The organism is Streptomyces sp. GbtcB6 (assembly GCF_019091475.1).
Lineage (GTDB): Bacteria > Actinomycetota > Actinomycetes > Streptomycetales > Streptomycetaceae > Streptomyces > Streptomyces hyaluromycini.
In genome coordinates this window covers 115,343-173,013 of the sequence record NZ_JAGXJL010000024.1, presented here as the reverse complement: position 1 = coordinate 173,013, position 57,671 = coordinate 115,343, and the positions used below count along the sequence as shown (strand labels likewise).

At 71.4% G+C, this 57,671-nt stretch carries 44 protein-coding genes and 1 pseudogene (2 of these 45 running past the window's edge); 14 read left to right on the top strand and 31 right to left on the bottom strand.

What is annotated here, in order from left to right; all coding sequences use genetic code 11:
* Nucleotides 1-1,081, bottom strand: the 5' portion of a protein-coding gene (locus KVT45_RS33890; RefSeq protein ID WP_217552980.1) for a type IIA DNA topoisomerase subunit B. Its footprint begins 1,043 nt before the window's first position; only the first 1,081 of its 2,124 coding nucleotides appear in the window; the start codon lies at nucleotides 1,079-1,081; its stop codon lies off the left edge, out of view.
* Between the two features lie 440 nt (nucleotides 1,082-1,521).
* On the opposite strand from KVT45_RS33890, the gene KVT45_RS33885 reads away from it, so the two are divergent.
* A complete protein-coding gene (locus tag KVT45_RS33885; RefSeq protein ID WP_089104328.1) occupies nucleotides 1,522-1,752 on the top strand; it encodes a hypothetical protein in 231 nt (76 codons plus the stop codon).
* 99 nt (nucleotides 1,753-1,851) lie between these two features.
* Here KVT45_RS33885 and KVT45_RS33880 read toward each other — a convergent pair whose 3' ends face one another.
* From KVT45_RS33880 to KVT45_RS33850, 7 genes are all read right to left on the bottom strand, one after another.
* A complete protein-coding gene (locus KVT45_RS33880) occupies nucleotides 1,852-2,718 on the bottom strand; it encodes a serine protease (protein ID WP_217552979.1) in 867 nt (288 codons plus the stop codon).
* A 122-nt stretch (nucleotides 2,719-2,840) separates the two neighbouring features.
* The gene (locus KVT45_RS33875) at nucleotides 2,841-4,397 is read right to left on the bottom strand and encodes an RNA polymerase sigma factor (RefSeq protein WP_308310939.1); all 1,557 of its coding nucleotides are present in this window, start codon (nucleotides 4,395-4,397) and stop codon (nucleotides 2,841-2,843) included.
* Between the two features lie 518 nt (nucleotides 4,398-4,915).
* The gene (locus KVT45_RS33870) at nucleotides 4,916-5,803 is read right to left on the bottom strand and encodes a FadR/GntR family transcriptional regulator (protein WP_217552977.1); all 888 of its coding nucleotides are present in this window, start codon (nucleotides 5,801-5,803) and stop codon (nucleotides 4,916-4,918) included.
* Between the two features lie 162 nt (nucleotides 5,804-5,965).
* The gene (locus tag KVT45_RS33865; protein ID WP_217552976.1) at nucleotides 5,966-8,698 is read right to left on the bottom strand and encodes an ATP-binding cassette domain-containing protein; all 2,733 of its coding nucleotides are present in this window, start codon (nucleotides 8,696-8,698) and stop codon (nucleotides 5,966-5,968) included.
* An 80-nt stretch (nucleotides 8,699-8,778) separates the two neighbouring features.
* Nucleotides 8,779-9,537, bottom strand: coding sequence for an NUDIX domain-containing protein (locus tag KVT45_RS33860; RefSeq protein WP_217552975.1), 759 nt, complete (start codon nucleotides 9,535-9,537; stop codon nucleotides 8,779-8,781).
* Nucleotides 9,538-9,714: 177 nt separating this feature from the next.
* Nucleotides 9,715-11,820, bottom strand: a complete 2,106-nt coding sequence (locus KVT45_RS33855; RefSeq protein WP_217552974.1) for a glycogen debranching N-terminal domain-containing protein — start codon at nucleotides 11,818-11,820, stop codon at nucleotides 9,715-9,717.
* A 366-nt stretch (nucleotides 11,821-12,186) separates the two neighbouring features.
* Nucleotides 12,187-13,764: a DUF4192 domain-containing protein gene (locus KVT45_RS33850; protein ID WP_217552973.1), complete on the bottom strand. Its 1,578-nt coding sequence runs from the start codon at nucleotides 13,762-13,764 to the stop codon at nucleotides 12,187-12,189.
* 131 nt (nucleotides 13,765-13,895) lie between these two features.
* Between KVT45_RS33850 and KVT45_RS33845 the strand changes: the two genes are divergently transcribed.
* Nucleotides 13,896-16,061: a RecQ family ATP-dependent DNA helicase gene (locus KVT45_RS33845; RefSeq protein WP_217552972.1), complete on the top strand. Its 2,166-nt coding sequence runs from the start codon at nucleotides 13,896-13,898 to the stop codon at nucleotides 16,059-16,061.
* Nucleotides 16,062-16,347: 286 nt separating this feature from the next.
* The gene (locus tag KVT45_RS33840) at nucleotides 16,348-16,968 is read left to right on the top strand and encodes a hypothetical protein (RefSeq protein WP_217552971.1); all 621 of its coding nucleotides are present in this window, start codon (nucleotides 16,348-16,350) and stop codon (nucleotides 16,966-16,968) included.
* A gap of 228 nt (nucleotides 16,969-17,196) precedes the next feature.
* Here the strand turns inward: KVT45_RS33840 and KVT45_RS33835 are convergent, their stop codons facing one another.
* The 3 genes from KVT45_RS33835 to KVT45_RS33825 form a co-directional block, all read right to left on the bottom strand.
* Complete coding sequence (locus KVT45_RS33835; protein WP_217552970.1) at nucleotides 17,197-17,823, bottom strand: hypothetical protein; 627 nt, start codon at nucleotides 17,821-17,823, stop codon at nucleotides 17,197-17,199.
* 68 nt (nucleotides 17,824-17,891) lie between these two features.
* Nucleotides 17,892-18,593, bottom strand: a complete 702-nt coding sequence (locus KVT45_RS33830; protein ID WP_217552969.1) for a ribonuclease HII — start codon at nucleotides 18,591-18,593, stop codon at nucleotides 17,892-17,894.
* A gap of 82 nt (nucleotides 18,594-18,675) precedes the next feature.
* Nucleotides 18,676-19,299 carry a TetR/AcrR family transcriptional regulator gene (locus KVT45_RS33825; RefSeq protein ID WP_217552968.1) on the bottom strand — a complete coding sequence of 208 codons (624 nt, stop codon included), beginning with the start codon at nucleotides 19,297-19,299 and terminating at the stop codon, nucleotides 18,676-18,678.
* A gap of 187 nt (nucleotides 19,300-19,486) precedes the next feature.
* On the opposite strand from KVT45_RS33825, the gene KVT45_RS33820 reads away from it, so the two are divergent.
* Nucleotides 19,487-21,034 carry an MFS transporter gene (locus KVT45_RS33820; RefSeq protein ID WP_217552967.1) on the top strand — a complete coding sequence of 516 codons (1,548 nt, stop codon included), beginning with the start codon at nucleotides 19,487-19,489 and terminating at the stop codon, nucleotides 21,032-21,034.
* Nucleotides 21,035-21,559: 525 nt separating this feature from the next.
* Here KVT45_RS33820 and KVT45_RS33815 read toward each other — a convergent pair.
* The 3 genes from KVT45_RS33815 to KVT45_RS33805 all read right to left on the bottom strand — a co-directional run bounded on the left by KVT45_RS33815 (nucleotide 21,560) and on the right by KVT45_RS33805 (nucleotide 23,851).
* The gene (locus KVT45_RS33815) at nucleotides 21,560-22,489 is read right to left on the bottom strand and encodes an ADP-ribosylglycohydrolase family protein (RefSeq protein WP_217552966.1); all 930 of its coding nucleotides are present in this window, start codon (nucleotides 22,487-22,489) and stop codon (nucleotides 21,560-21,562) included.
* 10 nt (nucleotides 22,490-22,499) lie between these two features.
* Nucleotides 22,500-23,159 carry a histidine phosphatase family protein gene (locus KVT45_RS33810; RefSeq protein WP_217552965.1) on the bottom strand — a complete coding sequence of 220 codons (660 nt, stop codon included), beginning with the start codon at nucleotides 23,157-23,159 and terminating at the stop codon, nucleotides 22,500-22,502.
* Nucleotides 23,160-23,245: 86 nt separating this feature from the next.
* Complete coding sequence (locus KVT45_RS33805) at nucleotides 23,246-23,851, bottom strand: YdbC family protein (RefSeq protein WP_089104343.1); 606 nt, start codon at nucleotides 23,849-23,851, stop codon at nucleotides 23,246-23,248.
* Between the two features lie 150 nt (nucleotides 23,852-24,001).
* On the opposite strand from KVT45_RS33805, the gene KVT45_RS33800 reads away from it, so the two are divergent.
* On the top strand, nucleotides 24,002-24,535 hold the full coding sequence (locus KVT45_RS33800) for a TerD family protein (protein ID WP_217552964.1): 534 nt from the start codon (nucleotides 24,002-24,004) through the stop codon (nucleotides 24,533-24,535).
* Between the two features lie 82 nt (nucleotides 24,536-24,617).
* On the opposite strand, the gene KVT45_RS33795 is transcribed toward KVT45_RS33800, so the two are convergent.
* Nucleotides 24,618-27,515 (bottom strand): vitamin B12-dependent ribonucleotide reductase, encoded by a 2,898-nt coding sequence (locus KVT45_RS33795; protein ID WP_217552963.1) that lies wholly within the window; start codon nucleotides 27,513-27,515, stop codon nucleotides 24,618-24,620.
* 164 nt (nucleotides 27,516-27,679) lie between these two features.
* Complete coding sequence (gene nrdR / locus KVT45_RS33790) at nucleotides 27,680-28,231, bottom strand: transcriptional regulator NrdR (protein WP_217552962.1); 552 nt, start codon at nucleotides 28,229-28,231, stop codon at nucleotides 27,680-27,682.
* Between the two features lie 504 nt (nucleotides 28,232-28,735).
* Here nrdR and lexA point away from each other — a divergent pair.
* Complete coding sequence (gene lexA, locus KVT45_RS33785) at nucleotides 28,736-29,515, top strand: transcriptional repressor LexA (protein WP_089104346.1); 780 nt, start codon at nucleotides 28,736-28,738, stop codon at nucleotides 29,513-29,515.
* Between the two features lie 153 nt (nucleotides 29,516-29,668).
* Here the strand turns inward: lexA and KVT45_RS33780 are convergent, their stop codons facing one another.
* The 4 genes from KVT45_RS33780 to KVT45_RS33765 form a co-directional block, all read right to left on the bottom strand.
* Nucleotides 29,669-31,645: an ATP-dependent DNA helicase gene (locus tag KVT45_RS33780; protein WP_217552961.1), complete on the bottom strand. Its 1,977-nt coding sequence runs from the start codon at nucleotides 31,643-31,645 to the stop codon at nucleotides 29,669-29,671.
* A gap of 202 nt (nucleotides 31,646-31,847) precedes the next feature.
* On the bottom strand, nucleotides 31,848-32,681 hold the full coding sequence (locus KVT45_RS33775; RefSeq protein ID WP_217552960.1) for a GNAT family N-acetyltransferase: 834 nt from the start codon (nucleotides 32,679-32,681) through the stop codon (nucleotides 31,848-31,850).
* A gap of 158 nt (nucleotides 32,682-32,839) precedes the next feature.
* Nucleotides 32,840-34,867, bottom strand: a complete 2,028-nt coding sequence (locus tag KVT45_RS33770) for an IucA/IucC family siderophore biosynthesis protein (RefSeq protein ID WP_217552959.1) — start codon at nucleotides 34,865-34,867, stop codon at nucleotides 32,840-32,842.
* Nucleotides 34,868-35,252: 385 nt separating this feature from the next.
* The gene (locus tag KVT45_RS33765; protein WP_217552958.1) at nucleotides 35,253-36,806 is read right to left on the bottom strand and encodes a diaminobutyrate--2-oxoglutarate transaminase family protein; all 1,554 of its coding nucleotides are present in this window, start codon (nucleotides 36,804-36,806) and stop codon (nucleotides 35,253-35,255) included.
* Nucleotides 36,807-37,098: 292 nt separating this feature from the next.
* Between KVT45_RS33765 and KVT45_RS56670 the strand changes: the two are divergent.
* Nucleotides 37,099-37,382, top strand: a pseudogene (locus tag KVT45_RS56670) (enolase C-terminal domain-like protein); the annotation flags it as partial.
* Between the two features lie 98 nt (nucleotides 37,383-37,480).
* Nucleotides 37,481-38,704 carry a serine protease gene (locus KVT45_RS33755; RefSeq protein WP_217552956.1) on the top strand — a complete coding sequence of 408 codons (1,224 nt, stop codon included), beginning with the start codon at nucleotides 37,481-37,483 and terminating at the stop codon, nucleotides 38,702-38,704.
* Between the two features lie 148 nt (nucleotides 38,705-38,852).
* Here the strand turns inward: KVT45_RS33755 and hflX are convergent, their stop codons facing one another.
* The 6 genes from hflX to miaA all read right to left on the bottom strand — a co-directional run bounded on the left by hflX (nucleotide 38,853) and on the right by miaA (nucleotide 47,237).
* The gene (gene hflX, locus KVT45_RS33750; protein ID WP_217552955.1) at nucleotides 38,853-40,346 is read right to left on the bottom strand and encodes a GTPase HflX; all 1,494 of its coding nucleotides are present in this window, start codon (nucleotides 40,344-40,346) and stop codon (nucleotides 38,853-38,855) included.
* Between the two features lie 189 nt (nucleotides 40,347-40,535).
* Nucleotides 40,536-42,125 carry a M1 family metallopeptidase gene (locus tag KVT45_RS33745; protein ID WP_217552954.1) on the bottom strand — a complete coding sequence of 530 codons (1,590 nt, stop codon included), beginning with the start codon at nucleotides 42,123-42,125 and terminating at the stop codon, nucleotides 40,536-40,538.
* Between the two features lie 69 nt (nucleotides 42,126-42,194).
* Nucleotides 42,195-44,402 carry a bifunctional (p)ppGpp synthetase/guanosine-3',5'-bis(diphosphate) 3'-pyrophosphohydrolase gene (locus KVT45_RS33740; protein ID WP_217552953.1) on the bottom strand — a complete coding sequence of 736 codons (2,208 nt, stop codon included), beginning with the start codon at nucleotides 44,400-44,402 and terminating at the stop codon, nucleotides 42,195-42,197.
* A gap of 296 nt (nucleotides 44,403-44,698) precedes the next feature.
* On the bottom strand, nucleotides 44,699-45,562 hold the full coding sequence (gene dapF, locus KVT45_RS33735) for a diaminopimelate epimerase (protein ID WP_217552952.1): 864 nt from the start codon (nucleotides 45,560-45,562) through the stop codon (nucleotides 44,699-44,701).
* 122 nt (nucleotides 45,563-45,684) lie between these two features.
* Nucleotides 45,685-46,191, bottom strand: a complete 507-nt coding sequence (locus tag KVT45_RS33730; protein WP_217553000.1) for a hypothetical protein — start codon at nucleotides 46,189-46,191, stop codon at nucleotides 45,685-45,687.
* A 107-nt stretch (nucleotides 46,192-46,298) separates the two neighbouring features.
* Nucleotides 46,299-47,237 carry a tRNA (adenosine(37)-N6)-dimethylallyltransferase MiaA gene (gene miaA / locus KVT45_RS33725; protein ID WP_217552951.1) on the bottom strand — a complete coding sequence of 313 codons (939 nt, stop codon included), beginning with the start codon at nucleotides 47,235-47,237 and terminating at the stop codon, nucleotides 46,299-46,301.
* Between the two features lie 183 nt (nucleotides 47,238-47,420).
* Here miaA and KVT45_RS33720 point away from each other — a divergent pair, with 183 nt between their 5' ends.
* Together KVT45_RS33720 and KVT45_RS33715 are read left to right on the top strand one after the other, a co-directional pair.
* The gene (locus KVT45_RS33720; RefSeq protein WP_254647724.1) at nucleotides 47,421-47,705 is read left to right on the top strand and encodes a hypothetical protein; all 285 of its coding nucleotides are present in this window, start codon (nucleotides 47,421-47,423) and stop codon (nucleotides 47,703-47,705) included.
* Between the two features lie 33 nt (nucleotides 47,706-47,738).
* The gene (locus KVT45_RS33715; RefSeq protein ID WP_217552950.1) at nucleotides 47,739-48,035 is read left to right on the top strand and encodes an antitoxin; all 297 of its coding nucleotides are present in this window, start codon (nucleotides 47,739-47,741) and stop codon (nucleotides 48,033-48,035) included.
* Between the two features lie 126 nt (nucleotides 48,036-48,161).
* Here the strand turns inward: KVT45_RS33715 and KVT45_RS33710 are convergent, their stop codons facing one another.
* The 3 genes from KVT45_RS33710 to miaB are packed head-to-tail and all read right to left on the bottom strand — an operon-like array spanning nucleotide 48,162 to nucleotide 50,771.
* Nucleotides 48,162-48,887, bottom strand: coding sequence for a class III extradiol dioxygenase subunit B-like domain-containing protein (locus KVT45_RS33710; protein ID WP_217552949.1), 726 nt, complete (start codon nucleotides 48,885-48,887; stop codon nucleotides 48,162-48,164).
* A 10-nt stretch (nucleotides 48,888-48,897) separates the two neighbouring features.
* Complete coding sequence (locus KVT45_RS33705) at nucleotides 48,898-49,197, bottom strand: hypothetical protein (RefSeq protein WP_308310938.1); 300 nt, start codon at nucleotides 49,195-49,197, stop codon at nucleotides 48,898-48,900.
* Between the two features lie 38 nt (nucleotides 49,198-49,235).
* Entirely contained in the window at nucleotides 49,236-50,771 is a 1,536-nt protein-coding gene (gene miaB, locus KVT45_RS33700) for a tRNA (N6-isopentenyl adenosine(37)-C2)-methylthiotransferase MiaB (protein WP_217552948.1), read from the bottom strand.
* Between the two features lie 228 nt (nucleotides 50,772-50,999).
* Between miaB and KVT45_RS33695 the strand changes: the two genes are divergently transcribed.
* Nucleotides 51,000-52,664, top strand: coding sequence for a hypothetical protein (locus KVT45_RS33695; RefSeq protein WP_217552947.1), 1,665 nt, complete (start codon nucleotides 51,000-51,002; stop codon nucleotides 52,662-52,664).
* Nucleotides 52,665-52,829: 165 nt separating this feature from the next.
* Nucleotides 52,830-53,981: a beta-propeller fold lactonase family protein gene (locus KVT45_RS33690; protein ID WP_254647723.1), complete on the top strand. Its 1,152-nt coding sequence runs from the start codon at nucleotides 52,830-52,832 to the stop codon at nucleotides 53,979-53,981.
* Nucleotides 53,982-54,015: 34 nt separating this feature from the next.
* Here KVT45_RS33690 and KVT45_RS33685 read toward each other — a convergent pair whose 3' ends face one another.
* Nucleotides 54,016-54,249 (bottom strand): hypothetical protein, encoded by a 234-nt coding sequence (locus tag KVT45_RS33685; RefSeq protein WP_217552946.1) that lies wholly within the window; start codon nucleotides 54,247-54,249, stop codon nucleotides 54,016-54,018.
* On the bottom strand, nucleotides 54,246-54,944 hold the full coding sequence (locus tag KVT45_RS33680) for an RNA polymerase sigma factor (RefSeq protein ID WP_217552945.1): 699 nt from the start codon (nucleotides 54,942-54,944) through the stop codon (nucleotides 54,246-54,248). The genes KVT45_RS33685 and KVT45_RS33680 overlap by 4 nt, the downstream gene beginning before the upstream one ends.
* Nucleotides 54,945-55,160: 216 nt before the next feature.
* Here KVT45_RS33680 and KVT45_RS33675 point away from each other — a divergent pair, with 216 nt between their 5' ends.
* Nucleotides 55,161-56,858: an ABC transporter ATP-binding protein gene (locus KVT45_RS33675; RefSeq protein WP_217552944.1), complete on the top strand. Its 1,698-nt coding sequence runs from the start codon at nucleotides 55,161-55,163 to the stop codon at nucleotides 56,856-56,858.
* Nucleotides 56,855-57,671: the beginning of an ABC transporter ATP-binding protein gene (locus KVT45_RS33670; protein ID WP_217552943.1), read on the top strand. 1,016 nt of this gene lie beyond the right edge of the window; only the first 817 of its 1,833 coding nucleotides appear in the window; it begins with the start codon at nucleotides 56,855-56,857; the stop codon falls past the right edge of the window. The genes KVT45_RS33675 and KVT45_RS33670 overlap by 4 nt, the downstream gene beginning before the upstream one ends.

Genomic DNA, 57,671 nt, shown 5'->3' with positions numbered 1-57,671 from the left:
GCAGCTTCTTGGCGCGCAGTGCCTCGTTGAGGGTCTCGCGGATGGCCTGCTCGAAGCCGGCCACATGGGTGCCGCCCTTGGGCGTGGCGATGATGTTGACGAACGACCTGACGTTCTGGTCGTAACCGGTGCCCCAGCGCAGCGCCACGTCGACGCCGAGTTCGCGGGTGACCTCGGTGGGGGTCATCTGGCCGTGTTCGTCCAGGACCGGGACGGTCTCCTTGAAGGTGCCCTGTCCGGAGAAGCGGAGGACGTCGCAGACCGGCTTGTCAGTGGCCAGGTACTCGCAGAACTCACTGATGCCGCCGTCGAAGCGGAACGACTCCTCGCCCTTGCTGCCGCCCTCGCCGAGGCCGTACTCGTCCCGGACGACGATGGTCAGGCCGGGCACCAGGAACGCGGTCTGGCGGGCACGCTGGTGGAGCGTGTCCAGGGAGAGCTTGGCGTCCTTGAGGAAGATCTGGCGGTCGGCCCAGTAGCGCACGCGCGTGCCAGTGCGGGTCTTGGGCACCCTCTTGGTCTTGCGCAGCCCGCTCCCGGCCTCGAACTTGCCGTCCGGGCCGACGCCGGTGAAGGCCCCCGGCACGCCACGGCGGAAGCTGATGGCGTGCACACTGCCGCCGCGGTCGACCTCGACGTCGAGACGCGCGGAGAGCGCGTTGACCACGGAGGCACCGACGCCGTGCAGACCGCCGGAGGCGGCGTAGGAGCCACCGCCGAACTTGCCGCCGGCGTGCAGCTTGGTCATGACGACCTCGACGCCGGACAGACCGGTCTTGGGCTCGACGTCCACGGGGATGCCGCGGCCGTTGTCCCGGACCTCGACGGAGCCGTCGTCATGGAGGATGACGTCGATGTGGTCGCAGTAGCCGCCGAGGGCCTCGTCCACGGCGTTGTCGATGATCTCCCACAGGCAGTGCATCAGACCACGACTGTCAGTCGATCCGATGTACATGCCGGGACGCTTGCGCACGGCTTCCAGGCCCTCAAGGACGAGCAGGTGCCGCGCGGTGTAGTTGGAGCCGTCCCGGTCTGCTCCTGCCAGCAGCGCAGTGGACGGCACGGACGTATCGGCGGTCACGCGGTTCGCTCCTCGCTGAATTTCAATGGGGCCCCTTTGGGGTAAGGGGTCGGCTTCGGTCGCCGCTCAGAGGGTACCGAGGCCTGGTAGAGCCGTTGTAACGCCACCCTCGTGGTGAACTCACACTAGTCCAACGTCGTATACGTGTTCGATCCCTCGATGGAGTGAAGTACATATCACGTTCCCTTCGAGGCATGAACCATTTAGGCTCCGGGCACGTCCTCACAAACAACCGGCAACCCGGCCGGGAGGATGAGACCGATGAACCGCGCGAACCCGTAAGCACTCAAGAAACGCAATACGGCACATTCGCCGCCAACCGGCAGCAGACGGCCACCTCGAAAGATTTTTTTCGAGGAGAAGCCCCGAGCGGGAACGTTTTCGGGCTGGTTGGATGTTGACCCTGGTACGACAGCTCGTCGAGCTAGAGAAGAGGCGACGTGACTACTGTTCTGACCCCCGCGAGCCACCTGACGGCCGCCGATCGCTGCGACCGCTGCGGCGCCCAGGCATACCTGCGCGTCGTGCTGCTCAGCGGCGGAGAACTGCTCTTCTGCGCCCACCACGGTCGCAAGTTCGAGCCGGAACTCAAGAAGATCGCCGCTGAGATACAGGACGAGACGGAGCGGCTGACCACCGTTCCGGCCATCGCCTCGGAAGATGAGCGCTGACCTCTCGCATCCACGACGAGCCAGCTCCGGCACAGGCCGGTGAAGGGCGGCCGCTCCTCCAGGGGAGCGGCCGCCCTCGTCGTAGCCGCGTAGAGGCCGTCAGGAGGGCGTGTGAGGCCGGCGTGAGCCACTGAGGGCACCGCCGGGGCCCAGCGCCCGTACGACCTCCGAGACGCGCGTGTAGACGCCGGGATTCCCCGGGCGCCCGCAGCCGCTCCCCCACGACACGAGCCCGATCAGCTTCCCGTCGGCGACCAGCGGCCCTCCGCTGTCGCCCTGGCAGGCGTCCGGGCCGCCCCGGGTCTCGCCCGCACACACCATCGAGTCCGCCCGGAAGGTGCCGTCGGCGCCGCCGGGATAGGCCCGCTCGCACGTCTCGTCGGGCAGCACATGGAGCCGTGCCGCGTACAGCCGGCGTGAGTAGTCGCCGCCGCCCGTGATGTCACCCCACCCCGAGACCAGGGCACTGGTGCCGGGGCCGTAGGCGGCGTCCCCCTGGGGGGCCATCGCGATGACCGCGTCGCCGGGCAGGGGCTTGGCAAGGGTGAGGACTGCGAAGTCACCGGTGTTGGCGTCGGGGTCGTAGCCCGGATTGACGCGGACGACAGTGACGGGGATCTCCTGTCCCTGCGCAGCGAGCAGATCCGTGCGGCCCGCGATGACCTTGAGGTCGCGGACCGGGTCGGACGGCCCGCCGACGACCTCGTCGGTCAGGCAGTGGGCCGCGGTCAGCACCGTGGTCCGCCCGATCGCCACTCCCCCGCAGAACTGGCCGGCCCGCGTACCCCCGAACCGGTCACGGCTGGACAGCGCGACCGTCCACGGGGCCTGGGAGACGTCGACGGGGAAGCCGCCGACCACGACGCTGTCGGCGGCGGCGGGAGACGTGGTGGCCAGCGGTATGGCCGTGGCGACGGCCGCCAGGATCAGCGGCCGGATCAGGACCGGGGCAACAGAACGGCGCATGCACGCTCCTCACTCTGGGTGGTACCGGGACACCCAGAGTCATGCAGCGCACCGCGACCCGCAGCGCGAAGGCCCGGCTCCCTCCCGAGGGGACCGGGCCTTCGAGGTCGTACGAACGCGACCTAGTCGAGGTAGTCGCGCAGCACCTGGGAACGCGACGGGTGGCGCAGCTTCGACATGGTCTTGGACTCGATCTGGCGGATGCGCTCACGCGTGACGCCGTAGACCTTGCCGATCTCGTCGAGGGTCTTCGGCTGACCGTCGGTGAGACCGAACCGCATGGAGACGACGCCGGCCTCGCGCTCGGACAGGGTGTCCAGCACCGAGTGCAGCTGCTCCTGGAGCAGCGTGAAGCTGACGGCGTCGGCGGGGACGACGGCCTCGGAGTCCTCGATGAGGTCACCGAACTCGCTGTCGCCGTCCTCACCCAGGGGGGTGTGCAGGGAGATGGGCTCACGGCCGTACTTCTGGACCTCGATGACCTTCTCCGGGGTCATGTCGAGTTCCTTGGCCAGCTCCTCCGGGGTGGGCTCGCGGCCCAGGTCCTGGAGCATCTGGCGCTGCACGCGCGCGAGCTTGTTGATGACCTCGACCATGTGCACCGGGATACGGATGGTGCGGGCCTGGTCGGCCATGGCGCGGGTGATCGCCTGGCGGATCCACCAGGTGGCGTACGTGGAGAACTTGTAGCCCTTGGTGTAGTCGAACTTCTCGACCGCGCGGATCAGACCGAGGTTGCCCTCCTGGATGAGGTCCAGGAAGAGCATGCCGCGGCCGGTGTAGCGCTTGGCCAGGGAGACCACCAGACGGAGGTTGGCCTCCAGGAGGTGGTTCTTGGCACGGCGGCCGTCCTCGGCGATGATCTCCAGCTCGCGCTTGAGCTTCGGGGCGAGCTTGTCGGCGTTGGCCAGCTTGTCCTCGGCGAACAGACCGGCCTCGATACGCTTGGCGAGCTCGACCTCCTGCTCCGCGTTGAGCAGGGGGACCTTGCCGATCTGCTTGAGGTAGTCCTTGACCGGGTCGGCGGTGGCACCGGCCGCGGCGACCTGCTGCGCCGGCGCGTCATCCTCGTCCTCGTCGGACAGGACGAAGCCCGCGCTCTCGGCGCCCTCGGGCTCCTCGGCGCCCGCCTTGGCCTCCTCGAGGACCTCGTCCTCAAGGATCTCGACGTCGTCCTTCTTGGCGGCGGTCTTCTTGGCCACCGTCTTCTTGGCGGCGGCGGTCGCGGTCTTCTTCGCGGCCGCCTTCTTGGCGGTGGGGGCGGCCTTCTTGGCAACGGCCTTCTTCACGGTCGCCGCCTCCTCGGCCGGATCGTCGGCGACGGCTGCGGAAGCCACGGCCGGGGCGGCCGTGGCGGTGGCCTTCCGGGTGGTCACCGTCTTCGCCGCGACCGTCTTGGTGGCGGTGCGCTTGGCCGGACTCTTCGCTGCGACGCTCTTACGGGTGCGCTTGGGCTCCGCGGCACTGACCATCAGCGTCACACCCTCTTCCTCAAGGATCTGGTTGAGGCTGCGCAGTACGTTCTTCCACTGAGTGGCCGGAATCTGGTCAGCTTCGAAGGCCCGACGCACATCGTCGCCGGCGATCTGCCCATCAGCCTTTCCCCGCTCAATGAGAGCCATGACAGAGACGGACTCGGCGATCTCCGGCGGGAGCGTACGGGATGTGCTGGCCGACACGAACAACCTCTCGGAACGTTGGAAAACGGCTTCCGGCCCCGTCCGGGACGGACTGGAGCCGACCGCCGGCTTGGGGATGGGCCGACGGCGCGGGCGGGGGGCCGGGAAGATTCACAGCGCCATGAATGGCGTCCGTATTCCCTCCGCGGCTGTCACCTCTTAGGTCATCGCGTTGTTCGCAAGAGCGTTACGCCCAATCTACGTGGCCCGAGTCACACCCCGTAAGCGCTCAAAAACGGCCAGATGCGGACAGAGGTTGCCGTTGACGATCTGTCCGGGCCGTTCGGACCGCCGCGGCGCCTGCCGACGGCAGCCGCGGAGCTGATCGTACGACCGCTGCGGAACACGTCGCACGACCGGTCACCGCGCACCACAGCGGCCCCGCCGCGCCGCCGGGCCCCGCCGGATCCCCTGAGGCTCCGGCGGGGCCCGGCGGCGGCCGGCGGCGGAAGCAGACTCCCGGACCGACGGCACCCCGAGACCGCGGCACTGACCGAGCACACCGCTCCCGACGCGGGTCAGTGCTCGCGCGGTGCGGGCACCACGCGCTCCACCTCGGGGTGGATGGTCAGCAGCTGGCGCATCGCCGACTCGGCCGCGGTGCCGTCGCCGGTGCCGAGCGCGTCGACGATCCGCGCGTGCTGGGCCAGGGACGCCTCGTTCGGCCGCTCACAGCCGGTGACCGGGCCGCCGGACACCTGGAGCGCCGCCGACACGATGCCGGAGAGGTGCTCCAGCATGCGGTTGCCCGCGATCTGGATGAGCAGCGAGTGGAACTCGGCGTCGGCGCGCGAGAAGGTCAGCGCGTCACCCTGCGCCATGGCGTGACTCATGATCTCGACCATGTCGCACAGGCGCTGCTGGACGTCCTCACGCCCGTGCCCGGCGGCGAGGCGGGCGGCGAGCGGCTCGATCGTCCAGCGCAGCTCGCTGAGCTCACGGCGCTGGTCGTCCCGCTGCGGCCCGAAGGCCCGCCACTCGATGATGTCCGGGTCGAGGAGGTTCCAGTCACTGACGGGACGCACGCGCGTGCCGACGTTCGGGCGGGCGCTGACCAGGCCCTTGGCCTCCAGGACCCGGAGGGACTCGCGGACGACGGTGCGGGAGACCTCGAAACGCTGGCCGATCTCCTCGGGGACCAGAGGGCGGTCCGCACCCAGGTCGCCGGAGACGATCATCTGACCCAGCTGCTGGACGAGCTGGCCGTGCAGTCCGCGGCCGCGGCTGCCCGCGGCGCGCCGGCCGACACGGCCCAGCTCCGGATCCGCGCCCTCCCAGGAGGGCGTACCCACACGATCGGCGGCGGGGACCTCCGCATAGGGGTAGCGGTCGAGTTCGCCCGGGCCGACCAGACCAGAGTCTGCGGAGCGGGCGGCGGTCATCATGGTGTGCGCAAGGGTACTCACGGATCCTTTGTCGGCGCTGCCTTCAACTCCCTTGAGGTCTTTGGTGAAAAGCACACGAAAGGGTGATCGCTCACCCCGTCGCAATTGACGCCTTATCGGAAAGAAACGGGCTTTCTGCGGGGAGTTGTGCGCACGGCGGGAACTCAAGCGCCCGGTCCGCGGTCATCGGACCCTGGCCCGCAGGGTGCTGTACAGATACGCGCAGAGCAGCGCGGCCAGCGACAACGCCAGTGCGCCGCCCACGGGTTGGGCCAGCATCCGGGCCGCTCCGACCAGATAGCGCTCTCCCCCGAAGGGCCACTTCAGCAGGAACAGCTCCCGCATCCGCACAGGGAATCCGGCGGCCATCCGTACCTCCGTCCCCTGCACAGCCTTGTGTACGACCGGCACGACGAGTACAGGTACGGCGAGCACCGCGGCGAGACCGCCCGTGGTGGACCGGAAGACACCTGCCGCCAGTACGCCGGCCCAGGCACAGCCGACGACCAGCCCGAACCAACTCGCGGTCAGCGAGAACCAGTCTGCGGGAACCTGCGCGAGCTCCCGACCGTAGACGAGGTAGAGCACTTCGGCGTCGCAACCCAGGGTGAGGAACGAGAGCAGGACCGCGGTGGCTCCGGAGACCAGCAGTTTCGCGGTGAGCAGCCCCAGCCGACGGGGCACGGTGCCGCGGTCCGCCGCCAGCGCGGGGTGGCGGAACTCGTCTCCGAAGGCCAGCGCCCCCAGCAGTCCCGCGCCGAGCGCCGCCGGGGGCAGCGGCAGCTCCCGCGGCCAGGCCGCGAACAGCCGGGTCTGCGGGGTGTGCCCGACCCGGGCCAGCAGCACGGCGATGAGGGCGGACAACAGCAGTACGGCACCGCAGGTGAGGAAGCCGGCACCGATCCCGGCGGCCCGGCGGAGTTCGTAGCGCAGGGGGCGGAGAGGACTGGGGGCGGGGCGGACGCAGATGGGGGGCGGAAGCGGGGACAGTGGGTCCAGATCGTCGACGGCTCCGTCCTGACGCGCGGCACCGGCCGGGGCCGACTCGTCGCCGGCTGGCGAGGCCTTGCGGGGCCGCGCCCCCGGCTGCGGGTGCCCGGCGGACAGCTGGACGGTGGGGGTCCCGGCGGGTCCGGCGTGAGCGGGCGGCCTGCCTACGGGGGCGCCGGCGGGCACGGCGCGGATCGGCGGCTCAGCGCCGACGGTTTCGGCGGATACGTGCGTCGGCGGCTGCGCGGTCGCGGCTTCGACGGGTAGTGCGCGGGTCGACGGCCGGGCTGAGGGCGCTTCGGCGGGTACGGCGTGAAGCGGTGACTGGGCTGTCCGGCCTTCGACGGGCACCGCGGCTTCCACGGACATCGCCCGGGTCAGCGACTGGGCGGAAGTGGCGGCGGGTGGCTGGGCGGGCACGGCGGGCGCCGTCCTGGTGGACCCGGCATGCCCGGAGGGCTCGGCGGAGCCGAGGGAGGCCAGCGGCTTGGCGAGGGTGGGAGCGGCCGGAGGCTTGGCGGTCGCCGGAGGAGGCAACTGGTCGGTGGGACGCCGGTGGGTGGAGAGCTCCGCGTCCTGGGTCACAGGCAGAGGCATGACGGTCGGGTTGCCGGTGAGCCCTGCGGCGGCGACGGAGGGCTGCGGTCCGGCCGCGCCGGAGGCTTCCCCGGCAGCGGCCGGTCGGCTTCGGCCCGGCTCCTGGCCGGTGGTGCGCGGCTGTTGTACGGAGCTGGGGGCGGTCGCGGGTTGCGAGCGGCCCAGCTCCGCCCTCGGCTGCGGGGCGACCGCGGGCGTGTCCGCGTCCTTGCGCCGGTCCGCGCGCGGCGCGTCCTGCCGATCGGCCGAAGGAGCCTCTTCAACGGCTCGCTGCGGATACGCCGGCCGGGCACCGTCCGCCGCGGTCTGTTCGCCCTCCCCCTCGCCTTCGCTCTCGCCGCGTCGCCGCTCGCACGTCGGCCGTCCCTCGTCCGCCGTGGCCGACTCCCCGGGGTCCGGCTCCCGCCGTACCGTCTCCGGCGCCTCGCCCGTCGGCGGCTTCGCTCCGGCGCCCGGCCCCATGTCGCCGGTCTCGTCAGCGAGTTGATGGATCAGGATGCCGTGGCGGAAGGCGGTCTCGCCGACTTCGGCGGTCGTACTGCCGTACACGGAGAGGCGATTGCCGCCTTCCCGCACGACCTCCACCGAGCGGTGGTCGGTGCGGGCCTCCTTGCCGAGAACGGCGGCGAGCCGGGCGGCGTGGGGGCTGCGGACGGCCACGCGTGGGCGGAGCCGCGTGCGGGCGAACTCGCCGGCCTTCTGGTCCGCGACGAGCCTGCCGGCCTCCAGGGTGACGACCCGGTCGGCGGCGCGCGCGGCCTCCTTGGGGTCGGCGGTGGTGAACAGGACCGTGCCGCCCTGTGCCGCGTGTTCCCGGAGCATGCGGTGCATCCAGTGGGCCTCACGGGTGGGAAGGCCGTCCGTGGGTTCGTCCAGGACGAGGGTGTGCGGGTCGGGGAGGAGGGCGCAGGCGAGGCCGAGCCGACGGTCCATGCCGTGCGACAGCGTGCCCAGGCGCTCCTCGCGCAGGCTGACGAGCCCGACCGCTTCGAGCACTTCGTCGGCGCGCCGGGCCGGCACCCCGGTCGCAGCGCACAGCATGCGCAGATGCCCGCGGACGGAGCGGGACGGATGGCCGGGGACATCACCGAGGAGCACGCCGACCTCACGGGAGGGGTGGGCGATGCAGTGCAGGGGGCTGCCCCTGAAGTAGGTGAGCCCACGGCCCTGTTGGAGTTCGAGCATCAGTCTGAGCGCCGTGCTCTTGCCCGCGCCCGCCTCGCCCAGGAGTGCGGTGACGCGGCCCTCGGCCGCTTCGAAGGTCACATCGTCGACGGCGGGCGGGCGCGCCTTGCGGGGGTTGCTGGTCAGTCCGAAGGCCTGGATCACCTTAGGGAAGATAGCGCGGAATGACCGTTTTTCCGGGTATAGAGGGTTTTAATCCTGCCCGAGTTCGCGCTGTCGGACGGTCACACCTCGGGCCGCAGCATCGGCGGGTTGAGCAGAGTGGCCCCGCCGGCCCGGAAGAGCTGGGCCGGGCGGCCGCCCTGACGGGTGGTCGTACCGCCGGTGGGGACCAGGAAACCGGGGGTTCCCGTCACCTTGCGATGGAAGTTGCGCGGGTCTAGCGCCACGCCCCACACCGCCTCGTAGACCCGGCGCAACTCGCCGACCGTGAACTCGGGCGGGCAGAACGCGGTGGCCAGGGACGAATATTCGATCTTGGAGCGGGCCCGTTCCACACCGTCGGACAGAATCTGGGCGTGGTCGAAGGCGAGCGGCGCGACGGGCTCGCCGTCCCGGCCGTAGCCGCCCTGCGCGAGCAGTTCCCCCACCGGCGCCCAGCGCGCGTTGCTGGCGTCGCCGCCCGCACGCGGTGCGGGGAGGTCGGGGGCCAGGGCGAGGTGGGCCACACTGACCACGCGCATCCGGGGGTCGCGCTTGGGGTCGCCGTAGGTCGCCAGCTGCTCCAGGTGGGCTCCGCCCTCCTGGGCGGGGGCGTCGGGGTCGTGGGCCCGCAGCCCGGTCTCCTCCGCGAGTTCCCGCGCCGCCGCCTGCGAAAGATCCTCGTCGGCCCTCACGAAGCCGCCCGGCAGCGCCCAGCGCCCCTGGAACGGCGACTCGCCTCTGCGTACCGCCAGCGCGTACAGAGCATGGCTGCGCACGGTCAGCACGACCAGGTCCACGGTGACGGCGAACGGCGGAAAGGCTGACGGGTCGTAGGGCATGCGGTGATCATAGTCGTCTGCCTGACGATAAACACTCCCTTCGGTGCTCACTCCGACGGCTGATCCACTTCGCTCCGGTATGCGCCCCCCGGTTCGTTCCGGCACACGTTCTCCACTCGGCCGTCCTTTCGTCGCGGCCGTGCCGCCCTACCGGCTCGCTCTTCTCCCGGCAGGAGCTCACACCCCCAGCTGCAGGCCGTCCGCGGCCTCCTCGACCATGGCCAGACCGAGCCGGCTGACCCGTACCGAGAAGGGCGCACCGGCTACCCGCAGTCCGGTCAGGCCGAGTTCGCCCAGGGGCGCGCTGTGGACCGGGCGGAGGGTGACGGTCCCTGCCGGTGCGTCGGGGCGGATGCCGGCGAGCGTGGTCAGGAGCAGAACCCCGGCAGCAGCGGCCGTGGCCGCCGGACGGCAGGCCGCGGGGTGCGGAAGGGGAGCACTTCCCTCGGAGCGCTGCTCGCCGGCGAACATCTCCGGCAGTCGGTGACCGAAGTGTTCGGCCGCCGCCAGCAGGCCGTGCAGCAGCCCGCCCGCCTCCCTCTCGTAGCCCGCGGCGGCCAGCCCGGCGACGGCGAGTGCCGTCTCCTGGACCCGGACGGCGCCGGACCGATGGCCGAACGGGCTGTGTCCCGTCTCCTTGGCTCCCAGGCCCCGCAGCCCCCACCCCGAGTCCATGGCCGGTCCGCCGAGCAGCCGGGCGAGTTGCTCGGTCTGCACCTTGTCGAGCAGGCCGGCGGCCAGTTCGCCCGCGCCGAGCAGGCCGGTGTCGAGAAGGTGCACGGCGGCGGAGCCGAGTTGGACCAGGGGGCGGCCGTCCGGGGTCAGGGCCGCCGCAGGACGGCCGCCGCCTCGCTCGTCGACCCAGAAGTCCACCCGGAACGCCTTCCTCAGCTCCGCCGCCCACTGCCGCAGCCCGGCACCGCCGGGCCGGTCGCAGGAGTCGAGAAGGTCGGCACCGAGCAGGGCGGCCCGGTGGGCGTGGGCCTGGGTCTCGCCGCGCACGGGGCCACCGGGCTGCGGGTCGCAGAGGTAGGTCCGGTCGCCTGCTGTGGCGCGCAGCCAGGTCAGGCAGCGCTCGGCGGCGGGCAGCAGTTCCCGCGTCTCCGGTTCCGGGAGTCCCCAGCGGCGGGCCTCCGCCAGCAGGACGGGGAAGAGCAGGGTGGCCTCCGTACCCGTGCAGCCCGGTGGCAGGTGTGCTCCGGCGTCACGGCGCGGGCCGGGGATCATGCCGGTCTGAGGTCCCGGACCGCGAAGTTGGGTGCGGGCCAGGGTGCGCAGTGTTCCTGCGGCGAGGCGGGTACCGAGGGGCAGGGTCATCCGGGCGGCGGAGAGTGCCTCGGCCGGGGCCAGACCGCAGCGCCAGGGCGCCCCGGCGGCGAGGTAGCTGTCGGAGGGGTGCGCGGGGTCGCGGAGCAGCAACGCCTGGAGGTCCTCGATGCTCTTCCTGAGCAGCGCCGTGACCCTCGGGTCGTCGCCCGCGGCCCTGGCCGGTGCCAGCGGGCTGGTCGCGGCACGGCCCACCGCGCGCAGGGGGCCCACGCCGTCCGAGCGCACCCGCAACTCCACGCTCGCCGTTCCGCCCGGCGGCAGTTCGAACTCCCAGCGCAGCAGTCCCGCCGAGGCCAGCGCATCGGCGGGTGGCGGGTCCGCCGTGACCGACGCATTGCTGGTGGGGGTGGTCCAGCGGAGGCCGGAGTCGTGGACACTGGCCGAAAGTTCGGGTCCCGGGGCGCCGGAGGCGATGGTGCTCAGGTCGGCCAGGTCCGTGCCCAGGGCCGTCTCCAGTGGCAGGCGCAGCGGGTGGAGTGCGCAGTTGCGCAAGGTGATGCGTTCCGTGCCGTCGGCGTGCCGGATCCGTTCCACGACTACGTCCGGATCCGGCCCCGCCCCCGGGGAGACCCGGAGCGTGCCGACGAAGCGGGCGGAGTCCGCCCCCGTCATCCGGGCCTGCACTGCGAGCGGTTCGCGGCCTGCGACACGGACCTGGCAGCGCGCGAGCAGCCGCCGTCCCGCGCGGTAGAACCCCTCCAGGCCCTGGCCGGTCAACTGACCGTGCTCCGTGGAGATGGCGAGACCGGGCAGCGCGACGCAGATCAAGGCGGTGTGCGTGGGCGGCAGTCCGCCGACGCGCCCCGGGCCCGTGGGAACCGGCCGGGCGGAGGTGGGCCGGGGTGCGCGGCTGCGTGGCTGCGCCGGACCGCCTTCCACCGGCGGGGGCCAGGGCAGGCCGTCCCGCAGTCGGCGGTTGTCGGCGGCGGTGGAGGGCGGAGTCGGCTGATGCATGAGGAGGCCTCTTCTGCGCGCTGTGCGCCTGTGGTGTGCCGGGCGCCGGACGGAGAGCTCCGGGGGGACGGGGGACGGACGGCGGCACGGCCCGTCCAGGCGTTCCGCCACTCAGGTGAACGGAAACGGGCTCCTCCTGGTCACGCCCCCGCCCGCCGAAGCCGATCGAATGCCGGGGCGGTGCTGCGTCGTTCGGCCCCGTCGGCCTGCGCCTCTGGCTGCGGACGCCCGGGGCCGGCAGGCCGACCCGATGCCCGTCGCCGGGCCGACGGTCCCGGCGCCGCTCCCCTCCGCCGAGGCCCCGGGCCCAGCGGCCGACACCGCCGGCCCAGGTCCGCCCGGCCGCCACCCATGATCGTCCTCCGATCATTCGTCCCCCTCGTTGCGGCCGTTCCCGGATCGCCTGCCCTCCGGCGCGGCCCGGCCGCCCCCTGTCTCACTCGGCTCCGCTTTCTTCGCCGCACGCGTGCGCGTGCCGCCTGGCCCGGACGAACCGGGGCGGGTGTGCTCCGAGCCCGCCTGTCGCGGCCGCGTGTCTCCTGACCACGGCCGTCGGTCGTCGGCGGTGTCTGCGGTGCGCGGGCGACGGCGACGGCGGATGCCGGAAGCGGCGGCCCGCCCGCCGGCGGGGTCGGTGTCGGCATCGGTGTCGGCGTCGGCGTCGGCGTCGGCGTCGGCGTCGGCGTCGGCGTCGGCGTCGGCGTCGGGGTGAAGCGGGCCGGCGTCACCGGCCGCTGCCGGATGGTTCGCCCATACACGGCCCGTGCGCTCCGTGCGCTCCGTGCGCAGGCAACGGCGGATCGACTCCGGGTCCAAGCCCTCGTTGCAAGCCTGGTGGAGCAGCCGGGCGAAGAGGTAGTCGGGGTCCGCTCCCAGGGCCATCGCCAGGGCCTCCCGTGCCTCCAGGTCGTCACCGGTCGACCAGGCGACCCAGCCCGCCAGGGTGAGGGGAGCGGCGGCGTGCTCGCCGTACGGGCCGACGCAACGGCGGGCCAGGGCTCGCCACAGGCGCAGGGCCGGTCCGGCCTCGTCGCCCTCCATCCATGCGGCCGCGCGGTCGCGGGTCGTGCGGTCCTGCAGTCCGAGAATCAGCGTCGCGGCCTCGTCGTGGGAGAGCAGGGCGTCGTCACGGAGATCCGCCTGGTGGGTGCCGGACACGGGGGCGGCACCGGCGTACCGGTCGATGACCCGCCCGGCGAGGGCGAGGGTCTCCTCGGCCACGTCCGCCCGGAAGGCGTCGTCGAGGATGCGGGGCACCAGTGCCATTCCGGCGCTGTCGAGGGCGATCTCCTGCTCCACGGCGCCGGTCTCCCAGGGGAGCAGCCTGGCCCGCAGCTCCCGCAGGCTGCCGCGCACCTGGATCCCGGCGTAGGTGGCGGCGGCCGCGAGCACGGAGGTGCCGGGCAGGCCCATGGGGGCGCCGTCGGGCGGACAGCATTCCTCAGTCGGGCAGCAGTAGGACCAGAAGCGGCCGTCCGAGACACACAGTGCCTCGATCACGGGCACGTCGAGCCGGCCGCACTCGGTACGCAGCAGCTGGGCGAGCGGCATGAGCCGGCGCATCACGTCCCGGCCCGATTCGCCGGGCGCCGGTTCCTGGCAGACGTAGGCGACCATCTGCTCGGGCCGGACTCCCCGGCGCTCGCCGCCGGTCACCAGGCCCTGTACGAGCTGGCGTGCCGCCGACTCCCAGTCGTCCTTGTTCGAGGGGATGCCGAGCCGGGCCCGGCCTCCGAAGCGGCCGCGGCCGGCGCGGTCGTGCAGGGCCACCAGCACCATGCTGTCCTCGGGGCGGTACCCCAGCAGATAGGGCAGCGCGTCCGCCAGTTCGGCCGGGGTGCGCAGGGTGACCTGGGTGTCGTGCGTGGATCGCCCGAGGGGGACCGCACCTCGGGTGAGGTCGCCGTTTTCGGAGGGTCCGGTGGTTTCGCTGTGATTCGTCATGCGCAGACGATCTCGCGGATCTTGTGATTCCGGTTGGGCCTGTGGATAAGTCAAATCAGGGACACGACAAAGCCGTCTCCCGTGTCCACAGGCCCGCACGGCTGTCGGTCCCGTCCTGTTGTATGGGGCGCATGGAGCACACGAGCAACGCGGAACTCCGGGCCCGGGCGGATGCCGTCCTCGCCCGTCTCGTCGGGGACGACACAGGCACCGCCCGGCTGCGCGAGGATCAGTGGCGGGCGATCGAGGCGCTGGTCGCGGACCGGCGCCGGGCCCTGGTCGTGCAGCGCACCGGCTGGGGCAAGTCCGCGGTGTACTTCGTGGCGACCTCGCTGCTGCGGGCCTCGGGCGGCGGCCCGACGGTGATCGTCTCCCCGCTGCTCGCGCTCATGCGCAACCAGGTGGAGGCCGCGGCCCGGGCCGGCATCCACGCCCGCACCATCAACTCGTCCAACACGGAGGAGTGGGAGTCGATTCAGGCGGAGATCGCGGCCGGCGAGGTCGACGTCCTCCTCGTGTCCCCGGAGCGGCTCAACAACCCGGACTTCCGCGACCAGGTCCTGCCCAAGCTCGCCGCGGCGACCGGACTGCTCGTCGTGGACGAGGCCCACTGCATCTCGGACTGGGGCCACGACTTCCGGCCCGACTACCGGCGGCTGCGCACGATGCTGGCCGACCTGCCGCCGGGTGTGCCGGTGCTGGCGACCACCGCCACGGCCAACGCGCGCGTGACCGCCGACGTGGCGGAGCAGCTCGGCACCGGCGGCACCTCGGACGCGCTGGTGCTGCGCGGTCCGCTGGACCGGGAGAGCCTCAGCCTGAATGTGCTGCGGCTGCCGGACGCCGCGCACCGGATGGCCTGGCTCGCGGACCACCTGGACGAACTGCCGGGTTCCGGCATCGTCTACACGCTCACCGTGGCCGCCGCCGAGGAGGTCACCGCGTTCCTGCGGCAGCGCGGGCACACCGTGGCGTCGTACACGGGGAAGACGGAGAACGCCGACCGGCAGCAGGCCGAGGACGACCTGCTCGGCAACCGGGTCAAGGCGCTGATCGCCACCTCCGCGCTCGGTATGGGCTTCGACAAGCCCGACCTCGGGTTCGTGGTGCACCTCGGCTCGCCCTCCTCCCCCATCGCCTACTACCAGCAGGTGGGCCGCGCGGGCCGCGGTGTCGAGCACGCCGAGGTGCTGCTGCTGCCGGGCAGGGAGGACGAGGCGATCTGGGACTACTTCGCCTCGCTCGCCTTCCCGTCGGAGGACCTGGTGCGCCGCACCCTGGATGTCCTCTCCCGGGCCGGCGGCCCCATGTCGCTGCCCGCGCTGGAGCCGCTGGTGGAGCTGCGCCGCTCCCGGCTGGAGTCCATGCTGAAGGTTCTCGACGTGGACGGCGCGGTCAGGCGGGTCAAGGGCGGCTGGGTCGCGACCGGGCAGCCGTGGATGTACGACGCGGAGCGGTACGCCTGGGTGGCACGGCAGCGCGAGGCCGAGCAGCAGGCGATGCGGGCGTATGCGGCCACGACGGACTGCCGGATGGAGTTTCTGCAGCGCCAGCTGGACGACGAGGAGGCGAAGCCCTGCGGCCGCTGCGACAACTGCGCACGGCCCCGCTTCACGGCCGGCACCTCCTCGGCCGCGCTGGACGCGGCGCGGGTCGACCTCGGCCGCGCGGGCGTCGAGGTGGAGCCCCGCCGGATGTGGCCGACCGGCCTGCCGGCGATCGGCATCGACCTCAAGGGACGTATTCCGGCCGGTGAACAGGCGTCGGCGGGGCGGGCCTTGGGACGGTTGTCGGACATCGGCTGGGGCAATCGGCTACGGCCGCTGCTCGCTCCCCAGGCCCCGGACGCGCCCGTGCCGGACGATGTCGCCCGTGCCGTGGTGGAGGTGCTGGCCGACTGGGCGAAGGGGCCCGGCGGCTGGGCCCCGGGCGCGGCCGACGCACAGCCGCGCCCCGTGGGCGTCGTCACCGTCGCCTCGCGCTCCAGGCCACGGCTGGTCCAGTCGCTGGGCGCGCGCATCGCGGAGGTCGGCAGACTGCCCCTGCTGGGTTCCGTGGAGTACGCGGGCGAAGCGCCAAGGGTCTCGCGCAGCAACAGTGCCCAGCGTCTCAAGGCCCTCGACGGCGCGCTGACCGTACCGCCCGGCCTGGCCACCGCTCTCGCCGAGGTCCAGGGACCGGTCCTGTTGGTGGACGACTTCACCGAGACCGGCTGGACCCTGGGGGTTGCCGCTCGCATGCTCCGCAGGTCCGGAGCGCGGGGGGTGTTGCCGCTGGTCCTCGCCGTGCAGGGCTGACCGGCCCGCCGCTGTTCGAATACGGCATCGGGTGCGGCGTACGAACGTGCCGCGCTCGAACGTCCCAGGGGTCGCCGGGCGCCTCATCGGGTAGGGATATAAGTCACGCACCACCAGATAACAGTCGGTGGCCCCATTTGCTCGTTGCCGCATCCAAGTTCGACAGCAAGAATTGAGGTCCGCTCCCCGCACGGCTCGTCCGTGATCCGGTTGGGCTTTGCTGCGGTGCGCGCGGCCCCGAATCCGATCTCGCCCGCTGTGTGGGCGCGTAGCCGAAGGGAGGAACGTGACCTTCGGATTCGCTCCGTCCTCGGCGGCGTCGTTGTCGACATCCTCGTCCGCCGCTTCTGCCAGTCGTCTGCTCGAGCCCGCGGAGTGGGCCGACGCCGGAATTCCACTGCTGCGTAACCCCCGCGAGGTCGTCAGCGGCCTGCATGCCCGGCATCGCCCGCGTCCGGGCACCGCGGTCGTCGCCGTCCTCGATCCGGAAGAGCGGCTGTGTGCCAGCGCCTCCTTCGGCCGACGCTCGGCCCCGGCCGACGGCTGGATGTTCCGCAACGCGCTGCTGGCACAGTTGCGCCGGGTCATCCCGCACGACCTGCGCCGCCGCACCCCGGTGCGGACCGCCGTCCTGCTCTACTGCCGTGAGGGGGACGCGCGTTGGACGGAGGAGGACGGTGCGTGGATGTGGGGGCTGCGGGACGCCTGCACTCTGCACGGGCTGCGCTGCGGGGCCTACATCACGCTGACGCACGACGGCTGGCAGGTGCTGGGCGAGGGCCGCGGCGGCCGGCGCCCCAACGCCGACTCGCCTCCCGAACCCTTCGCCCTGTCGGAAGCCCCGCCGCTGTCGCCGCGCACCGGAGGCGCCGCCTCCGAGGTACTGCGCCGCGCGGCCGCCCGCTGAACCACCGGCCCCCGCAAGGGGGAACCGGGGCCGGGCACGCTCCGCCGGGCACGGCGCCCTGGACATGACCTACGGCTACATGACCTACGGCGTGCTCGGCGGTCACGCCGCGCTCCGCGACGGGCAGTGGCACCCGCCCGTCGTCCGGGCATGCCAAAGGCACCACTGTGCGAGTCACCGCCGCGGCTCCTTCGGTACCTCCGGAGTCCCAGAGGCGCCGGAGACAGCTCAGACGCCCGCACCCAGCAACGAGTTGATGCGCTGCGGGTCACCGCAGACGATCAGCAGGGCGCCGGCCCGGGAGAGGGCCAGCGGCAGGGCGGTGACAGCCACGGTGTCGGGTCCGCCATTGACGGCGACGACCACCACGGCGCGGGTCGCGGCACGGGAGGCGACGGCGGCGTCCGTGTAGAAGACGTCGTCGCCCGCGTCATGCTGCGCCCAGTAGGAGGCTTCGCCGAAGGACAGCTCGTGGTCGGCCCACGGGTGCTGCGGGCCGGTGGTGATCACCAGCACGTCGCCGGGGGCACGACCCGATTCGAGGAGCAGGTCCACTGCTTCCTCGGCCGCGTCGAGAGCGCTCTCGACCGAGGCCGGGATCAGCTGGATCTGCGGGGCCGCCGCTGCCGCGGCGGGGACGGCCGGGCCGGACGGGCCTGGCTCGGCCACGTCACGCAGCGCGCGCTGTACCGGCGGCGTGGGCCGCAGAGGGCCGTGACGACCGGGACGCGACGGAGCCGCGGGGCGGGGGCCGGGTACGGGACGAGGGGTCGGCGCGGTACGGCCGGTGGCCGGAGTGGCGCGGGGACCCTGGGCACTCTCGTGAATCTGAGGCTCCTCGGGAATGAGAGGCATGAGCTGATATCTATCAAACGTTGGTGCAGGTCACGTGAACCGGGTGGCACAACAGTGCGACTGGAAGGTCAGAAATCGAAGCCGAGCTGACCCTCGATCTCCGGAGCGCTTCCCTCCGCCCAGCCGCGGACCTTCTTGAGGTGCCGCCACTGGGGCAGCGCATCAAGATACGCCCACGACAACCGGTGGTACGGGGTGGGTCCCCGCTCCTCCAGTGCGGCCTTGTGCACGGGCGACGGGTACCCGGCGTTGTCCGCAAATCCGAAGTCTGCATGGTCGATACCCAGTTCGGCCATCATTTTGTCGCGCTGAACTTTGGCGATCACCGAGGCCGCGGCCACGGCGACACACGACTGGTCACCCTTGATGACCGTGCGCACCCGCCACGGGGCACCGAGGTAGTCGTGCTTCCCGTCGAGGATGACCGCATCGGGACGGACCGGCAAGGTCTCCAGGGCACGGGTCGCCGCCAGTCGCAGTGCGGCCGTCATCCCGAGGTCGTCGATCTCCTCCGGCGAGGCATGACCCAGGGCATAGGCCGTGACCCATCCCCGCAGCGCCTCGGCAAGTTCCGTACGTCGCTTGACGGTCAGCAGCTTGGAATCGGTGAGGCCCTCGGGCGGTCGGCGAAGACCGGTGACCGCGGCACAGACGGTGACGGGCCCGGCCCAGGCGCCGCGCCCCACCTCGTCGACACCGGCAATGACCTTGGCTCCGGTCGTGGCGCGAAGGGAGCGCTCGACGGTGTGAGTAGGCGGTTCGTACGGCATGGCGCCCTTAGGGTACGCCGCACTGATCCCTTGGCGACACCCCGGCTTCCCCGACCGTGCCCCGGACCAGCCGAGCCGCGACTCAGGCCCCGTGCGACAGCAGCAGCGGAAGCATGAACCGATCGATCATCTCTTCGACCTCCTGATCATTCCATTCGCTTCCGGAAATCTTGTTGCGGTACATCATCATCGCCGGAATGGCATCGAGGACATAGCCGTTGGCCGCGTCGGCGCGCACCTCGCCCCGCTCAATACCTCGGGCGACGATGTCACCGATCAGCTGGATCGTCGGCCCCACAACCCCGTCGAAGATCACGCCATGGAACCGCTCGACCTGCACGGGATCGCATTCGTGAATCACCGACCGCAGTGCGAAGCCGGGGCGCGAGAACATCGCGTCCCGGGCCTGCCGGCACAGGGCCAACAGGTCCTCACGCACACTTCCGAGGTCGGGAGCCTCCTCCAAACGTGGCAGTCCGGCCTGCAACGCGTCCGCGACCAGCTCCTCCTTCGAGGGCCAGCGGCGGTAGACCGCCGCCTTCCCGGTCTGGGCACCGGCGGCGACACCTTCCATGGTGAGGCCGTTCCAGCCGACGGTACTGAGCTGCTCCAAGGCGGCGTCCAGGATCGCGCGTTCGAGGACCGCACCGCGCCGACGAGGGGAGGCCGCCTGAGGAGGAGCGGCAGTCCAGCGCGAGGTAACCATCTGAGTTTCTCCAGCGAGCGAAGGGGAGCGGGGATTCCGGAGCGGGGGCGCGGCGCACGACGGCAAAGGGGGGACGCGGCACGCGACGCGCAGTTAAGTGAACGCTTGCGTTCTCTACCGAGGACTCACTACCGTTGGCACGGCAGTGAACGCTGGCGTTCACTAACACCTTCGTGGGGGATCCATAGTGACAACCTCTCAACTGATACAGGACCGGCAACCAGGTGCGGCCCGCCGACAGGGACGCCCCGGCATCGCACTCACCGTGATTGCCGCTTGCCAGCTCATGGTGGTACTTGATGCGACGATTGTGAACATCGCGCTCCCGCACATTCAAGACGCGCTCAAGTTCAGCACCACGGACCTCACGTGGGTGGTCAGCGCCTACACCCTCACCTTCGGCGGCCTGCTGCTCCTCGGCGCGAGGGCCGGTGACATCCTCGGCCGGCGCCGGGTGTTCATGACGGGCATTCTGCTGTTCACCTTCGCCTCGCTCCTCGGCGGTCTCGCCCAGGAACCCTGGCAACTGCTCGCCGCCCGCGCCCTCCAGGGCATGGGTGGCGCGATCGCGTCGCCGACCTCGCTGGCGCTGATCACCACGACGTTCCCCGAAGGTCCGGAGCGGAACCGGGCGTTCGGCGTGTTCGCCGCGGTCTCGGCGGGCGGCGGGGCCATCGGCCTGCTGGCCGGGGGCATGCTCACCGACTGGCTCGACTGGCGCTGGGTGCTCTTCGTCAACGTACCGATCGGGCTGTTGATCGTCGCCCTCACCCCGCAGTACATCAACGAGTCCGAACGGCACCCCGGGCGATTCGACATCGCGGGCGCGCTGACCTCCACCCTGGGCATGGCCTCTCTGGTCTACGGCTTCATCCGGGCCTCGGAGAAGGGCTGGCACGACGGTCTGACCCTCGGGTCGTTCACCGCCGCGGTGGTCCTGCTGCTGGCCTTCGTCTTCATCGAGACCCGGGCGAAGGAGCCCATCACCCCGCTGCGGATGTTCGCCGACCGCAATCGCTCGGGCACCTACGTGATCATGCTCAGCCTGGCCGCGGCGATGTTCGGCATGTTCTTCTACATCGTGCTGTTCGTGCAGAACGTGCTGGGCTACAGCCCGATCAGGGCCGGCCTGGCCTTCCTGCCCGTGACGGCGGCCATCGCCGTCGGAGCCGGGCTCTCGCAGCGGTTCCTGCCCGTCCTGGGCCCGAAGCCGTTCATGATGGCCGGTTCGGCGCTCGTGGTCGTCGGACTCACCTGGCAGACGTTCATCAAGCCCGACAGCTCCTATGTCGGCGGGATTCTCGGGCCCATGCTGGTCTTCGGCTTCGGCATGGGGCTGAACTTCGTGACGGCGACCGTCACCGCGGTCTCCGGTGTCGCCCCGCACGAGGCCGGAGCGGCTTCCGGACTGCTCAACGCCATGCAGCAGGTGGGCGGTTCGCTGGGCCTGTCCATCCTGACCACGGTGTTCGGCTCGGCCAGCAAGGACGAGGCGAAGAAGCAACTGCCCAAGTTCCTCGCCGGCGGTTCGCCGGAGCAGAAGGCGGAGTTCGCCAAGACCCATCAGCTGCCCGCGCCTTGGGGGCACGAGGTGCTCGCGCACGGCATCTCGACCGCGTTCATCCCCGCCGCCGCCATGGCCGGGCTCGGCCTGCTCACCGCCTGGCTGGTGATCAAGGTCCGCAAGAGCGATCTCGAAGCCCTCGCCGGCACGGCCGGCCCGGGGATCGGCTGACCCCACCGGGTCCGCGCAGAGCCGCGGATGGCCGGACCTCCGCCAGGGGACAGACGGCAGAGGCAGAGGTCCGGCCATCCGCATCACGGCCGTCGGCGCCGCGATCATCACCACGGCGCACACCATCAGCAGAGCCGACCCGACCCACATGACCGACACCTCCCCCGCCACTACGCCTCCCGCCCACCTTCCGGCACATGCGTCAAGTGGAGCGGCTGCCGGGAGAACGCCCGGCGGTCACGCAGAGTTCCCGGCGGGTACGGAGAGTCTCCTATGCGGACCACGGGATTCAGCATGGACCACAGATGCCGGGGACGGGCCGGCCTCGGACCGACGAGGCTTCACCCCGGCACGCTTCGACGGCCCTGAGACACCGGGCCCGCCACGAGACGGCAGGCAAGGCCTCGCCGCACGCCTCCCAAGCCTTCGGGGCGCCGCGGCCTCGCGACCTTCCCTGCGAGCCCGCTCCGAAGGGGCGCCGAACCGCATCGTCGCCGTACACGGTCCGAGCCCGACCTCGGTCGGTCACCCGCCGGCAGCGGTCCCCGTCCCCGCCGGCACCCATTCCGGCAGTGCCTCGGTCCGCTCCGCCCATGCGGCCGGCGGTGCTCCCTGCCGGCCGCCCGCGAGCACGCCGCCCACGATGGCGCAGGTGGTGTCCACATCGCCGCCCACCTGGGCGGTCGTCCAGAACGCCGTCTCGTAGTCGCCGAGGGCGCGGGCCGCCGACCAGAGGGCGAAGGGGACGGTGTCATGGGCGGACGTACGCCGTCCGCAGCCCAGGACGGCCGCTACGGTGCCCGCGTCGGCGTAGTCGAGCATGTCCCGGGCGCGCCGCAGGCCCTGGCCGACGGCGCTCCTGGGGACGAGGGCGACGACCCCGTCGAGGAGCGCCTCGGGGCTCGGCGGGCCGCCGGGCGCGGCTGCCAGCGCCGCTGCGGCCGCCACGGCCATGGCACCGACCACGGCCTCCCGGTGCTGGTGCGTGGGGTAGGCCGAGATCTCGGCCTGGTGGGTGGCCTGCTCCGGATCGTCCGCGTACCAGGCGCCCAGGGGCGCGATCCGCATAGCCGCGCCGTTGCCCCAGGACCCCTGGCCGTTGAAGAGCCCGGCGGCCAGCTCGCGCCAGTCGCCGCCTTCCCGGACGAGGCGTAGCAGGCGGTTGACCGCGGGGCCGTAGCCCCGGTCGAAGTCATGGTGCGCGGCGAAGGAGTGGGCCAGCGCGTCCTGGTCGATGCGGTGGTGGGCGGCCAGGACGGCGACGACGGAGCAGGCCATCTCGGTGTCGTCGGTCCACTGCCAGGGAGCCGGAGGCAGTTCCCGCCGCTTCAGCAGCGGGTAGTTCACCGGCACGAAGAACTGCGAGCCCAGCGCGTCGCCGACCGCGAGTCCGCGCAGGCTGGCCAGGGCGCGCTCCAGGCGCCCGGGGGTCGGGGAATCAGTGGAGGAGATCATCGCGGCCAGCCTAACCGCTCATCCAGTAGGGCTCCGGGTCCCGCCAGCGGTCGAAGGGCTGGTTGAGCGTGTACTTGCCGTCCTCCCCGAGAACGAGCATCCGCATCTCGGCGTTCCCGGGGTTGGAGAGCGACTCGAACTCCGCGACCGTCCAGTGGAACCAGCGCATGCAGAACAGCCGCATCGCCAGGCCGTGGGTCACCAGGAGCACGTTCGGCGGGTGGTCCGGCGCCTCGAAGCTGCGGAACAGGCTCTCCAGGAAGCCGCCGACGCGGTCGTACACGTCGGCACCGGACTCGCCCTGGGGGAAGCGGAAGAAGAAGTGCCCGTACGCGTCCCGGTACGTCTTCTGCACCCGCACGTCGTCGCGGTCCTGCCAGTTTCCCCAGTCCTGCTCGCGCAGCCGGGGCTCCTCACGCACGCGTATGAGATCCGGGTCGAGGTGGAAGGCGCGGAGGGTCTCGTGCGTACGGCGGTACGGGGAGACGTACACGCTGACAGGTTCCCGGCCGAAGATCTCCCGGACGCGCTTACCGGTCTCTTCAGCCTGCCGCCAGCCCCGCTCGGTCAGGGCCAGCGCGTGGTCGGGTTCCCGCTCGTACACGGAGTCGTCGACATTGCCGGTTGACTCGCCGTGCCGGACAAGGACGATGCGCCGTGGTCGTGCCATGCCAAAACCCTAGATCGAGTGACGAAAAATCGAGCACTCGAACGGGCCCCATACAGCGCAGGTCACACAAATCGTGGGTTGGATATTCAAACGATCCAGCTCGGCTCGAGCTCCACGATGTCACCCGTGAGGGCCGCGATGTCGGCCTCCGTCTGGGCCCGCAACGCCAGCCGCTCCACCCGTTCGGTGCGGTACTTGCCGTGCTCGGCGGCCGACCGCCACATGGAAAGGATCATGAACTCGTGTGCCGGGGCCTCCGCGAACATGCCACGGATCATGCCGGGCGAGCCGGCCATAGCCGGGTTCCAGACCTTCTCCTGCATCAGCGTGAAGTGTTCGACGCGCTCCTCGTGCACCCGGCACAGGGCCACCCGGACCAGGTCGCTGTCCGTGAACCGCGGTTCGAAGCCGGTCTTCACATCGAACCGGTACTCGAACAGCTTGACCTGCTGGTCCTTGTACGTGCCGGACTGGGACGCGGCCAGGCGGTCGTGCGAACGCGCCATGAAGGAGTCGTAGAAGGCACGGCTCTCCCAGAACGCGAAGATGTGCGCCACTCCAGGGCGCTGCCGACTCCATCCCCCGCCCTGTCCCCGAAATCCCGGCTCCCCCAGAAGCCCCGCCCATTTCCGCTGCCCCCGCTCGAAGCCCCGGCGGTCAACCACGGTGCAGCGAATCCACTTGACCAGCACCGCGCCATCGTAAGGCCATGGAGCGTGGCGCCGGTCACGCTCCGGCTGAGATCACCCGCGCATGCGCCCCCGCGCGCGTGGCACGATGGACAAAGAGCCTGGGCAGCCCATCAATTGGGCAGTGGACCTCTAGGGGGAAGGGGACGCGTGATGAGCGGTTTCAGCAAGGCGATCAGCAAGGTCGAGGTCGCGGTGAAGTGGGATCCCAGCCCTTCCGGGCAGCCGCCCACCGATCTCGACGTCATCGCCGGGACGTTCACAGCGGCCGACCCGTACGGAACTCCGGCCTATCTCGTGCACTTCGACAGCCGTTCGCCCGACGGCACGATCTTTCTCAACCGGGACAGCCAGGACGGCAAGGGCTTCGGCTGGGACGAGGTGATGACACTCGAACTGGACCGGCTCGACAGCCGGTACGCGCGCGTGGTGGTCGGAGTCGTCATCCAGCAGCGGGTCGCGCACCGCACGTTCGTGAATGTCCTGAACCCGGCCGTCCGCGTCCGGGAGGGCTACAACGTGCTGGCCGAGGACGACTTCGGCTCGGTTCTCGGGGCGACGGCGGCCGCCGTCGCGGAGTTCGTACGCGACGGGTCCGGGGACTGGAGCTTCCGGCCCGGCCTGCACGGCTTCGAGGATGATCCGGTGGTCTTCACCCGGGAGATGGGCGGACTCGGCCGTCCCTGACGGCGAACGACCACCCGGGCGGACAAACGGTAAGGGGCGCCGGCCATGGCCGGCGCCCCTTACTTCACGTCACATCGACTCGTCAGCTGCAGCCGCTGGTCGAGCCGCAGCCCTCGCAGATGTAGCAGGAGCCGGCCCGCTGCATCTTGGTACCGCAGGAGAAGCAGAGCGGGGCGTCGGCCTGGATGCCCAGCTGCATCTCCACCAGCTCGGCGCTGGTGTGCGCCTGCTTCGGGGCGGGCTTCGCCGAGCCGACCTCGGTCCGCGGGGCGGCCACGGCCTTCAGCTCCTGGGCGCGCGGCGCCGACTGGGCCAGGCCCTCGACGTCGACCTCGTCGTCGATGGCCGGCTCGTACGAACCGGTGTCCAGGTGCCGCTGACGCTCCTCGGCGGAGTGGATGCCGAGCGCGGAGCGCGTCTCGAACGGCAGGAAGTCCAGCGCCAGGCGGCGGAAGATGTAGTCGACGATCGACTGCGCCATCCGCACGTCCGGGTCGTCCGTCATGCCGGCCGGCTCGAAGCGCATGTTGGTGAACTTCGAGACGTACGTCTCGAGCGGCACACCGTACTGGAGGCCGACGGAGACCGCGATGGAGAAGGCGTCCATCATGCCCGCGAGGGTCGAGCCCTGCTTGGACATCTTCAGGAAGACCTCGCCCAGGCCGTCGTCCGGGTAGGAGTTGGCCGTCATGTAGCCCTCGGCGCCGCCGACGGTGAAGGACGTGGTGATGCCGGGACGACCCTTCGGGAGGCGCTTGCGGACCGGGCGGTACTCGATGACCTTCTCGACCGTCTCGCGGATGGTCGCCTCGGCCTTCACCGTGACCTCGGCCTTCTCCTTCTCCTTGGTCTTGGCGGAGAGCGGCTGACCGACCTTGCAGTTGTCGCGGTAGATCGCGAGCGCCTTGACGCCGAGCTTCCAGGCCTCGAAGTAGATCTCCTCGACCTCCTCGACGGTCGCCGTCTCCGGCATGTTGACCGTCTTGGAGATCGCGCCGGAGATCCAGGGCTGGATCGCGGCCATCATGCGGACGTGGCCCATCGGGGAGATGGCGCGCTCGCCCATGGCGCAGTCGAAGACCTCGTAGTGCTCGTGCTTGAGGCCGGGAGCGTCGATCACATTGCCGTTCTCGGCGATGTGGGCGACGATCGCCTCGATCTGCTCCTCCTGGTAGCCCAGGCGGCGCAGGGCCTGCGGGACCGTGCCGTTGACGATCTGCATCGAGCCGCCGCCGACCAGCTTCTTGAACTTGACCAGGGCCAGGTCGGGCTCGACGCCGGTGGTGTCGCAGGACATCGCGAGACCGATGGTGCCGGTGGGGGCGAGGACGGACGCCTGGGAGTTACGGAAACCGTTCTTCTCACCGAGGCGCACCACGTCCTGCCAGGCCTCCGTGGCGGCGGCCCAGACCGGGGTGTCCAGGTCGTCCGTGCGGACGGCCACGGTGTTGGCGTCGGCGTGCTGCTTCATGACGCGGTTGTGGGCGTCGGCGTTGCGGGCGTAGCCGTCGTAGGGACCGACGACCGCCGCGAGCTCGGCGGAGCGCTTGTAGGCGGTGCCGGTCATCAGGGAGGTGATGGCACCGGCGAGGGCGCGGCCGCCGTTGGAGTCGTAGGCGTGGCCGGTCGCCATCAGCAGGGCGCCGAGGTTGGCGTAGCCGATGCCGAGCTGGCGGAAGGCGCGGGTGTTCTCGCCGATCTTCTGGGTCGGGAAGTCCGCGAAGCAGATGGAGATGTCCATCGCGGTGATGACCAGCTCGACGACCTTGGTGAAGCGGTCGACGTCGAAGGACTGGCTGCCCTTGCCGTCGTCCTTCAGGAACTTCATCAGGTTCAGCGAGGCGAGGTTGCAGGACGTGTTGTCCAGGTGCATGTACTCGCTGCAGGGGTTCGAGCCGTTGATCCGGCCGGACTCCGGGCAGGTGTGCCAGTGGTTGATGGTGTCGTCGTACTGGATGCCCGGGTCGGCGCAGGCCCAGGCCGCCTCGGCCATCTTGCGGAACAGGCTCTTGGCCTCGACCTCTTCGATGACCTCGCCGGTCATCCGGGCGCGCAGACCGAACCGGCCGCCCTGCTCGACCGCCGTCATGAACTCGTCGTTCACGCGGACCGAGTTGTTGGCGTTCTGGTACTGGACGGACGTGATGTCGTCGCCGCCCAGGTCCATGTCGAAGCCCGCGTCGCGGAGGGCGCGGATCTTCTCCTCCTCCTTGACCTTGGTCTCGATGAAGTCCTCGATGTCGGGGTGGTCGACGTCCAGGATCACCATCTTGGCGGCGCGGCGGGTGGCACCGCCCGACTTGATGGTGCCTGCGGAGGCGTCGGCGCCGCGCATGAAGGAGACCGGGCCGGAGGCGTTGCCACCGGAGGAGAGCAGCTCCTTGGAGGAGCGGATCCTGGAAAGGTTCAGGCCGGCACCGGAGCCGCCCTTGAAGATCATGCCCTCTTCCTTGTACCAGTCGAGGATCGACTCCATGGAGTCGTCGACGGACAGGATGAAGCAGGCGGAGACCTGCTGGGGCTGCGGGGTGCCCACGTTGAACCACACGGGGCTGTTGAAGCTGAAGATCTGGTGCAGGAGCGCGTACGCCAGCTCGTGCTCGAAGATCTCGGCGTCGGCGGGCGAGGCGAAGTACTTGTACTCCTCGCCGGCCTTCCGGTACGTCTTCACGATGCGGTCGATCAGCTGCCTGAGACCGGTCTCGCGCTGCGGGGTGCCGACGGCACCGCGGAAGTACTTGCTGGTGACGATGTTGACCGCGTTCACCGACCAGAAGTCGGGGAACTCGACGCCACGCTGCTCGAAGTTGACCGAGCCGTCGCGCCAGTTGGTCATGACGACGTCACGGCGCTCCCAGCTCACCTCGTCGTACGGATGCACGCCGGGGGTGGTGTGGATGCGCTCGATACGCAGTCCCTTGGTGGCCTTGGTTCCCTTCGCGCGGGAACTCCGTGCCGGACCGCTCGCCGTCTCTGTCATGCCGCCTCCCTGTACGGGCTAAAACGCCCTGAAATGCCACGATGTTCCCGTGACACACTGTTCTGTTTTCACGTCACGAGTGCTCTCAGCTACCACCCGCGACAAGTCCTGGATCGCCGTCCGACAACCGGATCCGGGCCCTCCGCCCGGTTCCGGTCCGCCCGTCAGCCGGCGATGTGAACGGGTGCGGGCACCTGTGCGCTCCCGCCTGGCCCGTGATCGTCCTCCCGACCCCCCGCTCCCGCGTCTTCGTCGTCCGCGGCGGGGTCCTGCGCAGCCTGCCTGAGCTCCGCGATCGCGGCCTCGAAGTCCTCGAGCGAGTCGAACGCCCGGTAGACGGAGGCGAATCGCAGATAGGCGACCAGGTCGAGTTCCTGCAACGGACCGAGTATGGCCAGCCCCACGTCGTGGGTGGTCAGCTCGGCGCTTCCGGTGGCCCGCACCGCCTCCTCGACCCGCTGGCCGAGCTGGGCGAGTGCGTCCTCGGTGACAGGCCGCCCCTGGCATGCCTTGCGCACGCCGTTGATGACCTTGGTACGACTGAAAGGCTCGGTGACTCCGGATCGCTTGACCACCATGAGCGAGCACGTCTCCACGGTCGTGAAACGACGGGAGCAGTCCGGACACTGGCGGCGCCTGCGGATCGACGTGCCGTCATCGGTCGTACGACTGTCGACCACGCGGCTGTCGGGGTGCCTGCAGAAGGGGCAGTGCATGATCTCCAACCCTCCTCACAGCAGACTCAATAGCCTCGCTGGGCCACATGGGCCCCTCGAAGCAGCCCCAAGCATAGGCGATCTCAGAGAGACCGGAGACCCGGGGGACCACAACTTGTGGGCTGCCGTAGCAATCCAACCACTAGATGTGGTGATTGGCTGATACATCGCCAGGTTGCGCGTGTCGCACACGTACCGCTACGGCGGATACGGAGATACCGTGGGCGCCGCACGGAGGTCACGTGCGACTCCGGCGCAGATGGGGAGGTACATCCCGGTCGGCGGCGGCCAGGATGGCAGACTGGGCACACCCACAAGGCCATCACCCCGGCGGTGAAGAGTACAACAATGGGCCCTTTTGCCCGCCGGGTACCGCGTGAGCCATACACCCAGACATGTGATCACGTACGGTGAACCGCGTTTTTTCACTCGAACGTGTGTTTGGCGCAACCTTTCGAAAGCAACTACCGTTGTCCAGCAGGGAGACCATCGAGAGGGGCCGACGTGACCACGACCGCAGACAGTGCCACCATCACCGCCCAGGACCGCTCCCAGGGCCGACTCGACCCGGTGCATGCCATGAACGAAGCCGTGAATCCCGAGGGACACAAGCGTTCCCTGCCGGGCCGACCTCCAGGCATCCGGGCTGACAGCTCGGGCCTCACCGACCGGCAACGCCGGGTGATCGAGGTGATCCGGGACTCGGTGCAGCGGCGGGGCTACCCGCCGTCGATGCGCGAGATCGGCCAGGCCGTCGGCCTGTCCAGCACGTCCTCGGTGGCACACCAGCTGATGGCACTGGAGCGCAAGGGCTTCCTGCGCCGTGACCCGCACCGCCCCCGGGCGTACGAGGTGCGTGGCTCCGACCAGGCCGTGAGCGTGCAGCCCACGGACACCGCTGGAAAGCCCGCCGCGTCCTACGTCCCGCTGGTCGGCCGGATCGCCGCCGGTGGGCCGATCCTCGCCGAGGAGTCGGTCGAGGACGTCTTCCCTCTCCCCCGGCAGCTGGTCGGCGACGGCGAGCTGTTCGTACTCAAGGTCGTCGGTGACTCCATGATCGAGGCCGCGATCTGCGACGGCGACTGGGTCACCGTCCGCCGCCAGCCGGTCGCCGAGAACGGCGACATCGTCGCCGCCATGCTCGACGGCGAGGCCACCGTCAAGCGCTTCAAGCGCGAGGACGGCCACGTCTGGCTCCTCCCCCACAACGCGGCCTACGAGCCGATCCCCGGCGACGACGCGACCATCCTGGGCAAGGTCGTCGCGGTACTGCGGCGCGTGTGACGCCTGCGGCGGGCGGTCAATGTCGCCCGCCCTCCGATCGGGCCCCGGGACCCCTGCGCCGGTTCCGGGGTCCTGCACTGCCCAGAACCGCTTCATTCATCACTCTGGATCGTGGGTCGGCCTGTCCCCGCGTCGGGACAGGCCGACCCACGATCATTCCGTCTCCGCCTGACGCGCCGCCGCGTCGATCGCCGCCAGCGACTTCCGCGCCTGGTTACGGTCCGTGGTGTACCAGAAGTCGGGCAGTGAGGACTTGAGATAGCCGCCGTACCGCGCGGTGGCCAGCCGCTGGTCGAGTACGGCCACCACGCCGCGGTCCCCCGACGCGCGTACGAGCCGGCCGGCGCCCTGCGCCATCAGGAGCGCGGCATGGGTGGCGGCGACCGCCATGAAGCCGTTGCCGCCGGCGTCCTCGACGGCCTTCTGCCGGGCGCTCATCAGCGGGTCGTCCGGTCGCGGGAACGGGATCTTGTCCATGACGACCAGCTGGCAGCTGGGGCCGGGGACGTCGACGCCCTGCCACAGCGACAGCGTGCCGAAGAGACAGGTCCTGGGGTCCGCCGCGAAGTTCTTGATCAGTTCGCCGAGGGTCTCCTCGCCCTGCAGGAGTATCGGGAACTCGGGAATCCGGACGCGCAGTTCCTCGGCGGCCTGCTGGGCGGCCCGCATCGAGGAGAAGAGGCCGAGGGTGCGGCCGCCGGCGGCCTGGATCAGCTCGGTCAGTTCGTCGAGCATGTCGGCGCGGTCGCCGTCCCGTGCGGGGCGCGACAGATGCTTGGCGACGTAGAGGATGCCCTGTTTCGGATAGTCGAAGGGCGAGCCGACGTCGACGCCCTTCCACTGCGGGAGGTCCTCACCCTCCGTGCCCTCCGGGGCGAGGCCCAGGGATGCGCCGACGCCGTTGAAGTCGCCGCCGAGCTTGAGGGTCGCCGAGGTGAGGACGACCGAGCGGTCCGCGAAGAGCTTCTCCCTGAGCAGGCCGGACACGGACATCGGGGCGACCCGCAGGGAGGCGCCGAAGCGGTCGTGGCGTTCGTACCAGACGACGTCCCACTCGGAGCCGTTCACAATCCGCTCCGCCACGTCGTGCACGGTCTCCACCGAGGCCAGCGCCTGCTTGCGGACCGCGTCCTCGTCCTGGACCGACTTGTCGCGGGTCGTGCCGAGCGCGGAGATCACGGTCCGGGAGGCGTCCCTGAGCGCCCCCAAGGCGTACCCGAGATCCTCCGGGATCTCCTCCAGACGCCCCGGCAGGGCCAGCTCCATCAACCGTTCGAAACCCTCGGCGGCGGTCTGGAGCTGGTCGGCGGCCTTCTCGTCGACCAGTTTGGCGGCACGCCGAACCGCACGGTTGACCTGGCCCGGAGTGAGTTCGCCGGTGGCCACGCCGGTGACCCGGGAGACCAGTTCGTGCGCCTCGTCCACGATCAGCACCTCGTGCTGCGGGAGCACCGGGGCGCCCTCGATGGCGTCGATCGCGAGCAGGGCGTGATTGGTGACGACGACCTCGGCGAGCTTCGCGCGCTCACGGGCCATCTCGGCGAAGCACTCGGCGCCGTAGGTGCACTTGGACGCGCCGAGGCACTCCCGGGAGGAGACCGAGACCTGAGCCCACGCCTTGTCGGAGACGCCCGGCGTGAGGTCGTCGCGGTCGCCGTTCTCGGTCTCGTCGGACCAGTCGCGCAGTCGCAGCAGGTCCTGGCCCAGCTTGCTGGTGGGCGCGGCCGCCTCGAACTGGTCGAAGAGGCCCTCCTCCTCGTCCTGCGGAATGCCCTCGTGCAGCCGGTGCAGGCACAGGTAGTTCGACCTGCCCTTGAGCATGGCGAACTCCGGGCGGCGGCGCAGCAGCGGGTGCAGGGCGTCGACGGTGCGCGGCAGATCCCGCTCGACGAGCTGTCTCTGCAGGGCGAGGGTCGCCGTCGCCACGACCACCCGCTCTCCGTGTGCGAGCGCGGGCACCAGATAGCCGAGCGACTTACCGGTGCCGGTGCCGGCCTGGACCAGCAGATGGGATCCGTCGTCGATCGCTTCGGCGACCGATTCGGCCATGGTCACCTGGCCGGGGCGCTCCGTACCGCCGACAGCTGTGACAGCGGCATGCAGGAGTTCAGGGAGTGAGGGCTTCGTCATAGCGCGACCACCCTACGACCCGGCACTGACAATCGGGCGATCAAGGCGGGGACGTGGGGTGGGATCACGCCGGGGGCTCCTGGACAGGCAGGCCAAGGGGGAAGGCCGGGCCGAAGGCCGGGCCTCCCGGATTTCTTTCGGACGGCCGGGAACTCGATCGGTCGCCGCTTCGTACTACATGTGTACACGCAATCACTCAGCGCTACATCAGATGACGTAGGGACCGGTCCCGGATCATGAGGGCGGCCCGTTTGCCCGGCAGATCGACCTCGGCGGCGTAGCGGAAGCCCGCGTTGAGGAAGGCGGCCACGGAGGGGGTGTTATGAAGATCGGGTTCCGCGACGACACGCGCACAGGCGGGGCGGTGATCGAGTACGAGATCGGCCACGGCCCTGAGCAGGGCGGACCCCAGACCCCGTCCCCGGTCGGCGACATCGCCGACGAGGAGGTGGACACCGGTGTCGTGCGGGCGGGCCGGATAGTGGCGCGCGAGCGGGTCCAGGTCGGCTCGATAGATCTCCCAATAACTCATCGGGACGCCGTCGAGAATGCCCAGACACGGCACGCTGCGTCCGTCTCCCGCGAGCTGGGCGCGCAGATGCTCCTCCGTCTGCGCCCCTGAGCCGGCCAACTGCCAGAACGCGGCCACGGCGGGGTCGTTCATCCAGCCGCTGATGATCGGCAGGTCGCGCTCGACGTGGACCGGCAGCAGGTGGAAGGCGCCGACGGGGGTCTGGGCGGGGCCCCAGGTGCCGATCTGGTCGAGCAGGTCGAGCGCGCCGGGCGGGCCCGGGAGTCCGAGCGGGCGGGGCGAGTCGAGGACGCCGGGCGAATCGACTGGGCCGAGTCGGTCGTGGGTGGGCCCGGGGGCTCGTTCGCCGGCGTCGGGCGTCTTCCCGGCGACGAGGGCGAGGAATTCGTCGGGCAGGCGGAGGTCCAGGGTGTCCTCGCAGTCCCTGATGTCCTCGGCGGGTCCGGAACGGCCTGGGTGGACCGGGACGGGGCCTGTGTCGGCGCTCGCGTCGGTGGGAGGCATGGTGCGCTCCTCTCAGGAGACGAGGTGGGTCATGTTCCTCGGTCGGTGAATGAAGGCGATGCATGAAGGCGATGCATGAAGGCGATGCATGAAGGGCGGTGGCAGAAGGGTGGTGATCGGGAGTCGGTGACGGTGTCGGTGACCGTGTCGGTGTGGGGTCAGGAGGGTGCGGAGTGGAGGGGGTTGGTGATGGTGACGTAGACGGACTGGGTGTCGACCGGGCCTACGAGCTCGTCGAGGCCGTGCAGCCGGGTCAGCAGGTTGGCCTTGCAGGGCAGGACGGGTGACTCGAGCAGGCGGGCGGGCAGGGAGGTGCGCAGCGGGGCTGGTCCGGCGGCGGCGTCGGTGAGGAACCGGCGGAAGGCCGCGAGCAGCAGGCGCTCGTCGGCGAGCCGCTGGGAGCCGAACGCACCGATCAGGCCGAGCACGTTGTTGATGCCGAGGTAGTAGGCGAAGCGTTCGTCGGTGACCTCGTCGGAGACGAAGGTGTCGCTGTGCTCGCCGATGCCGGGCAGCCGGGCGTCGAGGTCATCCCGTCGGGACTCGCGGAAGTAGTAGCCCTGGTTGTCGCGGTAGCGGCCACCGGCGGGCCAGCCATCGGCGTCCAGCAGGAGCAGGGTGTTCTGCTGGTGCGCCTCCAGGGCGATGCCGGCCTCGCTGTCCAGCCAGAGCACCGGGCGGACGACCTGCTCCAGATAGCGCAGGAACCACTCGGCGCTGACGGCACCGACGGGTCGGCCGGTGCGTTCGGCGAGCCTGGAGACCACCCGGGCCAGCCGGGAGCGGTTCGGCCGGGGCCTGCCCTTCGTCTCCGGGATGTCGAGGGGCAGGGGCGTGACCAGCCCTGCGACGCAGGACACATCGTCGGTCGGGGTGAACGGGTTGTGCCGGATCACCACGTCGAGTCCGGGTACGGGCCGGCCGTCCAGGCCGTCGACGGCCAGCCAGGCGGGGTCGCGCACGATGTCGAAGCCGGGGTGGGCGGCCTGCCACTGCTTGGCGAGACCGGTGCGCAGCAGGCGGTGCACCTCGACGCCGCGGTGGAGTTCCTTGCGGAGGTTCTCCCGCCGGGAGTTGGTGATGCGCAGGCCGAGCGACAGCTTGAGCATGGCGGGGGCGCCGGTGCGGTGGACGGTTCGTACGGAGGAGGTGGGATGCCAGGGGGCGCCGAGCGGGCCCAGGTCGCGGAGGAGTCCGGCGTCGAGGAGCGCGGCGGTCTCCTCGCGGTGGCCGATCTCGCGGGCCTGCCAGGGGTGCAGGGGCAGGGCGGCGGCGTAGCCGTGGGGCAGGGGCAGGACCGTGCCGGACAGGCGTTCCATGAGGTGCGGCGCGGGGACGGGACGGCCTCGCTCGGTCCAGGCCGAGTCGGTGATGAGAAGGGAGGAGGCGACCGCCATCCAGTGCAGGGGGAAGGAGCCGCGCAACTCCGGTGAGTAGAGCCGGGCTTCGGACTCGGTCAGGCCCTCCCGGCTCTTCGGGGTCGGGTGCAGCGGGTGCCCGAGGAGGAGTGCCTGCTCGGCGGTGAGGAAGCGGTCAGGGCCGTCGGCGGGGTGGGCGCGCCGGTCCGCGATGAAGGTGACCGTGCGGCGCAGGGAGTCGGCGACCCTGGCCACGAGGTCGTCGCCGTCTGGGGTGGCCCATGCGCTCGGGGCGCCGTCGGCCGCGTGGCCGACCGTGCCCCCGGCGTGGGCGGCTGTGCCGTCGGCGTGGCCGACGCTGCCCCCGGCTTGGCCGGAACTGCCATCGGCTCGGTCGGCCGTCCCCGCCGGTCTCGCGGTCGTCTCGCGGGTGAGCAGGGCGGCGAGGGTGACCGCGTCGACGGGCGGGGCGGTGTCGGGGGCGCCGGCCAGGCGGGGTGGGTCGAAGCGGTGCCAGCCGGTCGGGGACCAGTGGCGGATCGGGGTGATCAACACGGTACCGCTGGCGGGCAGCAGGATGCGGAGGGTGCCGGTGGCGGGCGCGGGCAGGTTCGTCTCGCGGACCCAGCAGCGGAGCAGGTTCTCCACGGCGGCAGCCTGGGCGGCGATGTGTGGGTCGGGGTGTTCGAGGAGGTCTCCGGTGTCCTCGCGCGGTCGCTCGGGCTGGGCGGTACGGCCTCGCTGCTGGGGGACCGACTCGGCGAGCGGAACGGGGCGCCCCGGTGGGCCCTGGTCTCCGTTGTCGTCGGGGGTGGGGGTGGCGTTCAAGGAGGGTTCCTCGGGGGCTCGGGGACTCGGGGACTCGGGCGGTGCGGTGCTCGGCGTCGTGCCGGCGAACCGGGCTGGTCGGGTGGTGAGTCGAGCGGTGGGTCGAGTGCTGAGTGTCCTGATGAGAGAGGTGTGGATGATGTGGGCTTCGGTGGGTGGGGCGGTCGATCCGCTCCGGGATCGTCGGCCGGCTGGTTCGTCCGGGCTGCACCGGTCGGCCGGGCTGCTGTCGGCGATTCGGCGGGCAGGTCCTGTCCGGGCGGCCTGGGTGGCGTGGGTGGACCACGTGGTCCGGACGATCCGGGAAGCGAGTTCCCTCCCGGCGGTTCGGTCGGCCGGTTCGTGTCGGGGGCGCCGACCGGTCGCGGCGTTCCCGGTGCGCCGGTCAGTCGGCCGGCTCCTTGCGGCCCTCGGAGCGTCGGGGCCGGGCGCCATGGGCGGCCGGATCTCGGGCCACGGCCGCCACGGCGTCGGCGAGGCGGTCCAGTACGGCGGCCGCCTGTTCGTCGGTGATGTTCAGCGGCGGCAGCAGCCGTACGACACCTGCGTGGCGGCCGCCGAGTTCGACGATCAGGCCCCGTTCCAGGCAGGCGCGCTGCACGGCCGAGGCCAGTTCGGGAGCGGCGGGGCGGGGCCTGGGCCGGGCTTCACCGTCCCACTCGCTCACCGCGCCGCCTCGCGCCCTCACCGCATCACCGGCTCCCCGAGCCTCCGCGTCCCCCGCGGCCCCCTTCGCGTCCTCCGCGCCCTTCGCCTCCTTCGCGCGCCCCTCCGTCAACCCCGTGAGCCCCTCCCCCTCCGGGTCCACCAGCTCCACGCCGATCATCAGCCCCCGCCCTCGCACATCCCCCACGCACGCGAAGTCGTCCTGGAGCCGGCGCAGTTGGGTCAGCATCCGGGAGCCGAGGAGGCCCGCTCGTTCGGCGAGGGCGTTCTCGCGGACGTGGGCGAGGGTGGCGGTACCGGCGGCCATGGCGAGCTGGTTGCCGCGGAAGGTGCCGGCGTGGGCGCCGGGTTCCCAGACGTCGAGGTCGTCGCGGTAGACGACGACGGCAAGGGGGAGGCTGCCGCCGATGGCCTTGGACAGGACCATGACGTCCGGGACGACGCCGCTGTGCTCGACGGCCCAGAAGGCGCCGGTCCTGCCCACCCCGGTCTGGATCTCGTCGGCGATCAGCGGGATGGACCGGTCGGCCGTGAGCCGGCGCATCCGGCGAAGCCAGTCGTCCGGCGCGGGGATCACCCCGCCCTCGCCCTGGACGGGTTCGAGGATCATGCCGGCGGGGAGGGGGACGCCGGACTTGGGGTCGTCGAGGACGGTCTCGGTCCAGCGGGCGGCGAGTTCGGCGCCGCGGGGGCCGCCGACGCCGAACGGGCAGCGGTAGTCCTGGGGGTAGGGCAGCCGGGCGACGCGGACGTCTCCGGCCCCGCCGGAGGCGGCCAGGGCTCCGGTGGTCATCCCGTGGTAGGCGCCGGTGAAGGCGAGGATGCCGGTGCGGCCGGTCGCGGCCCGGACGAGCTTGAAGGCGGCCTCGACGGCGTCCGTGCCGGCGGGCCCGCAGAACTGGACGCGGGCGCGGTCGGCGAGGCCGGGCGGCAGGGTGCGGAACAGTTCGGTGATGAAGGCGTCCTTGACGGGGGTCGCCAGGTCGAGGACGGAGAGCGGGGCGCCGGAATCGAGGACCTTGCGGATCGCTTCCAGCACGACGGGGTGGTTGTGGCCGAGGGCGAGGGTACCGGCGCCGGAGAGGCAGTCCAGGTAACGGCGTCCGTCGGCGCCCTCGATGGTCAGGCCGCGGGCCCGCACCGGCACGATGGGCAGGGCGCGCGCGTAGGTACGTGCCCGCGACTCGCGCGCCGACTGACGCCTCAGGATCCCCTCGTGCGCCGCGCGCGCTCCCCCGAACGTCCCCCCGGTCACCGACTCCGTCACGGCCACGGCTCGCTGTCCTCCCCGCTGTCCAGAGGCGACTTGATCGGCGGGCACCGGGCGCAGGCAGCGGGCCCCCCACCGCTACCAACCCCGGACCGTCCAGCGGGTTACGGGTCGCCTCAAGATCATTGCCACGAGCTTGCTCTCCCGGCCTACTCGCCGTTCGACCTGCCGGACATGGATCCGCCCCACGACCGAGCTCCCCTCGGTCATGTCTTGACATGCGAGTCGAGCGGTTCACTGCTTCTACTGAACATTTGGATATGCGATGCAGGTTCATGGAAATGAACGGCCGGCCACGGTGGTCGCGGCGGTGATCCCGAACCTGGACCGCTCCTGCGACGGCCACTACCCGTGGAACAGCACCGACGACGTGATCCGGCCCGGAGTGCCGGAGTTGGCGGACGGGCGGTCCTGGTCCCCACCTGTCCCGGGCTCGGCGTCGAACTCGATCACGGGGCGCTCGACCGGCTGCACCGGATGCACCGGCCGTACCTGCAGTCGGGAATGCGCACTCGCGACGACACCGGTTACATGCGACGCGTCGATCCCACGCACGAACTCCGGTTTCCTCGCTGGTGAGGCCGTAGCGAAACCGTTGCCCTTCCATCGGAAGCGGCGCACAGCGAGCGCATAGTGTGTGGCGCTGAAGTTCCTTACCAACAGGGGGAGTCACCACCATGCGATCCATCCGGCCGTCGTTCGCCCTGCGAGGTGGAAAGGGCGCGCCTCGTGCGCTGGCGGCCGTCGCCCTCGCCTCGGCGCTGGCGCTGACCGCCACCGCCTGCGACGGCTCCGGCGACGACAACGCGGGCGGCCCGGCGTCCGCGTCCGCCACGGCCGACACCGGTGACGGCAAGATCAAGATCCCGGACGACATCAAGAACAAGCTCAAAGAGCACGGGATCGACATCGACAAGTGGAAGAACGGCGCCTGGCAGAACTGGGACAAGGACGACTGGCTGCGCGAGGCCAACGACTTCATCAACCCCATCATCAAGGGTCTGTGGGACCCGAACCGGATGCGGGACGCCAACGACCCCGACAAGGACAAGGGCGTCGACGCCAACGACATCTCCGGTGACCAGGGTGTGACCGACCCGACGCCGGAGCCCGTTCAGGCGAAGGCGGTGCGGCCGGCGTACCACGCGAGTGCGGCCACGGCCGGGAAGGTCTTCTTCGACTCCCCCGAGGGCACGATGGTCTGCTCGGCGACGGTCGTCGAGGACCCCGCGCACCCGGGCAAGTCCAACCTGGTGTGGACGGCGGGGCACTGTGTGCACGCGGGCAAGAACGGCGGCTGGTACCGCAACATCGCGTTCGTGCCGTCGTACAACGACAAGGGACTGACCGGTTCGGCGCTGGCGGCGGCGACCCGTTCGCAGATCGCGCCGTACGGGGTCTGGTGGGGTGACGGGGCGCAGACCTCGCAGCAGTGGATCGACCAGGGCGGTGAGACGGGGGGCGACGGTGCGTCGTACGACTACGCCGTGATCCATGTGACGCCCGAGCAGGGCAATGACGGCAAGTCCCTTGAGGAGACGGTCGGTTCGGCGCTGCCGGTGAACTTCGACGGGCCGGCCGTGCCGAAGGTGTCGAGCATCACGGCCACCGGGTACCCGGCGGCGAAGCCGTACGACGGGTCGCTGCTGTACCAGTGCGCGGACAAGCCGGGGCGGCTGTCGGTCGACGCGTCGGCGCCGACGATGTACCGGATCGGGTGCACGATGACCGGTGGGGCGTCGGGTGGCGGCTGGGTGGAGACGGGTGCCGACGGCAAGCCGGCGTTGGTGTCCAACACATCGATCGGGCCCGTGAGTTCGGGGTGGTTGGCGGGGCCTCGGTTCGGTGATGTGGCCAAGGGTGTGTACGAGGCGGTCAGCAAGGAGTTCGCCGACCAGTGAGGACGGTTCACCACGCCTTGTCGCCGTGGCAATGACTGTGTTTGGGCGACTGAGGGCCGTCGTGGGTTGCTCGCGCAGTTCCCCGCGCCCCTGGTAAAGGAAGGCCCCGCTCCCTGAAAAGGGAAGCGGGGCCTTGACTTACGAACTATTACGCAGCCGGCGTCGGAACGTACGGCGTCAGTTCCGCCGCCAGTTCCTCGTGGACGCGGACCTTGAGGAGGGTGCCCTCGGCGGTGTGTTCCTCCGAGAGGACCTCGCCCTCGTTGTGGGCGCGGGCCACGAGCTTGCCGTGGGTGTACGGGACCAGGGCCTCGATCTCGACCGACGGGCGGGGCAGCTCGTTGTCGATCAGGGCGAGCAGTTCCTCGATGCCCAGGCCGGTGCGGGCCGAGACCGCGAGGGAGCGCTTCTCGTTGCGGAGCAGTCGCTGGAGGACCAGCGGGTCGGCCGCGTCCGCCTTGTTGATCACCACGATCTCGGGTACTCCGGTGGCGCCGACGTCCCTGATCACCTCGCGTACGGCGGCCAGCTGCTCCTCCGGGACCGGGTGCGAGCCGTCGACCACGTGGAGGATCAGGTCGGCGCCGCCGACCTCCTCCATGGTGGAGCGGAACGCCTCGACCAGGTGGTGGGGCAGGTGGCGGACGAAGCCGACGGTGTCGGTCAGCGTGTACAGGCGGCCGCTCGGGGTCTCCGCGCGGCGGACCGTCGGATCCAGGGTCGCGAACAGCGCGTTCTCGACCAGGACGCCGGCGCCTGTGAGGCGGTTGAGCAGAGAGGACTTGCCCGCGTTGGTGTAGCCCGCGATGGCGACGGACGGCACCTTGTTGCGGCGCCGCTCCTGACGCTTGATCTCGCGGCCGGTCTTCATCTCCGCGATCTCCCGGCGCATCTTCGCCATCTTCTCGCGGATCCGCCGCCGGTCCGTCTCGATCTTGGTCTCACCGGGACCACGCGTGGCCAGGCCGCCGCCCTTGCCCCCGCCCATCTGACGGGACAGCGACTGACCCCAGCCACGCAGCCTCGGCAGCATGTACTGCATCTGCGCGAGCGAGACCTGCGCCTTGCCCTCTCGGGACTTGGCGTGCTGGGCGAAGATGTCCAGGATCAGGGCGGTCCGGTCGATGACCTTGACCTTGACGACGTCCTCCAGCTGGATCAGCTGGCCCGGGCTGAGCTCACCGTCGCAGATGACGGTGTCGGCGCCGGTCTCGATGACGACGTCACGCAACTCCTGGGCCTTGCCGGAGCCGATGTAGGTGGCCGCGTCGGGCTTGTCGCGGCGCTGGATGACGCCGTCGAGCACGAGCGCGCCCGCCGTCTCGGCGAGGGCGGCCAGCTCCGCGAGGGAGTTGTCCGCGTCCTGCACGGTGCCCGAGGTCCACACCCCGACCAGCACGACCCGCTCCAGGCGGAGCTGTCGGTACTCGACCTCGGTGACGTCCTCGAGCTCGGTGGAGAGGCCCGCCACGCGGCGCAGGGCCGCGCGCTCGGAACGGTCGAACTGGTCGCCGTCCCGCTCTCCGTCGATCTCGTGGCTCCAGGCGACGTCCTCTTCCATCAGGGCATCGGCCCGAAGACCGTCGGGGTAGTCCTGCGCGAGGCGCCTGGTGTCCTGGGAAGGGGAAGAAGAGGAGGTCATTGGGTCCTTACGTCGATGGGGATACCGATGCCGGCGTTCAAGTCTCTCAACGTACGAGTACCCCGGGAGATTCCCCCCGACCCGTACTGTGCCGACCTGTGCCGACCTGTGCCAACCTGTGTCGGCCCCACGATGGTCGCACGGTACGCCCCGTCCCGGCACCGTGTTATTCCGGGGGCCGCCCCGCCGTTACTTCCCGGTCTGCTTCTTCGGGGCCGGTACCTGCTTCCAGTCCGGGTGGCCGGGCATCGGCGGGGTCTTCTCGCCGTAGAGCCAGGCGTCGAAGAAACCGGTGAGGTCGCGGTTCGCGATCGCGGAGGCCAGGTGGACGAAGTCGGCCGTGGTCGCCGTGCCGTCCTTGTGCTGCCGGACCCAGATCCGCTCCAGGCGCTCGAAGGCGGGCGTGCCGATCTCCTGGCGCAGGGCGTAGAGGGCGAGGGCGGCGCCGTCGTAGATGTTCGGGCGGAAGATGCTGATCTTCTGGCCGGGCTCGGGGGGCTTGGGCAGGGCGGGAGGTCCGCCGGCGGCGCGCCAGCGGTCGGAGGCGCCGTAGGCGGCCTTCATGCGGTTGATCATGGGCTGGTGGCCCTTCTCCTCCGCGTAGAGCTCCTCGTACCAGGTGGCGTGGCCCTCGTTCAGCCAGACGTCGGACCACACGTGCGGGCTGACGCTGTCGCCGAACCACTGGTGGGACAGCTCGTGCACCATGATCGACTCGATGTACCACTTGGGGTACGCGGGCTCGGTGAACAGGTTCTTCTCGAAGAGGGAGAGCGTCTGGGTCTCCAGCTCGAAGCCGGTGGAGGCCTGTGCCATGAGCACGCCGTACGTCTCGAACGGGTACGTGCCGACCTTGCTCTCCAGCCAGGCGATCTGGTCCGGGGTCCTGGCCAGCCAGGGTTCGAGCTTCTTGACGTCGGCGCTCGGGACGACGTCCCGGACGGGCAGTCCGTGCGGTCCCGCGCGGTGCAGTACGGCGGAGCGGCCGATGGAGACCTGGGCCAGCTCGGTGGCCATGGGGTGCCGGGTGCGGTAGGTCCAGGTGGTCGTGCGGCCGGTCCGGGCCGGCTCCGTGGGCAGCCCGTTGGCGACGACGGTGTAGCCGTTCGGGGCGGTGACGTGGAAGGTGAACATCGCCTTGTCGGACGGGTGGTCGTTGCACGGGAAGACCAGGTGGGCGGCGTCGGCCTGGTTGGCCATGGCGAGCCCGTCGGTGGTGCGCACCCAGCCGCCGTCCTGGCCCTTGGCGGACACCGGGTCGCTGGTGTGCTTCACCGTGATGCGCGTCCAGTCGCCCTGCCGCAGCGGCCTGTCGGGCGTGACGACCAGGTCCTCGCCGGCGCTGTCGAAGGCCGCGGGCCGCCCGTCGACCTCGACGGACTCGACCTTGCCGTGCGCGAAGTCCAGGTTGAGCCGGTCCAGGTCGGTGGTGGTCAGGGCCTCGATGGTGGTGAGGGCCTGGAGCGGCTTGTCGTTGCTGCCGGGATAGGTGAAGGAGAGGTCGTACGACGCCACGTCGTAGCCCGGGTTGCCGAGGTACGGGAAGAGCCGGTCGCCGAGGCCCAGCGGGACCGGCGGGGCGCTCGCGCCGAGAAGGGCGACGGAGACGGCGCAGGCGAGGAGAGCGGTGGCCCGCCGGTGCCGGAGCGGACCGGTGACACGCCGGGACGGACGGGTGCCTTCCGGCAACCGATGGGTGCCTTCCGGCAACGGGCGGGTGGGTCCCGTCAGTGGGCGGGTGCTTCCCGTCAGCGGGCGGGTGCGGAGGGTGAGCGGCATGAACCACCGCTACCAGCGCACCCCACCCTCACGACAGCGACGCGCGATCGATCCACTCGAACGAGTAGGTCACTGGTGTTGCGCTCGGCCGACGTCGTACACGCCTGGCACGTTGCGCATCGCGCGCATCAGGGCGGGCAGGTGGGCCGCGTCGGGGAGCTCCACGGTGTACGTGTGGCGGACGCGCTGCTGGCTGGGGGGTTCCACGGTCGCCGAGACGATCTCGGCGCCCTCCTGGGCCATGGCCTCGGTGAGGTCGGCCAGCAGATGGGGGCGACCGAACGATTCGGCGACCAGGGTGACCCGGCAGGCCGTGCTGTCGCCCCAGCTCACGGCCACCTCGGGGCGCCCGGAGCTCTTCATGTGCACCACCGAGGCGCACTCCACGCGATGCACGGTGACCGCTCCCCCGCGCACGGCGAAGCCGGTGACCTCGTCGGGTGGTACGGGGGTGCAGCAGCCGGCGAGCCGTACGGTCGCGCCGGGGCGGTCGGCGACCACGGCGCTGGCGGTCCGGGGGGCACTGCCGGGGGCGCTGCCGGAGGCCGGGAGGTCGAGTACGGGACGGCTGGGGACAGGGGCCGGCGGCTCTTCGGCACGGTCCGGGTGGGTGGCGAGCCAGCGCTGGATGGCGATCCGGGCCGCCGGGGTGTGGGCGTGCTCCAGCCATTCCCGGGAGGGTTCGGAGGCCGGGTCCTGGCCCATCAGGAGCTGGACGGTGTCGCCGTCCCTGAGGACCGTGCTGAGGGTCGCGAGGCGGCCGTTGACGCGGGCGCCGATGCAGGCGTGGGCGTCCTCGCCGTACTGGGCGTAGGCGGCGTCGACGCAGGTGGCGCCCTCGGGGAGGCCGAGGGCGCCGCCGTCGGGGCGGAAGACGGTGATCTCGCGGTCCTGGGCGAGGTCCTCGCGCAGGGTGGACCAGAAGGTGTCGGTGTCCGGAGCGGCCTTCTGCCAGTCGAGGAGGCGGGAGAGCCAGCCGGGGCGGGTGGGGTCGGCGCGCTCGCCGTCCTCCGGGGCGTCGGAGCCGGGCGTACCGGTGGCCGGAGCGCCGGTGGCCGAGGGACCGGCGGCCAGGGCCTCGCCGGCGGGGGTCCCGGCGGCCGGGGCGTCGGCGGCCGGGGCGTAGGGGTTGCCGAGGGCGACCACGCCGGCCTCGGCGACCTTGTGCATCTGGTGGGTGCGGATGAGGACTTCGGCGACCTGTCCGTCGGCGCGGGCGACCGCCGTGTGGAGCGACTGGTACAGGTTGAACTTCGGTACCGCGATGAAGTCCTTGAACTCCGAGACCACCGGGGTCATACAGGTGTGCAGTTCGCCGAGGACGGCGTAACAGTCCGCGTCCTCGTTGACCAGCACCAGCAGCCGGCCGAAGTCGGCGCCGCGCAGTTCGCCGCGTTTGCGGCTGACGCGGTGGACGGAGACGAAGTGCCGGGGCCGGATGAGGACTTCGGCGGGGATGTCGGCCTCACGCAGCACTCCGCGCACCTCGTCGGCGATCCCGGCGAGCGGGTCGTCGGCGCGGGCCGCGTTCTCGGCGATCAGCTCCCTGGTGTGCTCGTACTCCTCGGGGTGCAGGATGGCGAAGACCAGGTCCTCCAGCTCGGTCTTCAGCGCCTGTACGCCGAGCCGCTCGGCGAGCGGGATGAGCACGTCACGGGTGACCTTTGCGATGCGGGCCTGCTTCTCGGGGCGCATCACGCCGAGGGTGCGCATGTTGTGCAGACGGTCGGCGAGCTTGATCGACATCACCCGGACGTCGCTGCCGGTGGCGACGAGCATCTTGCGGAACGTCTCGGGTTCGGCGGCGGCCCCGTAGTCGACCTTCTCGAGTTTCGTCACCCCGTCGACCAGATAACGGACCTCCTCGCCGAACTGTTCCCGCACCTGGTCGAGCGTCACATCGGTGTCCTCGACGGTGTCGTGGAGCAGAGACGCCGTCAGGGTCGTCGTCTCGGCGCCGAGTTCGGCGAGGATCAGGGTGACCGCGAGGGGGTGGGTGATGTACGGCTCGCCGCTCTTGCGCATCTGGCCGCGGTGCGAGGACTCGGCCAGGACCCAGGCGTGGCGCAGGGGTTCGAGGTCGGCGTCGGGATAGTGGGCGCGATGCGCCTCGGCTACATGGCCGATGGCATCGGGGAGTTTGCCGCGGGCGGCGTTGCCGAGCAGCGCGGCCCGGCCGAGCCGACGCAGGTCGATCCGGGGGCGGGCCTTCCTGCGGACCGCCGCTGCGGGCGCTGCAGGACCGGGCGTCGCAGGGTTCGTGGCCTCCGCACTCATGGGCACACCTCCGGCTCGTGGACCGGCGGACGGGGCCCCAGGGCATACGCGGCTCAGGGATTGGCGACGTTCCCCCGTCCGTGCCGGTGCTTGATGCTACCGAGCCCATCGCGCCCGATTGACCGGCTCCCGCCGAGCGTGAAACGGATCACCCAATCGAGCGACGATTTCGAGGTTTACGATTTTGCGCCACCTGTTCGGGGGGTGGCCGACGTTTTTCGCCACCTCGGCAACGCGGGCCGTGGATCCGGGTGTTGGACCACCGCCCGGACCACGGTTTACGACGTGCAGTCAGCTCAACGGACGGCGTTTTCCAGCCACTCCGTGCTGATCTCGCCCGTGGCGACAATCACTGCGGGGCCGGTCATCTCGATCTCGCCGTCGGGCCGCTCGGTGATGACGAGCCGTCCGCCGGGCACGTCCACGGTGTACGTCGCCGGGGCGCCGGTGACGGTGGGGTCGGCGCCGTCGCGGCGGGCGGTGGCCACGGCGACCGCGCAGGCGCCGGTGCCGCAGGAGCGGGTCTCGCCGGAGCCGCGCTCGTGCACGCGCATCGCGACGTGGCGGGGGCCGCGGTCGACGACGAACTCGACGTTGACCCCTTCGGGGTAGGCCGACGGCGGGCTGAAGGGGGGCGGGCTGTAGAGGTCACCGGCGTCGGCGAGGTCCTCGACGAAGGCGACGGCGTGCGGGTTGCCCATGTTCACGTTCCGCGCGGGCCAGGTGCGGTCGCCGACGCTCACGGTCACGTCGCCCTCGGGGAGGCGGGCGCTGCCCATGCCGACGGTGATGTCACCGTCCTTCGCGATGTGCACGGTCTTCACGCCGCCGCGGGTGGCGATGGCGAGGTCACCCTCCGTGGCGTGGCCGGCGTGCTGGAGGTAGCGGGCGAAGACGCGGACGCCGTTGCCGCACATCTCGGCGATCGAGCCGTCGCCGTTGCGGTAGTCCATGAACCACTCGGCGTCGGCGGCCATCCCCTCGGCCTCCGGGTGCGCGGCGGACCGCACGACGTGCAGCACGCCGTCGGCGCCGATCCCGGCGCGGCGGTCGCAGAGGGCGGCTACGGCGGCCGGGGTGAGGTCCAGGGCGTTGTCGGGGTCCGGGACGATCACGAAGTCGTTCTCGGTGCCGTGGCCCTTGAGGAAGGGGATGCTCATTCTTCGAGGGTAAGGGAGGGGTGCGTGGTTCTTCGGCTGCGGGCCGGTGGGGGTTGAGCGCGCAGTTCCCCGCGCCCCTGACGGGGCGCTCCAGTGAGGGGCGTTTTCAGCACAGCCCTGCTTCAGCGCAGGCGCGCTACTCGCCACACCGCCAGGACGGCCACGATCGCCACCAGGACCACGTAACCGATCACCACGCGCCAGTCGGGCCTGCGGCCCGCGCCCCTCGCCGGGAGGCCGGGCCAGGTGTAGCCGACCTTCCTCGCCGCCATCATTCCCCAGCCCGCCGCGCAGGAGCAGATCAGCAGACCCAGCATCGCGATCACCGCGCCGCTGTCGCCGAAGTCGAAGGCCAGCGGGAAGGCGAACATCAGGGAGCCGACCGCGGCCAGGCCCACGATGGGGGCCAGCTGCCACAGGCGCAGGCGGCGCTGCGGGCGGAGCTCCACCTCGACCTCGGGGCCGCTCGCGAACATCTCCTCCGGCTCGGGGCCGTCGGCGGTGACGCCGCCGCCCACCGTGTCGTCCGGGCCGTCGGAGCTCAGCCGGTCCTCGGCCTCCACTGCCTCACTGGCCCCGACTGCGACGTGCTCGGTGTCTCGTGCGGTGTCGCGAGGGCCGGCCTCCATCGCCACGCGCCCTCCCAACCTAGGACTCCACTTGCGAACGGAGCTCGATGATGGCACGGCGCCGGAGGCCTCGATGACCGGTGGCGCATCCCGATGCAATGACGTGATCAGGCTGTGACCGGTCGTTCGACCAACGCCAGGGCCAGCCGCGGAAGTTCCTCGCGGTCCGCTGCGGCCCCACTCAACCAGTGCACCCGGGGATCGCGCCTGAACCATGAATCCTGGCGGCGCGCGAAGCGCTTGGTGGCACGAACGGTCTCGGCGCGCGCTTCCGCTTCCGTGCACTCACCGGCGAGCGCCGCCAGCATCTGCTGGTAGCCGAGCGCGCGCGACGCCGTGCGTCCCTCGCGCAGCCCGTGCGCCTCCAGTGTGCGCACCTCGTCCACGAGCCCGGCCTCCCACATCCGGTCGACGCGCAGCGCGATGCGCTCGTCGAGCTCGGGGCGGGCCACGTCGACGCCGATCTGGACGGTGTCGTAGACCGAGTCGTGGCCGGGCAGGTTGGCGGTGAAAGGGCGCCCGGTGATCTCGATCACCTCCAGCGCGCGGACGATACGGCGGCCGTTGCTGGGCAGGATCGCGCGGCCCGCCTCGGGGTCGGCGGCGGACAGCCGGGCGTGCAGGGCACCGGAGCCGCGCAGCGCGAGCTCGTCCTCCAGGCGGGCCCTGACCTCGGGGTCGGTGCCGGGGAACTCCAGGTTGTCGACGGCGCCGCGGACGTACAGCCCGCTGCCGCCGACCAGGACCGGCCAGCGGCCCTCGGCGAGCAGGGCGTCGATGCGGGCGCGGGCGAGCCGCTGGTACTCGGCGACGGAGGCGGTGACGGTCACGTCCCAGATGTCGAGCAGGTGGTGCGGGACACCGGCGCGCTCCTCGGGCGTCAGTTTGGCGGTGCCGATGTCCATCCCCTGGTACAGCTGCATGGAGTCGGCGTTGACGACCTCCCCGCCGAGCCGTTGGGCCAGGAAGACGCCGAGGTCGGACTTTCCGGCCGCGGTGGGGCCGACGACGGCGATGACACGGGGGGCGGGGGGTGCGCTGCTCACCGCACCAGTCTCGCAAACCTCGGAGGCGGGTCTCGAACGAGTTACGTGACGGAGCGTGTCCGGCTTCGTTGCCCGTTGCGAGGTTCCCGCCACCGCCGGCGAGAGGCGGCGACCGGTCCGGCGCAATCGGACGCACCGGGGTCACGCGGGATTTCGCTCGCACGAGTAACGTATGGAGTGGATATGGGCGTTTTTGCATGGTTCCTTGGGAAGAAGCCGAAGGCGTCGGAAGAGCCGGACGCCAAGGTGCCTGCCGGTGCCGAGCCGGACGGGCCAGGACCGGAGAACGCGGCGGAGGAGGCGGTCGAGGCGGCGGCGAAGGGCTCGGGCGAGGACGACGGCCGGAGCGCGGACGCGAGCACGGAGACGGAACGCGCCGCGGTCGCCGCCGAGAGCACCGAGATCCCCAAGCAGCAGTCCGCCAAGGAGGCCGCCGACAACGAGGCCGGCGAGGGCGCCCGCACATAACGGCCCGCGAGGGAAGCCATAGGGAAGGTAACCATGGGTCTTTTGGACAATTTGAAGGCCAAGCTCGCCCCGGCCAAGGACAAGGCCTCTCATCTCGCGCAGCAGCACGAGGACAAGGTCGACAAGCTGCAGCACGGCATCGACAAGGCCGCGCGGGTCGTCGACGAGAAGACCAAGGGCAAGTACAGCGACAAGATCCAGACGGGTACGGGCAGGGCCAAGGGCGCCGTGGACCGGTTTGTGCACCCGGACGCCGTGGGCGGTACGGGTGGTCCGGCGCCCGACCCCACCACCCCGACCCGGCCGGAGGGGCCGCCGTCGGCTTCCTGAGCCGGGCGGGTCCCGGAGAGGATCGGCGGACGGCCGAGAGTCACCCGGCTCCCGGCCGTCCGCCGTTTCGGCGGGCAGCCGGAACCGGGCGCGGACAGCCGGGACCGGGCGCGGTACGGGCGGCGCTCAGGACCAGGTCGCGACCAGGTAGCAGACGCCGTACGGTGCGTCGTCGTAGAGCAGGGCCCCGGCGAGGTCCGCGTCCTCGGCCGCGCCGGCGAGGACCTGCCAGGGGGCGCGCCCGGCGGCCTTGAGCTGTGCCGCCAGGTCGGTGTCGAGGGCCTTGATCGCCGCGATGTCGGCCGCGCCGAGCGCCCGGGCGGCCTCGGCGTCGAAGGGGGCCGCCCGCTCGTCGAGATAACCCGGCGCCTTGAGGGTGCGGCAGGCACTGGCGTCGCCCATGACCAGCATCGCCACCCGCGCGGCCCGGCCGGCGATCTCCCGGCCGGCCCGGACGCACCGCTCGGCCTCCAGGAGCTCGCCGACGCCGAGCCCCTCGACGGGGGCGTCGGCCCAGCCGGTGCGCTCCAGCAGCCAGGCGGCGACGGCGAGCGAGGGCGGCAGCTCCCGCTCGCCGACCGCGTCCCGCTCACCGGCCGCGCCACTGCCCAGCCGTACGTCGACCTCGACCCCGAAGCCCCGGAAGGTGCCCGGGCTGCCCTGGGGGAACACACCCCGTCCCGGCTGTTCGGCGGGCCCCACCACCACCAGGAGGTCGGGCCGGGCGGCGGCGAGCACCCCGAGCGCGTCGGCACAGGCGGCACGCGCGGTATCCAGCTCCGGCGCGGCTCCTGCGGCGACCTCGGGAACGAGGACGGGCGGGCAGGGACAGGCGGCGGCTGCGACAAGCATGATCGGCAGCCTACTGCGGGTAAGCGGGCGCGGCACCGGTGCTCCACGCCAGTTCCGCCAGCCGGTAGAGCACGCGGTAGGTGGACATCATCCCGGCGATGTGGACGTAGTACGCGTCCCCGTCCCCCACCCGGAACACCTCACGGTGCTGCTGGCGCAGGCTCGGGCGCGGGCGGTGGGTGCAGGCGATCTCGTACAGGGTGGCGCGGGCCTGCTCCGGGGTGCTCTCGAAGCGGGTGACCTCCTCGACCCGGTATTGGTTCCCGTACCCGAACTGCATGACAACCACCCAGCGCGCCACGCTCCGCACCCCCGGCTCCTGATCGACGTGAGGAGTATGGCGGGTGCTCAGTGCGCCGCGCAGCCCCCGGTCGCCACCGGCAGCGGCTCCGGCACCCCGATCTTCGGCAGCCCCAGCAGCACACCCGCCGGCTTGGCGGCCTCGGCCGCGTTCCGCTTCTCCCAGGCGTCGCCGGCGCGGGTGCGCCGTACGCCGAGCACCGGGCCCTCGGCGAGGAGGTGGTGCGGGGCGGCGTAGGTGATCTCGACCGTGACGACGTCGCCGGGGCGGACGTCCTGGTCCGGCTTGGTGAAGTGGACCAGGCGGTTGTCGGGGGCGCGGCCGGAGAGACGGTGGGTGGCGCCGTCCTTGCGGCCCTCGCCCTCGGCGACCATCAGCTCCAGGGTGCGGCCGACCTGCTTCTTGTTCTCGTCCCAGGAGATCTCCTCCTGAAGGGCGACGAGACGCTCGTAGCGCGCCTGGACGACCTCCTTGGGGATCTGGTTCTCCATGGTCGCGGCGGGGGTGCCGGGCCGCTTGGAGTACTGGAAGGTGAAGGCCTGGGTGAAGCGGGCCTCGCGCACGGCGTGCATCGTCTGCTCGAAGTCCTCCTCGGTCTCGCCGGGGAAGCCCACGATGATGTCGGTGGTGATCGCCGCGTGCGGGATCGCGGCCCGCACCTTCTCGATGATCCCGAGGTAGCGCTCCTGCCGGTACGAGCGGCGCATCGCCTTCAGGACGGTGTCCGAGCCGGACTGCATCGGCATGTGCAGCTGCGGCATCACGTTCGGGGTCTCGGCCATGGCCGCGATCACGTCGTCGGTGAAGTCACGGGGGTGCGGGGACGTGAACCGCACCCGCTCCAGGCCCTCGATGCTCCCGCACGCCCGCAGCAGCTTGCTGAAGGCCTCGCGGTCGCCGATGTCGGAGCCGTAGGCGTTGACGTTCTGCCCGAGCAGCGTGATCTCGGAGACGCCCTCGGCGACCAGGGCCTCGATCTCGGCGAGGATGTCGCCGGTGCGGCGGTCCTTCTCCTTGCCGCGCAGGGCCGGGACGATGCAGAAGGTGCAGGTGTTGTTGCAGCCGACGGAGATGGAGACCCAGGCCGCGTAGGCGCTCTCGCGCCGGGTCGGCAGGGTGGAGGGGAAGGCCTCCAGCGACTCGGCGATCTCGACCTGGGCCTCTTCCTGGACGCGGGCGCGCTCCAGCAGGACCGGCAGCTTGCCGATGTTGTGCGTGCCGAAGACGACGTCGACCCAGGGGGCCTTCCGCACGATGGTGTCGCGGTCCTTCTGCGCCAGGCAGCCGCCGACCGCGATCTGCATCCCGGGCCGCTCCGCCTTCCTCGGCGCGAGCCGGCCGAGGTTGCCGTACAGCCGGTTGTCGGCGTTCTCCCGGACCGCGCACGTGTTGAAGACGACGACGTCGGCATCGCCGTCGGACCCCTCGGGAGCGCGCACGTACCCGGCTTCCTCCAGCAGCCCGGACAATCGCTCGGAGTCGTGGACGTTCATCTGGCACCCGTAGGTACGGACTTCATAGGTCTTGGGTGCTGATACGTCCACTACGTCCACTGCGGGGCTCCGGTCGCTGCTCCTGGTCATGCGTCAAGGGTAGGCGCTGTTCCCGGAACCCTGTCCCCACCCGTCCCGGGGCCGGGGTTCCAGGGGAAAAGCCTCTGAATCATGGTGCTGCGGCACACCCATGCACAGGCATGTCACAGCACGCCGCTAGAGTTCTCGATCACTTGACCGACCCGGGAGCGCCGGGGGGAACCTCTCGGGTCCTTGCGCTCCCGGTCGCAGTGGACCGGATTCTCTGGGGGGACCACCATGAGACGCAGCACCTTCCTGGCGGCAGCCACCGCGACCGCGCTGTCCGCCTCGCTGTTCACGGGGATCGCCCCGGCCCAGGCGGACGGGAGCACCGGCGGCCCTGTCCTGTCCGACGCCGACGGCTGGGACGAGCCGGGTCTGGTCTTCGTGACGGCACACTCCGACAGCCCGCTCACCCGCATCACGGCCCACTTCTATCCGCTGGACGCGCCGGACGGGGCAGCCGAAGCCGGATCGACCGAGGACTTCACCCAGTACACGGGGGAGGACGCCCGGTCCGGAGTCTGGCGGGCGCCGGTCCGCCTGGCGGCACTCGGCGACTACCGGGTCACCGTCGATCTGCAGGACGCCTCCGGCGCCACCGTCACCGGTGCGCTGTCGCCGCACCCCCTGCGGTACCGGACCGTCGTCACGATCTCCGATCTCACCACCACCCCGAGCGTGCCGGACTACCTCCACCAAGAGGTCTCCGTCAGCGGCACGGTCGTCGCCCGGGATCCCCGCGACCCCGGCACCCCGGCTCCCGCCGAGGGCACGCCCGTCGGCGTCTACACCGTACGCGGCCGGACGACCGCGACCGCGACCGCCGGCGCCGACGGCCGCTTCACCACCGCCTTCGTCCCCACCATGCCCTTCGACACACTGTCCGCCGTGCCCAAGGCCTCCGACAGCCACCCGGGGGCGATCGGCGTGCCGACGTACCCCCAGGACCTGCACACCGTCCAGGCACCGGTCCGCTTCTCAGCGAGCACGCACGCCCTGAACCTGAAGCAGGGCGCCACCGGAACCGTCACCGGCCGCGCGGAGATCCAGACCACCTCCGGCTGGCAGCCGCTGCCGAACACCGCGATCACCCTGATGGACTCCACGGTCCTGGCCGGCCGGACCACCACCGACAGCCGGGGCGACTACACCCTGCGCGTCTCCTCGAACAGCCCCGCCCCGAGCGCCGACCTCTTCGCAGGCACCGACGGCATGCCCTTCCAGCAGATCGCCACCGAACCCTTCAGCCTGCACGTCGCGTACACCACCCACACCGACATGAGCGCGTTCCTCAACGACGACTCGTCGCTCCAGGTCTCCGGCTACGTCTACTACGAAGACCCGCGCGCGAAGTGGCCCGCCAAGCCCACCGTCACCCTGCAGTACTCCAAGGACGGCAAGACCGGCTGGAAGAACGCCGCCACCGTGCCGCTCCCGATCCGCTACAACAAGCCCCTGTTCCAGGAGACGTTCGCCCGCACCCTCACCGCGCCGGACACCGACGCCTACTGGCGGGCCCGCTTCAACGGCAACCCCGACCTCGGCACCAGCACCACCAAGCCCGTACACCTCTACCGCTACGCCACCCGCGTCACCGGCTTCCACGCCTCCCCCGACCCGGTACGCAAGGGGCAGCCGATCAGTTTCGGCGGCACCCTCCAGTACAAGAAGGGCTCCACCTGGAAGCCGCTGTACGGCGGCTCCCCCACCCTCTACTTCAAGCCCCGCGGCTCCAGCACCTACCACTACGTCTGTGAGCTGGACTCCGACAAGCACGGCCACCTCGTCGGCATGGTGAGCGCCGAGCGGGACGGCACCTACGCCCTCGCCGTCAGCCGCGAGACCGGTGACCACTACCTGAGAAGCGCCAGGGTCACCGACTACGTCGACGTGCGCTGAACCGCCGTCCTGCTGTCCCGGTGCCGAGTTCTTACGGAGATCTTTCGTGCGGGCCGGGTGCGGAAAGGACGGCGGTGCCGGCGACGCGGATCTGGTGTGAGGCCGAAACAGGTCTCGCATCAGTGCCGGCGGCCGATGCCGCCGCGTCGACAGGAGCACAGGAACATGACGATGGCCATGAAGACGATGCGCATGAAGTCGAAGGCCGCCGCCGCGGTCGCCGTGATGATGGCCGCCGGGGCGTCTCTCGCGCTGGGCACCGGATCCGCCTCGGCGTACCCGGGCGCCACCCCCGGGGCCGTGTTCGTCCAGACCGACGGGGTGACGGGCAACGCCGTGGTGGCCTACAGCCGTACCGCGGACGGCACGCTGCACCGCGGCGGCGTGTACCGGACCGGCGGGCTGGGCGGCGTCCTCGACGGCTCGGCGGTCGACCACCTCGCCTCGCAGGGGTCGCTGACGTACGACAGGGCGCAGGGTCTGCTGTACGCCGTGAACGCCGGCAGCGACACGGTCACGGTGTTCTCGGTCCGGGGCGACGAGCTGATCCGTCGTCAGATCATCTCGTCCGGAGGCGACTTCCCGGTCGGCGTGGCCGTCCACGGTGACCTGGTGTACGTGCTCAACGCACTCGGCGGCGGCTCCGTACAGGGCTTCCGGAGCGTGCACGGCTCGCTGGTGAAGGTGCCCTCCTGGCACCGCTCCCTCGGCCTGGACCCGGCCGCCACGCCCCAGTTCACGCACACCCCCGGGCAGCTCGCCTTCACCCCGGACGGCCGCGCGCTGGTGGTGACCACGAAGGCCGGCGCCAACACCATAGACGTGTTCCCGGTGCACCGGTCCGGCATCGCGGACCGGCCCGTGGTCACCGCCACCCCCGGCGCGGTCCCCTTCGGGTTCACCTTCGACGCCCGGGGGCGGCTGGTGGTGACCGAGGCGGGCACCAACTCGGTGGCCACCTTCCGGATCGGCGCCGACCTGCGGCTGACGAAGGTCTCGGAGGTGGCGACCGGTCAGGCGGCGACCTGCTGGATCGTCCGGGACGGCGCGCACGTCTACGCCTCCAACGCGGGCAGCGGCACGCTGTCCGGCCTGCGGGTCGGCGCGGACGGTTCGCTCACGGCGGTCGGCACCACCGCGACCGGTGCCGGCACGGTGGACGCCGACGTCTCCTCGGACGGCCGCTTCCTGTACGTGCAGACCGGCAAGGAGGGCGGCGTCGACGAGTTCCGCGTGAACGGCGACGGCTCACTGACCCGGGTGGGTTCGGTCGTCGTCCCCGACGCCGTCGGCGGCGAGGGCATCGCCGCCTCCTGACGGCAGGCCGCTCGCCGGCGTGCCGGGGCCGGGTTCAGGTCTCCAGCACGGCGGCGAGCAGCCCGTGGTAGTCCTCGTCGCAGGGGCCGCAGGAGAGCAGGTGCGCCGAGACGCCCGGCCAGTGGAGCTCGGGATCGTCTCCCGCGGCCTTGAGCTCCACGTACACATGGAGCACGCGCAGCGCCTCGTCACAGCCCACGTCCCTCGGGTCCGTGGTCAGGAACCGCTCCAGCGACGCCCGCGCGGAGAGCCGGTCCGCCTCAGTCATGACCGCCTCCCGGGGATCACGTCCAGATAGCCCTGCGCCACGAGATGGTCGCGCAGCCTGCGCCGGGCGTCGAACATCGTCTTGTAGACGGCGTTCCGGCTGGTCCCGAGTTCCAGGACCAGCGTGTCCAGCGGTACTGCGTCGAGGACCAGCGACACGAAGACCTGGCGCTGATGGCGCGTCAGCACCTGGTCCGCCGCCGCGCGCACGGCGGCGGCCAGGGCGCGCGCCTCGGACGAGTCCGCGGGGTCGGCGCCGAGCCGGTCGGGCAGCCGGTCCCAGTCCTCGCCGTCGAGTTCCACCCGCCGGGTGCGCCAGAAGTGGCGGCCGATCTTCGCCGAGACCTCGAGGACGACGAACCGGTAGGCCCAGGTGGTGAATCGGCTCTCCCCGCGGAAGTCGCCGACCTTCCTGGTGATGGCGAGGAGAGCGTCCGCGGCGGCCTGGTGGGCGAGATCGTCGACCTCGGGGCCGTCGAAGCCGTACCGGGAACGCCGCCTGGCCAGTTCGCGTCTGGCGATCCGCAGGAGCTCGCCGTGCAGCCGGGTGCAGGTCTGCTCGTAGTCGGCCCCGGCCGACGACAGGCCCCCCACCCACGAGGCCGAGACCGGGTCGAACGCGTGCGCCGCGTCGGCGGGCGCCGCGGCCGTCTCCCGCGCCGGCTCGCCCTGCTCATGTCTGGTCACCGACCCCATGCGCCCCATCGTAAGCGTGCCGCGAGTTCCCCGAAGTCCCCTGCCGGGCCGCGGTCACCGCTGTCGGACGCGGGGCGGGGCGGGTGGTCCGCGGAGACTCCGGCGGGTGGCTCGCGGGGGCGGTGACGGCAAGGCGCGGTGGGGATACGGGGATTGACGCCACCACATTTACTTAGAGTAGCCTTGCCTAAGTTGACCGCTTCCGGAGGGTGGCCGGTGGGATCAGGGGAACTGTCGGGGCGGGACGTCCTGGCGAGCTCGGTCAAAGGACAGGGGCGGCGAGTCGCTCTCGGCGCGGCGCTCGGCTGTGTGCACCAGCTCGGGGAGGCCCTGGTCCCCGTACTCATCGGTGTCGTCGTCGACCAGGCCGTGGCCGGGCGGGATGCCGGGCGTCTGGTGCTGTGGCTGGCCGTGCTGGCCGTCCTGTACGTGTGCCTGTCGTGGAGTTTCCGGCTGGGCGCGCGGGCCGGGGAGCGCGGGGCCGAGGAGGCCGCCCACGAGCTCCGGCTGGCGGTCGTGGGCCGGGTGCTCGACCCGCGGGGCGGGGCCGAGGCGGACCGGCTCTCCGGTGAGCTGGCCAATGTCGCCACCGAGGACGCCAAGCGCGTCGGGGCGGTCAACATGGCGCTGATGAGCGGGATCTGGGCGGTCGCCGGCATCGCGGTGAGCGCCGTGGCGCTGCTGCTGACGTCCGTGCCGCTCGGTCTGATCGTGCTGCTGGGCACTCCCGTGCTGCTGTGGCTCGGGCATCTGCTCAGCAAGCCCCTGGAGCGGCGCAGCGAGGCCGAGCAGGACCGGGCCGCCGGCGCCGCCGGGGTCGCGGCCGATCTGGTCGCCGGGCTAAGGGTGTTGAAGGGGCTCGGCGCGCAGCGGGCCGCGGTCGAGCGCTACCGCCGTACCAGCCAGGTCTCCCTCGCGGCCACCCTGCGCGCGGCGCGGGCCGAGTCGTGGCAGACCGGGCTGGTGCTGGCCCTCACCGGCGGGTTCATCGCGCTGATCGCCTGGGTGGGCGGCCGGCTCGCGCTCGACGGGTCGCTCACGCTCGGGCAGTTGGTCTCCGCCGTCGGCCTGGCGCTGTTCCTCCTTGGACCGTTGGAGACGTTCGCCTGGGTCAACGCCGAACTGGCGCAGGGCCGTGCCTCCGCCGCCCGGATCGCCGAGGTGCTCTCCGCGGGGCCCGCCGTCACAGGCGGGGACGAGCCGGTTCCTGACGCGGTGCGCGGGGAGTTGCGGCTGCGCGGGGTACGGCTCGGCGGCCTCGACGGTGTGGACCTCGACCTGCCCGCCGGGCGGCTGACCGGGATCGCGGTGACGGATCCGGCCTGCGCCGAGGCCCTGTTGAGCTGCCTGGGCCGGGAGGCCGACCCGGAAGCGGGCTCGGTCGAGCTGGACGGCGTGCCGCTGACCCGGCTGGACCCGGCCCGGCTGCGGGCCGCGGTGCTGGTCGCCGCGCACGACGCCGCGCTGTTCGAGGGCTCCCTCGCCGACAACGTGGTCCCCGCGGACGCGGCCGACGACGCACTGACGGCACGTGCCCTGGCCGCCGCCGACGCCGACGAGGTGGTCCGCTCGCTGCCGCACGGCGCGGCCACCGGGGTGGGCGAGGGCGGGCGTTCCCTGTCCGGCGGGCAGCGGCAGCGGGTTCTGCTGGCGCGGGCCCTGCGGGCCGGACCCCCCGTCCTGGTCGTGCACGATCCGACGACCGCCGTGGACGCGGTCACCGAGGCCCGGATCGCCGAGGGGCTCAGGGAGTTCAGGCAGGGCCGTACGACGGTCGTGGTGACCAACAGCCCGGCGCTGCTCTCCGTCGCCGACCGGGTGGTGCTGCTGGACGGCGGCCGGGTCGGCGCCGAGGGCACCCACGCGGAACTCGCCCGGACCCATGAGACCTACCGGACGGCGGTACTGGCATGACGGACGTCAGCGCAGGGCCGGACAGCACCGCGGGGCCCGACGGCGCCGAGCGCGACCTGCTGCCCACGGCCACGCCCGCCCGCACCCGCGCGGCCGTACGCGAACTCCTGCGCCCCGACCGGAAACTGGCGGCCGCCGGATTCGGCACCCTGATGGCCGCCACGGCCGTCGGACTGCTCACCCAGCCGCTGCTCGGGCACATCGTGGACGTGGTCACCGAGCACCGCTCCCCCGACGCGCTCACCTGGCCCGTCCTCGCGCTCGCCGGGGTCGCCGTGGTGCAGGGCCTCACCACCGCACTGGGCATGACCCTGGTGTCCCGGCTCGGCGAGACCGCGCTCGCCCGGCTGCGCGAACTGTTCGTGGAACGCGCCCTGTCGCTGCCCCTGGAGCGACTGGAGCGGGCGGGCTCCGGCGACCTCAACGCCCGGGTCACCCGGGACGTCTCCCGAGTCGCCGACGCGGTCCGCACCGCCCTGCCCGAACTCGCCCGCTCCGCGCTGTCGATCGTGCTGACCCTGGCCGCCCTCGCCCTGCTGGACTGGCGGTTCCTGCTGGCCGCGCTGCTCGCGGTGCCCGTGCAGGCGCACACCGCCCGCTGGTACGTGCGCAACGCCGTGCCCCTGTACGCGAAGGAGCGGATCGCCACCGGGTCCCAGCAGCAGCAGTTGCTGGACACCATCGGCGGGGCGCGGACGGTACGGGCGTACCGGCTGCAGGACGACCACACCCGCCGGGTCACCGAGCGCTCGCGGGCGGCGGTGGAGCTGACGATGCGCGGGGTGCGGCTGGTGCTGCGCTTCTACAGCCGGC

Excerpts from the sequence above, each read along its gene's own strand:
- KVT45_RS33845 (WP_217552972.1), top strand. The coding sequence starts at position 13,896 with ATGGAGCACACGAGCAACGCGGAACTCCGGGCCCGGGCGGATGCCGTC.
- dapF (WP_217552952.1), bottom strand. The coding sequence starts at position 45,562 with ATGAGCATCCCCTTCCTCAAGGGCCACGGCACCGAGAACGACTTCGTG.
- KVT45_RS33695 (WP_217552947.1), top strand. The coding sequence starts at position 51,000 with ATGAGACGCAGCACCTTCCTGGCGGCAGCCACCGCGACCGCGCTGTCC.
- nrdR (WP_217552962.1), bottom strand. The coding sequence starts at position 28,231 with ATGCACTGCCCCTTCTGCAGGCACCCCGACAGCCGCGTGGTCGACAGT.
- KVT45_RS33740 (WP_217552953.1), bottom strand. The coding sequence starts at position 44,402 with ATGAGTGCGGAGGCCACGAACCCTGCGACGCCCGGTCCTGCAGCGCCC.
- KVT45_RS33710 (WP_217552949.1), bottom strand. The coding sequence starts at position 48,887 with ATGCTTGTCGCAGCCGCCGCCTGTCCCTGCCCGCCCGTCCTCGTTCCC.
- KVT45_RS33690 (WP_254647723.1), top strand. The coding sequence starts at position 52,830 with ATGACGATGGCCATGAAGACGATGCGCATGAAGTCGAAGGCCGCCGCC.
- KVT45_RS33775 (WP_217552960.1), bottom strand. The coding sequence starts at position 32,681 with ATGCCTCCCACCGACGCGAGCGCCGACACAGGCCCCGTCCCGGTCCAC.
- KVT45_RS33755 (WP_217552956.1), top strand. The coding sequence starts at position 37,481 with ATGCGATCCATCCGGCCGTCGTTCGCCCTGCGAGGTGGAAAGGGCGCG.
- KVT45_RS33810 (WP_217552965.1), bottom strand. The coding sequence starts at position 23,159 with ATGGCACGACCACGGCGCATCGTCCTTGTCCGGCACGGCGAGTCAACC.
- KVT45_RS33860 (WP_217552975.1), bottom strand. The coding sequence starts at position 9,537 with ATGCCCTACGACCCGTCAGCCTTTCCGCCGTTCGCCGTCACCGTGGAC.
- KVT45_RS33815 (WP_217552966.1), bottom strand. The coding sequence starts at position 22,489 with ATGATCTCCTCCACTGATTCCCCGACCCCCGGGCGCCTGGAGCGCGCC.
- KVT45_RS33720 (WP_254647724.1), top strand. The coding sequence starts at position 47,421 with ATGGGCGTTTTTGCATGGTTCCTTGGGAAGAAGCCGAAGGCGTCGGAA.
- hflX (WP_217552955.1), bottom strand. The coding sequence starts at position 40,346 with ATGACCTCCTCTTCTTCCCCTTCCCAGGACACCAGGCGCCTCGCGCAG.
- KVT45_RS33825 (WP_217552968.1), bottom strand. The coding sequence starts at position 19,299 with ATGGTTACCTCGCGCTGGACTGCCGCTCCTCCTCAGGCGGCCTCCCCT.
- KVT45_RS33745 (WP_217552954.1), bottom strand. The coding sequence starts at position 42,125 with ATGCCGCTCACCCTCCGCACCCGCCCGCTGACGGGAAGCACCCGCCCA.
- KVT45_RS33780 (WP_217552961.1), bottom strand. The coding sequence starts at position 31,645 with ATGACGAAGCCCTCACTCCCTGAACTCCTGCATGCCGCTGTCACAGCT.
- miaB (WP_217552948.1), bottom strand. The coding sequence starts at position 50,771 with ATGACCAGGAGCAGCGACCGGAGCCCCGCAGTGGACGTAGTGGACGTA.
- KVT45_RS33830 (WP_217552969.1), bottom strand. The coding sequence starts at position 18,593 with ATGCCGTACGAACCGCCTACTCACACCGTCGAGCGCTCCCTTCGCGCC.
- KVT45_RS33835 (WP_217552970.1), bottom strand. The coding sequence starts at position 17,823 with ATGCCTCTCATTCCCGAGGAGCCTCAGATTCACGAGAGTGCCCAGGGT.
- KVT45_RS33730 (WP_217553000.1), bottom strand. The coding sequence starts at position 46,191 with ATGGAGGCCGGCCCTCGCGACACCGCACGAGACACCGAGCACGTCGCA.
- KVT45_RS33880 (WP_217552979.1), bottom strand. The coding sequence starts at position 2,718 with ATGCGCCGTTCTGTTGCCCCGGTCCTGATCCGGCCGCTGATCCTGGCG.
- KVT45_RS33715 (WP_217552950.1), top strand. The coding sequence starts at position 47,739 with ATGGGTCTTTTGGACAATTTGAAGGCCAAGCTCGCCCCGGCCAAGGAC.
- KVT45_RS33685 (WP_217552946.1), bottom strand. The coding sequence starts at position 54,249 with ATGACTGAGGCGGACCGGCTCTCCGCGCGGGCGTCGCTGGAGCGGTTC.
- KVT45_RS33795 (WP_217552963.1), bottom strand. The coding sequence starts at position 27,515 with ATGACAGAGACGGCGAGCGGTCCGGCACGGAGTTCCCGCGCGAAGGGA.
- KVT45_RS33855 (WP_217552974.1), bottom strand. The coding sequence starts at position 11,820 with ATGCATCAGCCGACTCCGCCCTCCACCGCCGCCGACAACCGCCGACTG.
- KVT45_RS33680 (WP_217552945.1), bottom strand. The coding sequence starts at position 54,944 with ATGGGGTCGGTGACCAGACATGAGCAGGGCGAGCCGGCGCGGGAGACG.
- KVT45_RS33850 (WP_217552973.1), bottom strand. The coding sequence starts at position 13,764 with ATGACGAATCACAGCGAAACCACCGGACCCTCCGAAAACGGCGACCTC.
- KVT45_RS33800 (WP_217552964.1), top strand. The coding sequence starts at position 24,002 with ATGAGCGGTTTCAGCAAGGCGATCAGCAAGGTCGAGGTCGCGGTGAAG.